The sequence below is a fragment of the Micromonospora sp. II genome, assembly GCF_001709195.1.
GTDB lineage: Bacteria > Actinomycetota > Actinomycetes > Mycobacteriales > Micromonosporaceae > Micromonospora > Micromonospora chalcea.
On record NZ_LYXF01000023.1, the window covers coordinates 1 to 56,193 of the forward strand.

A 56,193-nucleotide genomic window follows, 5' to 3' on the forward strand; every position below is an offset into this window, starting at 1 on the left:
AACGCCGACAACGGATCCTGAAAGATCATCGCCATGTCCCGGCCCCGCAACCGACGAATCTCCTCCTCACCCAGACCCACCAACTGACGACCACCGACCGAGATCTCCCCGGAAATGGTCGTCCGCTTCACGTTGTGCAAGCCGAGGATCGCCAGCGACGTGACGCTCTTGCCGGACCCGGACTCGCCCACGATCCCCAGCGTGCGGCCCCGCTCGACGGCGAACGACACGCCGTCCACCGCCCGGACCACACCGTCCTCGGTGTCGAACCGCACCCGCAGATCCCGGACCTGGAGATAGGGCCCGTCGCCGGAGCGCTGCTCCGGCACCTCCGGGCGGTCCGGCTCCCCGGACGGCACCGCCTCCGACCTGCCCATTGACCGCCTCCCCTTCGGTGATGAAGAGAACCTACAGGAAAACCCAGGAGGCGAAAATAAGCTACATCGAGCGGTCTGTCAGCGGCCTGAGCGTAACGACTGGGTTTCCGTCTCGCACGCCCGTCACCTGGGACATCCACACTCGCGACTGGCCGTCGCGGCCTCATCGCCGCACCCGGAGTGCGACCATGGTCCCGGTGACGAAGGGACCATTCCTGTCGGCACGAGGTGGAGGCGACCATGACCGCGGCGGTGTTCGGCCACGACGGCCCGTGGACCGAAGAGGAGTACCTCGCCCTCGGCGAGACGCGGCAACGCGTCGAACTCTTCGACGGGAGCCTGCACGTGACACCGGCACCGACTCCGCGGCACCAGCGAATCCAGCGGAACCTCGGCAACCTGCTGGAGGCCGCGGCCCGGCACGTCGGCCTGGAACTGCTGGAGACGGTGAACGTCCGGCTCCGGCCAGGCCGCATACCGATTCCCGACCTGGTCGTCACCGAGCCGATCGACTTCGACCAGCCGATGATCGAGGCGCGGGACGTTCGGCTCGTGTGCGAGGTCATCTCACCTGGTAACGCGGCAACCGACAAGGTGCTCAAGATGCACTACTACGCCGCCGCGGGCATCGAGTGGTACCTGCTGGTGGAGCAGGAGACAGGCACGCTGCACCTCCACCGGCGGCAGGGTCGGCACTACCGGGAGGTGTCGGTGACAAAGCCCGGTTCCCTGCTGGAGCTGACCGAGCCCGTCCGCGCCACGATCCGGCCGGAGGATCTCGTCCCCTGACGGATGTCGGTGGGCTCGCCTAGGGTCGGCGCATGAGCGAGCGTCAGCGAGCGAATCATCGGGGCAGCGCAAAGGTGCCTCATGCCGGCACGCAGCGCAGCGGAGTGCCGGCATGAGCGAGCGTCAGCAGGGCAACGGAGTGCCAGCATGAGCGAGTTCGACGCGGCGACCGCTGCCGTCCAAGCCGCCCTGGACGCGGGCGCCCGCTACGCCGACGCCCGGGTCATGCACCGCCGCTACGAGTCGATGTCTGCGCGCAACGGCGACATCGAGGAGCTGAGCCAGGACGAGAGCATCGGGCTGGGCGTACGCGCGCTCGTCGGTTCGGGGTGGGGCTTCCACGCCGTACCCGATCTGTCCGACGCGGCGGCCCGCGACGCCGGCCGGCGCGCCGCGGCGATCGCCACCGCGAGCGCGCGGGTTCCCGGCCCGCCGATCGACCTGGTGCCTTCCGAGGCGGCGGTGGCGAGCTGGGCCTCGGAGTGCGCCGTCGACCCGCTCGGGGTGCCGCTGTCGGACAAAGGCGACCTGCTGGTCCGCGCCACCGCGACGATGCGCGAGCACGGCGCCGACCTGGCCGAAGGGCTCTACCAGATCTGGGACACCACGAAATGGTTCGTCTCCAGCGAGGGCCACCGGATCGACCAGCACATCCGGGAGTGCGGCGGCGGCATCTCGGCCACGTCGATCGGCGACGGCGAGACGCAGCGCCGGTCCTACCCGAGCTACCGCGGGCAGTACGGCACGACCGGCTGGGAGCTGGTCACCTCGCTGGACCTGGCCGCGCACGCCGCCCGGATCGCCGAGGAGTCCCGCGAGCTGCTGACCGCACCGCTCTGCCCCGCCGGCGAGACCGATCTGATCCTCGGCGGCGAGCAGCTCGCGCTGCAGATCCACGAGTCGGTCGGGCACGCCATCGAGCTGGACCGCATCCTCGGCTGGGAGGCGGCGTTCGCCGGCACGTCCTGGCTCGACCTGGCCCGCCTCGGCTCGCTGCGCTACGGCTCGGAGCTGATGAACGTGACCATCGACCCGACCATCCCTGGGGCGCTGGGCAGCTTCGGCTACGACGACGAGGGTTCCCCCGCCGTGGCCCGGGACGCGGTCCGCGAGGGGCGGTGGGTCGGGGTGCTCGCCGGCCGGGACTCGGCCGCCGTCGCCGGTCTGGACTACGGCGGCAGCGTACGGGCCGACGGCTGGGCCCGGCTGCCGATGGTGCGGATGACGAACGTGGGCCTGGAGCCCGGCCCGCACACGCTGGACGAGATCATCGCGGCCACCGACGACGGGGTGCTGATGGACATCAACAGGTCCTGGTCGATCGACGACAAGCGGCTCAACTTCCAGTTCGGCTGCGAGGTCGGCTGGGAGGTCAAGAACGGCCGCCGGGGGCGGATGCTGCGCAACCCGACGTACACCGGCATCGGGCCGGTCTTCTGGCGCTCGATGGACATGCTCTCCTCGGAGACGGTCGCCTGGGGCACGCCCAACTGCGGGAAGGGGCAGCCCGGCCAGGTCGGACACACCGGCCATCCGGCCGCGCCGGCCCGGTTCCGCGGCGTCCGGGTGGGGGTGCGGGCATGAGCGAGCGCAGCGAGCGAATCAGCAGGCTCAGGGCGACAGTGCCTCATGACGGCACGGAGCGAAGCGGAGTGCCGGCATGAGCGCCGAACTGGGGATCGCCGCCGGGGTGGTGGACCTGGTCCGGCGTACGGCCGGTCCGGGCGCCGAGGCCGAGGTACTGGTGACCCGCACCGACCTGGCCCTGACCCGGTTCGCCAACTCCTTCATCCATCAGAACGTGTCCGAGACCGGTGTCTCCGTACACCTGCGGTTGCACGTGGACGGGCGGACCGCGACCGGCAGCGGCAGCCGGGTCGACGCCGACGGGCTGGCCGCCCTGGTCGAGCGGACCCGGGCCGCGGCCCGGCTCGCGCCGCCCGACCCGGCCTGGCCGGGACTGACCGCGCCGACGCCCGTGCCGTCCGGCCCGGCCACCGACGAGGCCACCGCGTTCGCCTCGCCCGGCGAGCGGGCCGAGCGGGTACGCGCGTTCGTGGACGCGGTCGACGGGCTGGAGGCGGCCGGCTACTGCCGCACCGCGTACCGGTCGGGGGCGTTCGCCAACTCGGCCGGGCACACGGCGGCCGGAAGCGCGGCCGAGGCGGCCATGGACGGCATCGCCCGCGCCGGCGCCGCGGACGGGGTGGCGCGGCTCTGCGCCGACCGGCTCGCCGACCTCGACGGCGCGGCGCTCGGCGCGCACGCGGCGGCGAAGGCACGGGCCGCGGCCGACCCGGTCGAGCTGCCGCCCGGGCACTACGAGGTGGTGCTCGAACCGGCTGCCGTCGCCGACCTGCTGCAGAACCTCGCCTGGTTCGGCTTCAACGGCAAGCGGTACGCCGAACGGCAGTCGTTCGCCGAGCCGGGCACCGCCCAGTTCGACCCGCTGGTGACGCTGGTGGACGACCCGCTGCACGCCGGTACTGTGCCGTTCGACCTGGAGGGCACGCCGCGGCGGGCGTTGCCGCTGGTCGAGGGCGGCATCACCGGGGCGGTGGCGTACGACAGGCGCGGCGGCGCGGAGGCGGGCAGCGGGTCGACCGGCCACGGCATGCCGGGTAGCGCGACGTTCGGGCCGATCCCGCACAACATCCGCCTGCTGGCGGATCCGGGCGTCGCCGATGCGGGCACGACAGTCGCGGCCGGGCCGGTGAGCGCTGGCGTCACCGGAGCGGTGGGCGACCCGGACACCGCCGCGCTGGTGGCCGGGATGCGGCGCGGGCTGCTGGTGAGCGACTTCTGGTACACGCGGGTGCTGGACCCGAAGCAGCTGGTGGTCACCGGGCTGACGCGCAACGGGGTGTGGCTGGTCGAGGACGGCGTGCCGACCCGGGCGGTGCGCGACTTCCGGTTCACCGAGTCGTACCCGCGGGCGCTGGGGCCGGGGCGGGTGCTGGGCCTGGGCCGGGCACCGGTCCGGCAGCCGGGCCGGGTCGACGGGTCCTGGTACGAGGCGCCGACGCTGCGGCTGTCCTCCTGGCACTTCACCGGTGGCGCGTCCGGGTGATCCGGCGCGTCGCCGGGCGCACCCGCGGCGCCGGTCGGCGCACCGTTCGACCGACCCGCCACATTGATCATGAACTGACTCTTTCCAAGCTGCGGGACACACGGGACACTGCGTTGCGCGGCCGGGCCGTGAAGATCGGCGTAACGTGTGTCACTTAGCCGCACCGGTTCGCCGGTGTGGCCTCGTGCGTGCGCAAGACGTGACAGTGACGTCAGGGAGATGACTCGAATGACAACTACGTCGGCCAAGACGCCGAGATCGCAGCCGCGGGGAGGGCGGGCGCGCGCCGCCATCGCGGCGAAGACGTTGCGGACCGACCGGTGGTGGTTCGCTCCGCTGATCACCGTGGTCGGGCTCAGCGCGTGGGTCATCTACGCGACGGTCCGGGTCTTCATGCACAAGTGGTACTGGGTGGAGCAGTACCACTACCTGACACCGTTCTACTCCCCCTGCGTCACCGACCGCTGTGTCGAGGGCTCCTCGCACTTCGGCCAGTTCCTGCCCGGCTGGTGGATCATCCCGGACGCGGCGCTCACCCTGCCGTTCCTGCTGCTGTTCCGCCTGACCTGCTACTACTACCGCAAGGCGTACTACCGGTCGTTCTGGCTGTCGCCGCCGGCCTGCGCGGTGCCGGACGGTCACCAGTCGTACAGCGGTGAGACGCGGTTCCCGCTGCTCGGGCAGAACCTGCACCGCTACTTCTTCTACGCCGCCGCGATCATCTCGCTGATCAACACCTGGGACGCGATCCTGGCCTTCCACTCCCCCGACGGCTTCGGCTTCGGCCTGGGCAACATCATCCTGGTCGGCAACGTGGTGATGCTGTGGGCGTACACGATCTCCTGCCACTCCTGCCGCCACATCATCGGCGGGCGGCTCAAGCACTTCTCCAAGCACCCGATGCGCTACAAGGCGTGGACCGGGGTGTCCTGGTTGAACGTCCGGCACATGCAGCTCGCCTGGATCACCCTGGGCACCCTGGCGCTCACCGACTTCTACGTGATGGCGGTCGCCGCCGGCTGGATCAACGACCTGCGGTTCATCAACTGAGAGCCTGGACATGACTGAGACGCGAATCGAACGACACCACTACGACGTCGTCGTGATCGGGGCCGGCGGCGCCGGCCTGCGCGCGGCGATCGAGGCCCGGCTGGCCGGCAAGAAGACCGCGATCATCTCGAAGTCGCTGTTCGGCAAGGCGCACACGGTGATGGCCGAGGGTGGCGCCGCCGCCGCGATGGGCAACGTGAACTCGCGGGACAACTGGCAGGTGCACTTCCGGGACACCATGCGCGGCGGCAAGTTCCTGAACAACTTCCGGATGGCCGAGCTGCACGCCAAGGAGGCGCCGCAGCGGATCTGGGAGCTGGAGACGTACGGCGCGCTGTTCGACCGCACCAAGGACGGGAAGATCTCGCAGCGCAACTTCGGCGGCCACGAGTACCCGCGCCTGGCGCACGTCGGCGACCGGACCGGCCTGGAGCTGATCCGTACGCTCCAGCAGAAGATCGTCTCGCTCCAGCAGGAGGACAAGCAGGAGTTCGGCAGCTACGACGCGCGGATCCGGGTCTTCTCCGAGACCACGATCACCGAGTTGCTGCTCGACGGCGACCGCGTCGCCGGCGCGTTCGGCTACTACCGCGAGTCCGGCGAGTTCATCCTCTTCGAGGCGCCCGCCGTGGTGCTCGCCACCGGCGGCGTCGGACGGTCCTACAAGGTCACCTCGAACTCCTGGGAGTACACCGGGGACGGCCACGCGCTGGCGCTGCGCGCCGGGGCGACGCTGATCAACATGGAGTTCCTCCAGTTCCACCCGACCGGCATGGTCTGGCCGCCCTCGGTGAAGGGCATCCTGGTCACCGAGTCGGTGCGCGGCGACGGCGGGGTGCTGAAGAACTCCGAGGGCAAGCGGTTCATGTTCGACTACGTCCCGGACGTGTTCCGCAAGCAGTACGCGGAGACCGAGGAGGAGGCGGACCGCTGGTACACCGACCCGGACAACAACCGGCGTCCGCCGGAGCTGCTGCCCCGTGACGAGGTCGCCCGCGCGATCAACAGCGAGGTCAAGGAGGGCCGGGGTACGCCGGCCGGCGGCGTCTACCTGGACATCGCCTCCCGCAAGTCGGCCGAGGAGATCCGCCGCCGCCTCCCGTCGATGTACCACCAGTTCAAGGAGCTGGCCGACGTCGACATCACCAAGGAGCCGATGGAGGTCGGCCCGACCTGTCACTACGTGATGGGCGGCGTCGAGGTCGACCCGGACTCCGGCGCGGCGTACGGCACGGTGCGCGGGCTCTACGCCGCCGGTGAGGTGTCCGGCGGCATGCACGGCTCCAACCGGCTCGGCGGCAACTCCCTGTCCGACCTGCTGGTCTTCGGCAAGCGCGCGGGCGGGCACGCGGCCACGTACACCGATCAGCTCACCAGCCGCCCGGCGGTGTCGGTGGCGGCGGTGGAGGCCGCCGTGGAGACGGCGCTGGCGCCGTTGCAGCGCGACACCGGCGAGAGCCCGTACCAGCTCCAGCAGGACCTCCAGGCGGTGATGGGCGACCTGGTCGGCATCATCCGGCGCGAGGGCGAGCTCGCGGACGCCATGCGCCGGCTGGCCGAGCTGCGGGAGCGGGTGGCGAAGGTGAGCGCGGTCGGCGGCCGGCGCTACAACCCGGGCTGGCACCTGGCGCTGGACCTGCGCAACATGCTCGTGGTCTCGGAGTGCACCGCGATGGCGGCGCTGGAGCGGCAGGAGTCGCGCGGCGGGCACACCCGGGAGGACTACCCGGCGATGGACCCGAAGTGGCGGCGGGTCAACCTGGTCTGCTCGCTGGACGGGGACGCGGTCCGGCTGACCCACAAGCCGCTGCCGAAGATGCGGCCGGAGCTGATCGGGCTGTTCGACCGGGCCGAGCTGGCCAAGTACCTGACCGACGAGGAACTCGCCGAGTTCGACGCCCTCACCGAGGAGGCGAACACTGATGGGAAGTAAGCGCCAGTTCCGCATCTGGCGGGGCGACGAGACCGGCGGCGACCTGAAGGACTACACGGTCGAGGTGAACGAGGGCGAGGTGGTCCTCGACGTGATCCACCGGCTGCAGGCCACCGAGGCGCCGGACCTGGCGTGCCGGTGGAACTGCAAGGCCGGCAAGTGCGGCTCCTGCTCCATGGAGATCAACGGCAAGCCGCGGCTGGGCTGCATGACCCGGATGTCGACGTTCGAGGAGTCGGAGACCGTCACGGTCACCCCGCTGCGCACGTTCCCGGTGATCCGGGACCTGGTCACCGACGTCTCGTTCAACTACGAGAAGGCCCGGGAGACCCCGGCGTTCGCGCCGCCGGCCGACGTGGCGCCCGGCGACTACCGGATGCAGCAGGTCGACGTGGAGCGCTCGCAGGAGTTCCGCAAGTGCATCGAGTGCTTCCTGTGCCAGAACGTCTGCCACGTGATCCGGGACCACGAGGAGAACAAGCCGGCGTTCTCCGGCCCCCGGTTCTTCATCCGGGCGGCCGAGCTGGACATGCACCCGCTGGACGCGCGTACCGACCGCCGGGAGTACGCGCAGTCCGACATGGGACTCGGCTTCTGCAACATCACCAAGTGCTGCACCGAGGTCTGCCCCGAGCACATCAAGATCACCGACAACGGGATCATCCCCATGAAGGAACGGGTCGTCGACCGCAGGTACGATCCCCTTGTGTGGCTCGGTAACAAGATCTTCCGGAGGGGTCAGGTGCCTCAGACCAGCGCGACCAGCGGGCATTCCAGCGGTGCCGTCACGTCCGGAGGGGCGCACGGCGGGGCGCACGCGCACTCCGGCGGAACGCACTCGCACGGCGGGGTGCACTCGCACGCGGGCGGCTCGCACGACAGCGCCGCCGAGCGTCAGGCCCAGCAGGGCGTCAACTGGCACCGCGAGGTGCCGCACCCGACCGCCCCGGCGGTGGACGCCAACGGCAAGCTGCCGCTGACCGAACTGACGTTCAACCGGGCCGCCGCGCCGTCGCCGTTCGGCGACGACGTGACGTTCCCGCTGCCCCCGGAGCACCTCAACTTCGCCCACCCGCAGCAGGACGAGCCGAAGCACTGAACGACAGCACGACGACGGGGGCCAGCGGCACGCGCCGCCGGCCCCCGTCCCGTTTCGGCCCGCCTGTCCGGTCCGGAGCCTCAGTCGGACGTGGCGAGCAGCGGGCGCAGCGCGGCCACGATCGGCACGTCGGCCGGCAGCCAGTCGACGCTGTCCAGCTCGGCGGCGGAGAGCCAGCGCAGCTCCGCGTGCTCCAGGGCCTTCGGCTGGTCGCCGTGCAGCAGGCGGGCGGCGTAGACGCGCAGCACGGACCGGCCGTGCGCCATCCGTACGTCACGGCCGACGCGGGCGCCGACAGCCACCCGTACGCCCAGCTCCTCGGCGCACTCGCGGGCCAGCGCGTCGGTCTCGGCCTCACCCGGCTCGACCTTCCCGCCGGGGAACTCCCACCGGCCCGCCACCTCGGGGGGCGCGGAGCGCTCGCACGCCAGCACCCGGCCGCCCTCGATGATCGCGGCCCCGACGACCACCCTCGGCTCCCGCCGGTCGGCGTGTCCGTCCCCGCTAATCCGTTCGGTCCGCACGGGCCACCAGCGTGCCAGATCAATCGGCGGTTTGGGTAGCTGCGTCGGCCGTCAGGTCAGCAGAACACGGAAGTGTGGGCGTGGACACACCATCTGAGTGGCGAGAGACTAGAGAGCGTCGACTGGGACACGGGATGGCGACGATTTGGCCACAAGCCGGCAACGACGCCTGGGAGGTGCGGTGATGCGCGTGCTGTTCAGCGGCCGTGCGAAGCACGACTACCTCAGCGACGCACTGGCCCTGCTGTCGGGATGGACGCGCGAGGGCGAACAGATCCGCCGCACGATCGTCCTCGACGACACCCAGCACGCCGCGCTCACCGAACGGGTGGCGGTGGTCGCCGACGCGCTGCGGCTGCGGCCGGAGATCAGCCGCCGGGCCGATCGTACCCAGATCCGCCTGGGCCACGGCGACGGCGAGCCACTCACCGAGGGTGAGGTGCTGCTCGCGGCGCGCATCGAGGACGCGGTCCGCGCGGTCACCGAGCCCTGAGCGCTGGCGCGCCCCGCCTACCCTCAGATGCATGTCTGGCCCCACGTACGACCGCAAGGAACAGTTCCAGCAGATCCAGAGCGGGCTGCTGCCCGGTGAGCAGATCATCGCCGTCTACGACGCGGTGGGCACCGGCACCGGCTTCATCGGCCTGACCGACCGGCGGGTGATCATCCAGGACCGCTCCTTCGTCGGCAAGCGGTACGCCATCACCAGCATCCCGTACTCGAAGATCACCAGCGTGAGCGTGGTGAGCAACAAGTCCTGGGGCGGTTCGTTCTTCTCCACCGGGTCGATCGCCGTGCACGTCGGCACGCACACCTACGAGGTCGAGTTCCGGGGCGCGGAGAAGAGCCACCACGTGCACAACGTGATCCTGCACCACATCTCCTGACCCGCACTGGCACAATCGCCGCCATGCGAGGGCTGACGGCGCGCTGGCGGGCCTGGCGGGGCGACCACCGCCGGGCCGTACGCCTGGTCCGCCGGCTCCTGGTGCTCGCCACGGCCGCCGTGGTGCTGCTGGGCGCCGCCACGATCGCCAGCGTGACCTGGGTCCGCGGCGCCGCCGAGGGTCGCCTGTTCGGCGCCGCGGACGTGCCCGAGACGCCGGTCGCGCTGGTGCTGGGCACCAGGGTGGACCCGGACGGCACCCCGGCGCCGTTCCTCGCCGGCCGGCTGGAGATCGCCCGCCAGTTGTACGCCGCCGGCAAGGTCAAGGTGCTCCTGCTCTCCGGCGACCACATGGACTGGGACTACGACGAGCCGGACGCGATGCGGCGCTGGCTCGTCGAGCGGGGCGTCCCGGCGGAGAAGACGGTGCTGGACCACGCCGGCTTCGACACGTACGACTCGTGCGTGCGCGCGCACCACGTCTTCGGGGTCCGGCGGGCCACTGTGGTCACCCAGTCGTTCCACCTGCCGCGCGCGGTGGCGCTCTGCCGGGACGCCGGCATCGACACCGTCGGCGTCGGCGACGACACCGCCCGCCGGTACGCCGGCCAGTGGCGGATCAGCTCCACCCGGGAGCACGCCGCCTGCGTCAAGGCCGCCGTGGACGTGCTCAGCGGGCGCGACCCGGTGCACCTCGGCCGCCGGGAGACCGCTGTGGACGACGCGCTGCGGGCGTAATCCGGTTGTCGCCCCGGTCGGCTGCTGGTCTGCTGGACCCCTCGAAGCCGACCGGAGGGAGCACCGCCATGCCACACGCTGCGAAGCCCAACCGACCCGTCGTCACCCTTGCCGAAACGAGGCTTCGTGTTTCCGTACCCCATTCCGGCGGAGGTCGCTGACCTCGCGCCGCGTCCTGTCCCTTCCGCCCGGCGGGAGGGCGTGTGATGTCCGTCTTCGACGATCCCGGCTTGTTCGGCCGGCTCTGGGCCGACACCTACGACGGCCCCGGCAATCCCGACCCGGCCCCGGCCGTCGACTTCCTCGCACCGCTGGCCGAGGGCGGCCCGGTGCTCGAACTGGCGGTCGGCACCGGCCGGGTGGCCCTGCCGCTGGCCGCCCGCGGTCTGACCGTGGAGGGCGTCGAGGCGTCCCCGGAGATGGTCGCGCACCTGCGCGCCAAGCCGGGCGGCGCGGACCTGCCCGTGACCATCGGCGACATGGCGGACGTCCCGGTCGCCGGGCCGTACCGTCTGGTCTTCCTGGTGTTCAACACGCTGTTCAACCTGGTCTCCGAGGAACGCCAGGCGGCGTGCTTCCGCAACGTCGCCCGGGTGCTCGCGCCCGGCGGGGCGTTCGTCATCGAGACGTTCGTGCCCGACCCGGCGGACTTCGACCGGGACGAGCAGGTCCAGGTGCGGGAGGTGACCGAGGACTCGGCCACCATCCGCGTGCACCGGTACGACCGCGCGGCGCAGACGTTCGTGCGGCAGACCGTCACGTTCGACGCCTCCGGCGTGCACCTGAAGCCGTTCGCCATGCGCTACGCCTGGCCGGAGCAGGTCGACGAGCTGGCGGAGCGGGCCGGGCTGCGGCTCACCGAGCGGTACGCCGACTGGGACCGGTCGCCGTACGACGCGGACAGCCGCTCGCACATCTCCGTCTACCGGCGGCGGTAGCGCTCACGTCGAGGGGCCGGGCGTCGTCCCGGCCCCTCGACGCGCGACTACGCTGACGACCGCCGGTCCGGACAGGGGGAACCGATGACTGTCACCGTCGTCGCGATGGACGACTCGCACGCCGACGCCGTACTGGAGATCTACCGTCTGGGCATCGCCGAGGGCAACGCCACGTTCGAGACCGAGCCGCCGGACTGGGCGCGGTTCACCGCCACCCGGCTGCCCGGCCACCGCTGGGTGGCGCTCGACCAGGCAGGCGACGTGCTCGGCTGGGTGGCCTGCTCCGCTGTCTCCGACCGCTGCGTCTACGCCGGTGTGGTCGAGCACTCCGTCTACGTGCACCCGCGGGGGCGCGGGCGCGGGGTCGGCCGGGCGCTGCTGGAGGCGCTGATCGCCTCGACCGAGGTGGCCGGGATCTGGACCATCCAGTCCGGTGTGTTCCCGGAGAACACGGCGAGTCTCGCGCTGCACGCGACGTGCGGCTTCCGCGTCGTCGGCACCCGCGAGCGGGTGGGCCGCCACTACGGCACCTGGCGCGACGTGACCCTGATCGAACGCCGCAGCCCGCACGTCACCTGACGCTCCCCGCCCCGCCCGCCCCGCCCGCCCCGGCCCGGGCCCGCCCCGGTCCGCCTGGTGATCAAGGAGTTTGTGTCCGGTCGGCGCGGTCCGGGAGACGTAAACCCCTTGATCACCGGGTGAGGTCGCGGCAGGACACGCTCCAGGATCAGGTCAACCATCTGCCGGAACTCGGGGAGCTTGCGGCCGAAGATCGGGCTGTCCCCCGCGACCTCACCGCCGTTGACGAGCGTCGCGGCCGGCCCCGGCGAGCCGGCCACCGGCCCGACCCGGCAGCCGAAGGTGACGCGTCGTCAGCATGCATGTCGGCCCAGGTCCGCTCCGCGGCGGTGTCGCAACAGCCGCAGACGGACTGCCGTACCTGGCGGGTGCTCTCGTCGATCGTCAGTGTCACGGCGCGAACTCGATCGAGCCGTGATCGGCCACGCGTACCGAAGAAGACTTGACGCCCCGGCCCGCGAGCGCCAAGGTTAGTTACATGAGTAATGAACCAAAGAACCAGGATGGATGACGGCCGGCCGATCTTCGTCCAGATCGCGGAGATGATCGAAAACTCGATCATCGACGGGACGTACGCGGAGGAGACCCAGGTGCCGTCGACGAACGAGCTTGCGGCGTTCCACCGGATCAACCCGGCGACCGCCGCCAAGGGGATCAACCGCCTGGTCGATGACGGGCTTCTCTACAAGCGCAGGGGGATCGGAATGTTCGTGGCAACGGGCGCCGTCGAAACACTCCGGGAACGCCGCCGGCGCGAGTTCTCCGACCAGTACGTGCGGCCCCTCATCGAGGAGGCACGCAAATTGGGCATCGGCACCGAGGAGCTGAAGAAGCTCATCGACACAGGGGAGGAACAGCGATGAGCGTCGTGGCGGCAGCCGGGCTCACGAAGCGGTTCGGCGAGGTGACCGCTCTCGATGACGTCACCTTCACGTTGACGGGCGACAAGATCTATGGGCTTCTCGGCCGCAACGGCGCCGGCAAGACGACGCTGATGCAGCTGATCACCGGCCAGAACAGCGGCACCAGCGGCGACCTCATGCTCTTCGGTGAGCGGCCGTACGAGAACGAGCGGGTGCTGTCGCGGGTGGTCTTCATCAAGGAGAGTCAGACGTACCCGACCGCGTACCAGGTCCGGCACGTGCTGAGCCTGGCCAAGCGGCTGTTCCCCAACTGGGACGAGGACTTCGCGCAGTCCCTGGTGGACGACTTCGACCTGCCGCGCAAGCGCAAGGTACGCAAACTGTCCCGCGGCATGCTGTCCGCGCTGGGCGTGACGATCGGCCTGGCCGCACGCGCGCCGCTGACCTTCTTCGACGAGCCGTACCTCGGTCTCGACGCGGTCGCCCGGCAACTCTTCTACGATCGGCTGCTCGCCGACTACGCCGAGAATCCGCGCACCGTCGTGCTCTCCACACACCTCATCGACGAGGTGGCCGACCTGATCGAGCACGTACTGCTGCTCGACCGCGGAAAGCTGCTGCTCGACGCGCCCAGCGACGAGCTGCGCGGCGAGGTGGTGGAGGCGTCCGGCCCGGCCGCTGCGGTGGACGAGTTCGCCGCCGCGCACCAGGCGCTGCATCGTGAGCAACTCGGCGGCGCGGTCCGCGCGTCGCTGCGCGGGTCGTTCGACGACGCCGAACGGACGCGCGCCAAGAAGCTCGGCATCGACCTGGCACCGGTGTCGCTCCAACAGGCCGTGGTGCGCCTGACGACGGAAAGGACGAACGCGCGATGACTCGTATCCTCGACGTCGCCCGGATGCACACCATCGCCTGGGTCAGCCAGTTGGCCTGGCCATGGGGCATCATGGCCATCTCGCTCGGCGTCAACCTGCTGATCTTCGCCTCGATCGACGAGGCCGCGCCGGGCAAGAACACCACGGGCGGTCTGGTCAGTATCTACATCGTCTGCTCGATCGTCGCCGCCACCTCGATCAGCCAGGTGTTCCCGTTCGCGCTCGGCATGGGCGTCACCCGGCGCACCTTCTACCTCGCCACGGTGCTCGTCAACGTGGTGCAGGCGGTCGTCTACGGCGTCCTGCTCTACCTGCTCAACCTGATCGAGGGCGCCACCGGCGGCTTCGGGATCCAGCTGCGGTTCTTCCGAATCCCGTACGTCGACGTCGACAACGGGCTGTTGCAGATCGCCGTCTACGCGGTGCCGTTCCTGTTCCTGAACTTCGTCTCCGTCTTCGTCGCCGTCTGGTACGTCCGGTTCGGCATGAACGGCCTGTTCGGGGCCGGCGCGGCCCTGATCCTGGTGACCGGCCTGCTCGTCGCCTTGATCACCTGGCAGGGATGGTTCGGTGACATCTGGCAGTGGCTGAGCAGCCAGCACCAGGTCAGCCTGCTGGTGGGGTGGCCCGCCCTGATCGCCGCGGTGGCCGCCCTCGGGGGTATGGCGGCCATCCGCCGGGCCAACGCCTGACGGCGGGCACGGATGGTCGGCCGACGATCCGCGCGATGCGGGTCGTCGGCCGCCACCCGCAGCTCCCCGGTTCGGTCGCATCGACAGCTGTTGTCGGACCTGCTCGCTAGCATTGCCGCGATCGCCGACGAGAGGGGTGCGCCGTGGACCAGAGCGACCTTACGACGTTCGTGGACCGGGACCTGCAAGGCGCGCGCTTCACCAGGTCGACGCTTGCCGGCGCGGTGATGCGCGGCGTCGACGTGCGCGGGCTCGACATCGACGCGCCGTGGCTCACCGACGGCGCGCTGCTGGTCAACGGTGTCGACGTCGTGCCGCTCGTCGAGGCCGAACTCAACAGGCGGTTCCCCGGGCGCGAGCTGAGGCGTGCCGAGGATCCCGACGGCCTGCGCGCGGCGTGGGCGGCGCTCGAACGAGCCTGGGCGGCCGCGGTCGACCGGGTCGTGTCCATGCCCGACGGCGCCGCCGACATCTCGATCGACGGCGAGTGGTCGTTCGCGCAGACCCTGCGCCACCTCGCGTTCGCCACCGACGCCTGGCTCGGCAAGGCGATCCTGCGCCTGCCGCAGCCCTTCCATCCGCTCGGGCAGCCGCATGCCGAGTACGAGACGGACGGACTCGACATGTCGATCTTCCCCGCGGCGCGGCCGAGTCTCGCCCAGGTGCTCGATCTGCGCGCCGAGCGGCAGGCCATGGTGCGGGACTTCCTCACGGGCGTCACTCCGGAGCTGCTCACCGAGCCTCGGCCGTCAGCGTGGTCACCCGAACACGAGAAGCCGGTCCTGCACTGCCTCCACGTCATCTTCGACGAGGAGTGGGAACACCTCCGCTTCGCAGTGCGCGACCTGGACGCGCAGGCGTAGCGTCCGGTGTCCACGTGGACCGGCCCCGCATCGGAGGCCTCGGCGGACGGATCTCCCAAGGCGCGCATCGTCACCGGGTTGCTGTGCGACGGCAACCGGATACTCCTGTGCCACCGCTCTCCCCTGCGTCGTGTGCTGCCCGACGTCTGGGACCTGCCCGGCGGGCACGTCGAACCCGGGGAACCGCCCCGTGTCGCACTTGCTCGTGAGCTCCGAGAGGAACTGGGCGTCGACGTGGCGGTGCCGGCGGGTCCACCAGTGCACGAGGTTCACGCCGACACGTTCGACATGCGGATTTGGCTGATCGAAGCGTGGAGCGGGTCTCCGGCCAACCTGGCGCCGGAGGAACACGACGCCATCGGCTGGTTCACCGAGGACGCGCTCGGAGCGCTACCGCTGGCTCATGCCGGCTACCCCGCCCTGTTCCGCAGGGTCCTTGCCGAGCGTCGCGCCTGACCACGACGGACACGTCTCTCGGCACGAGGCTGGGACCAGACGTTGAAAAAGCGTCGTCGCCTGGGTGGGCACGCGACTACAGGTACGGCTCGAAGGCGGTCGGCAGGATCTCACGGAGATAGTCCAGGGAGCTGACCCTTCCGGTGCCGCCCAGGACGTCCAGCAGCAGGTCCACCATGCCGCCGGGATGGCGTTCCCCGGTCTGACAGCGGATGTCGGCCACCACGCACGTCCAGGTGTCGGGCGGCCCGTTGGTCAGCTCCCAGCAGAGCTCGAACTCGCCGTTCACCGTGCCCCAGGAGAACAGCTCCCCCGGCGCATTGCCGAACCGGTACCAGTCCTCGATGTCGTTGGCCGGATCGGTGCGCGCCAGAAGCTGCTCGACATAGACAGCCGGATCCCCCTGGAAGTCCCGTTCGTACGGGTGGAACACCTGGACGAAGTCGACGGTGCCCGGAGGGAACCGCTCCACGTACTGCTGGAAGTCCGTGGGAAACCGGTGGCCGAACGCCGCGTGCAACGACGACCAGTCCGGGCGGTGGGAGGACCTGCCGTTCCAGCCGACCAGCGCCGCCAGCCTGTCCACCGCCGTGCCCGACACGCCCACATCGTTGCACGGGCCCGGCGGTGGTCAGCGACGTCGTAGCCAGTCCGGCGTCGGCGGCGACGAGACCCGCATCGGCCCGCGACGGTCGCTGATGTACGTCGCGTGGTCCGCGAAATGACGGCGGCGGCTCAGGTAGTGGGTGTCGCGCCGTCGGCGCCCCACAGCACCCCGGCCGGAAGCTCGTGCACCGCATGTTCGAGCCACCGGGCGGTCATGCCGGTGACGGTCCTGGTCAGCGCTCACGTCGCGCCTCGCGCCACAACTCGTGCCCACGCATCAGCCAGCCGACCCAGAACACCGCGAACAAGATCAGGAAGCACGCGAACAGCACCACGGCGAGCACCGCCGCGATCGGCTGGAACCGCCCTGCGTCGCCGTTCCATCCGCTCGCCGCAAGAGTCCCGAGGCCACCACAGACGATCATGAAGATGAGCAGGCCCGGCCGGTCAACCGGGTGGGGCTCACGGGGCAGACGCACATCGGCTCCTCGGTCGGTGAGACACGAGACGTCCGCACACGGCCGCCTCCGACGGCCTGCATCGTCGCAGTGCCGGCCCAGAGATCAAAGACCCGAAATCCGGCGTACGGACGTCTGACAGGTCGGACGGTCGTCCCGCTCCCAGCGCTCCTGGTCAGTTCTGGTCCACGGTGGCAGTGTCCTGCCGTGATGCAACGAGACCTGGTGACCTGGCGAGAGGATCTGCGGAATGCTGTCGCTTCCGCGGTGCTCGACTTCGAGGACCGCTACGGATACCCGCCCGGTGAGAACGCCGTCAGTGAGCCCTCGACGACCTCTGCCGCGCTGATCGCCGCTGCCCGTCCCGCCATCCCCGCTGCACTTGCCGACCTGTACGCGGTGGTTGACGCCGTCGACCTGGCCGACATCGACAACGGGTTCTTCCTGCACAGCGCCTCCCACGTGGTCCACGTTCACGAGGCACGGCACCTCTGGCGCGTACGCGGCCGCCACGACGCCGATGTGGTCGTGTTCGCCAGCGACGGCGGCGGCACGCAGTACGCGCTGGCGACGCCGGACGGGTGGCCCGTCTACCGACTCCCTCCCGACCTCGTCCTCGACGGCGTCTACACCTCGGAGGACCCGCGCTTCGACGTGGCCGCCCCGGACCTGGCCACCTTCCTCGACTGCCTGCTCCAGGACGTGAAGAGGTTCGCCGCGTCGGGCACGTCATAGTCGGACGTCACCTGCGGCTCGTTCGGCAGCCTGGTTCCTGAGAAAGCGGGCCGGATTCAGACGTCGAAGCGGAACCTGGACCGGCTCGCCGATGACCTGCACCGACATGCCTGCGGTCCAGGTCAAGAGGTGTTGGTACCTCGCAGTACTGCCGGCTGCTTGCCAACTATTGACGGAGGCGGAAGCTGGCGTGAGAACTTTCGCCCGCAGGCTCGACAGCGCGCCTTGGCGCTCATGGCTGAGCTATTGCACACGCCCGACGAGGAGATAGGCAACAAGGTCAAAGAACTCGAACCATCCTCAATGCCCGCACGTCGCCGACTACATGTTTCATCGAAGAGGCATTGACCTACGAGCCAACCGCGCTGTGAGCTGGGACTGGTGCCGGATCTGCACCCCTGTCTCGCCTTGAGCGCTGGCCCGCACACCTTCAACGCGCCCCACCAGTGCACCAACTACAGGCAAGGAGGCCCCGGCCAACCCTGCTTAGCGGGCCCATCACGCCTTGTCACCCGGGCAGACGTCGTCACCAGTGGTCGCCGTTGGTCACTCTGGATCGACATCCGGCGGCCTGGCGACGGCCTGGAGCTGGTCCTCGTCGACCCGCCGCAGCCGGTGCGCCCCGGCCCGCGCTGATCCCTCGCTTGCAAGCTCCCCGTCTCACCTCGGGCGAGTATGTCCAGCTTCACCCGTGCGGCCTTCGCCCCCGGGGTCAACGGGCGCGACCCGGCCATGCCTGACCAAGCAGGCTGACAAGTCACGACGCCGGGAACGCCCGCTRGACCGTGGTCATGCAGTGCGGAAAGACGCCGCTCTGCTCCTCCGTCACCTTGCCGTTGACCAGGATCCGGCAGGTCGCCCCGGTGGAGTCCGGGTCATGGATGACGTTGAGAATGATCGGCCCCTTCAGAGACTTGACGTCGATCCGCCGCGACCAGGGCGTCTTGATCATGCCAGAAGAGTCGCTCACGTCATGGATCTTGTTCCCGTCATCCGGGTACCGCCAGACAATGCCCTTCACCTGGCCGGCCCCTGAGGTGACTTCCAGCTCGATTTCACGAGCGTCCTCGCCACGCCCATCCTCGCCGCGCACGGCGAAGGTGAGCCAGACACCGAGCCCGACCAGGCACAGTGCGACGCCCACAGTGATGGGGATGGCGGCACGCCGGCGACGACGGCTGGCATCGGTGGGGTTGTTGATCACGGGGCAGATTAGCGCATGTCAGGCACGTTCTGGTCATCCGTCACTAGGGCCGCGGTGGCTGATCGTCCGGTGCGTCTCTCCCTCGCCAGCCAACTGCTAGCGGTGCGTACAGGCCGACTCGTCCGTCGCCCACCAGGTCAGCCGCCTCTACGTGGCGGTTGACCTGCTCTTTTTCTGGGCAATGCTGGTCGTCGTCGGTCATCTCCGGTCGGCCCTCGGCGGCCCGAACGGCCCAGAAACGCCAAGCTGATCTTCCTGAGCTCCATCGCCGCTGTGGCGCTGTGCCGACTCTACGATCATGCGCATGGAAGGTCTCTTCGCCGTCGGGGCACTGCTCTGCGGCGGGTTCAGTTGTCTGCTGCTGCTGTGCATCGTCGCAGCGATGTGGGCGGCCGGGCGGCCTGAGAAGCGGAAGTGATGACGTCACCGCCTCAGACGTTGAAGCGGAACTCCACCACGTCGCCGTCCTGCATGACGTACTCCTTGCCTTCGATCCGGACCTTGCCGGCGGCCTTCGCCGCCGCCATCGATCCGGCCTCGACCAGGTCGTCGTAGGAGACCACCTCGGCCTTGATGAAGCCGCGCTGGAAGTCGCTGTGGATCACCCCGGCGGCCTCCGGCGCGGTCGCGCCGACCGGGACGGTCCAGGCCCGCGCCTCCTTGGGGCCGGCCGTCAGGTACGTCTGGAGCCCGAGCGTGCGGAAGCCGACCCGGACGAGCTGGTTCAGGCCGGGCTCGGACTGCCCGATCGACTCCAGCAGCTCGCGGGCCTCGTCCTCGGGCAGGTCCACCAGCTCGGACTCGATCTTGGCGTCCATGAAGATCGCCTCGGCGGGGGCGACCAGACCGCGCAGCTCGTCGAGGAACTCGGCGTTGCCCAGCTCGGCCTCGTCGACGTTGAAGACGTAGAGGAACGGCTTGGTGGTGAGCAGGTGCAGCTCACGCAGGTGTTCCAGCTCGACCTTCGCGGCTGCGGCGCCCGCGTACAGGGTCACACCGTTGTCGAGGACCTCGACCGCCTTCTTGGCGGCCTCGACGGCGGCGGCCCGGTCCTTGCGGAGCTTGGCCTCCTTCTCCAGCCGGGGCAGCGCCTTCTCCAGCGTCTGGATGTCGGCCAGGATCAGCTCGGTGTTGATCGTCTCGATGTCGTCGGCCGGGGAGACCTTGCCGTCGACGTGCACCACGTTCGGGTCGGAGAAGGCGCGCACCACCTGGCAGATCGCCGAGGCGTCGCGGATGTTGGCAAGGAACGCGTTGCCCCGGCCCTGCCCCTTGGACGCGCCGCGGACCAGGCCGGCGATGTCGACGAAGGAGACGGGCGCCGGCAGCACCTTCTGCGAGGAGAAGATCTCGGCCAGCTTGGCCAGCCGCTCGTCGGGCAGCCCGACCACGCCGACGTTCGGCTCGATGGTGGCGAACGGGTAGTTCGCGGCGAGCACGTCGTTCTTGGTCAGCGCGTTGAACAGGGTGCTCTTGCCCACGTTGGGCAGGCCGACGATGCCGATGGTGAGACTCACGACGAACCAGCTTACGCGGTTCGCCGCCCGCGCCGGGCAGGCAGGTCCGCGAAGCCTGTCACTCCGACAGCAGGCGCGGCTCGATCCGGGTCTCCCGGGCGGTGCCGTCCTCGGCGCGGACCAGCTGGTACGCGGCCACGCCCGGCCGGTCGGCCACCGCCTCGGCCAGCCGGGTGCCCCGGTAGATCAGCCCGACGCCGTCGTCGGTGCAGTGGCTGGCCGGGAGCGTGCCGTCGGCGACCAGCTGGTGCATCAGCGGTCGCCGCTGTTCCTCGCTGTCGTAGTGCACGCCGTTGCCGTACGGGAGCCAGCCCAGCCCTTCGGTGAAGGGCCGCAGCGTCGGGCCGTAGCTGTCGGTGGCGCCGCCGGTGTGCCAGCAGATCGAGCCGGCGGAGACACCGCCGAGCACCACGCCTGCCTGCCAGCACTCGTGCAGGATCTCCGGCAGACCGTGCACCCGCCAGACCGCGCAGAGGTTGGCCACGCTGCCGCCGCCGACCCAGATGACGTCCTGCGCGAGCAGGTGGGCGCGGATGTCCTCGACGTTCGGCATCGGGTAGAGCGCCAGGTGGGAGGCGCGGAACCGGGTGCCGGCGAAGGCGCCGTAGAAGACGGTGAACCCGGTCGGCTGGTCCCCGGTGGCCTGGCCGAGGTAGCAGACGCGCGGCGCGTCACCGGCCCCGGCCAGGTCGGCCATCAGGTCGAACAGGGCGCTGGGCCGGGCGTCCCAGGGGCCACGACGACGGCTGGCGAAACCCATGCTGGTGGCGACGATCGTCGGTTCAGTGGCGGGCACGGGCGTCCTTCCGGCCGATGACAGTGACGATCATTGTGCCGGACCGGAGGTATCGGCCGCGGCGAGCAGCGTACGCAGCAGGTCGGCCAGCCGCTCCTGGTCGGCCGGGGGCAGCGCGTCGAGGATCCGCCGCTGCACCGCGAGCCCGGCCTCGGCGGACTCCTCGACCACCCGGCGACCGGTGTCGGTGAGTGTGACCCGCAGCGCCCGCCGGTCAGCCGGGTCCGGCGAGCGCCGTACCAGGCCGGCCCGTTCGAGGCGGTCGAGCCGCCCGGTCATGCCGCCCGAGGTGAGCATCAGCGAGGCGGCGAGCGCCTTCGGCGCCAGCGTGTACGGCTCACCGGAGCGGCGCAGCGCGGCGAGCACGTCGAACTCACCTCGGCCGATGCCCCAGGCCGCGTACACCTTCTCCTGGCCGTTGCCGACCAGCCGGGCGAGCCGGTAGATGCGGCCGAACACGGCCATCGGCTCGGGCCGCATGCCGGGTCGTTCCCGCCGCCACTGCTCGACGATCGCGTCCACCTCGTCGCCTGTCACGGCTGCCGATTGTGCCCCACGTCCCACTTCCCTTTTCGCTCGGGCCTGAGTAGCTTAGCCCTAAGATACTTAGAGCTGAGGAAGCTGCTGTGAACTCTCGCTGGACCGACGTCGCGCTCACCGCCGCCGCCCCCGTCACCTGGGGCACCACCTACCTGGTCACCGCCGAACTCCTGCCCCCGGACCGGCCGCTCTGGGCCGGCGCGATCCGCGCCCTCCCGGCCGGTCTGCTGCTGCTCGCGCTGACCCGACGGCGACCACACGGCCTCTGGTGGGGGCGGGCCGCCGTGCTCGGCGCGCTCAACATCGGGGTGTTCTTCCCGCTGCTCTTCCTCGCCGCGTACCGGCTGCCCGGCGGCACCGCCGCCGTGCTCGGCGCCGCCCAGCCGCTGCTGGTGGCGGTGCTGACGGTCGCGCTGCTCCGCGACCGCCCCACCCGGCCGGCGCTGGTCGCCGCCGTGGCCGCCCCGCTCGGCGTCGCCCTCGTAGTGCTGCGCCCCGGCGCCGGCCTCGACCCGCTCGGCGTCACCGCCGGGCTCGCCGGGGCCGTGGCGATGGCCGCCGGGCTGGTGCTCACCCGCCGCTGGGGCCGGCCACCCGGAGTGGGCATCCTGGCCGCGACGAGCTGGCAGCTCGTCGCCGGTGGCCTGATGATCGTGCCGGTCGCCGCCGCCGTCGAGGGCGCGCCGCCCGTGCCCGACGGACCGGCAGTGCTCGGGTACGCGTGGCTCGGGCTGGCCGGCACCGCGCTGGCGTACGTGCTGTGGTTCCGGGGCGCGGCGCGACTGCCGGTGTCCCGCGTGTCGGTGCTCGGCGCGTTGAGCCCGCTGACTGCGGCGACGCTCGGCTGGGCGGTGCTCGGTGAGGCGCTGGACCCGGTCCAGCTCGCCGGTTTCGCGGTGGCCGTGGCGGCGATGGTGCTCGCCCAGATGCCGGACCGGCCTCCTCGCCCGCGGCTGGGTGGCGACGCGGACCACCCGGCGATGGCGCTGGTCGGCGTTCGGGCGGGCGGCGGAGCGGTGGGCTGGTGGCGGCGCCGTCAGCCGGCCCGCAGCCGGCGCCAGTCGTCCGGCCACGCCTCGGCGGCGACACCCTCGGGCAGCGCACCGGCCGGCAGTTGCGCCGCGGCGGCCAGCGGCAGCGTGAACCGGTGCGCGGCGGCGGGCCCGGCCTCGTACGACCGGTCGAGCAGCCACCGCACCTCGTCGGCGGTCCAGCCCAGGCCGGACCGGGCGGCGATCTCCCGGACCAGCCGCAGGCCGACCCGGGTGTCGTCGTCGTAGAAGCGCATGCACCAGTGGTGCGCCCACATGCCGAGCGCGCGCAGCCCGTCCGGGTCGAGCGAGCCGGCCAGCCGGCCGCAGGCGGTGTCGGGGAAGGGGCGCCCGGGGTCACCGGCCCGGTCGCGCTCGATCGCGCCGTAGGCGGCCGGCGCCACCAACCTCATCCGCTCGTAGAAGCCCTGCACCACCGCGGCGTCCAACGGTGCCCGCCCCGATCGCATCAGCGGACACCCCGCCCGGCCACGCTCGCCATGCCCCGCACCTTTTCTTGAGTTGGTGGCGGGACCGTACCGACCACTTACGACACTTTCTCGGGTCCGCCGGGCATGATCCACACCATTCCGCCGAGGTGGCGGCATCCGGGAACCGGCGATACCGCCACCTCCCCGAGCTGGCGCGACTGCCACACGTCATGTCCGAATACCGCCAGCCACGGCCGGGGACGGCGAGGCAGGATCGGGGGCATGGAGCTGGACTTTGAGCGGTGTTACCGGGCCGTCGACAGCCGCGATCCGCGGTTCGACGGCTGGTTCTACACCGGCGTGACGTCGACCGGGATCTACTGCCGGCCGTCCTGTCCGGCGATGACGCCCAAGCGGCAGAATGTCCGCTTCTTCCCGTCGGCCGCCGCCGCGCAGGGGGCCGGGCTGCGGGCGTGCCGCCGGTGCCGGCCGGACGCGGCGCCGGGCTCCCCGCAGTGGGACGTCCGGGCCGACCTGGTCGGCCGCGCCATGCGGCTGATCGCCGACGGCGTGGTCGACCGCGACGGGGTGCCCGGGCTGGCCGGCCGGCTGGGCTACACCGAGCGGCACCTGCACCGGATGCTCCAGGCCGAGCTGGGCGCCGGCCCGCTGGCGCTGGCCCGGGCACAGCGCGCGCAGACCGCCCGGATCCTGATCGAGACCACCGGCCTCGGCCTGGCCGAGGTGGCCTTCGCCGCCGGGTTCGGCAGCGTCCGGCAGTTCAACGAGACGGTCCGTGAGGTCTACGGCGGCACCCCGTCCGAGCTGCGCGCCGGGCGACGCGGTCCGGCCTCGGCCACCGGCGCGGGCACGCTCTCGCTGCGGCTGGCATACCGGCCACCGCTGCACGCGGGCGCGCTGCTGGACTTCCTCGCGCTGCGCGCGCTGCCCGGCGTCGAGGTGGTCCGCGACGGCACCTACCACCGGGGGCTGCGCCTGCCGCACGGTCCCGGCACGGTGGCGCTGACCCCGTCCGACGGCCACATCGACGCCACGTTGCGGCTGGCCGACATGCGTGACCTGGCTCCCGCGGTGGCCCGCTGCCGCCGCCTGCTCGACCTGGACGCCGACCCGGTCGCGGTGGACGCCACCCTGGCCGCCGACCCGGCGCTGGCCCCGGCGGTCGTCGCCGAGCCGGGCGTCCGGCTTCCGCACGCGGTCGACGGCTTCGAGCTGGCCGTCCGCGCCGTCGTGACCCAGCAGGTCTCGCTGACCTCGGCGCGGACCACGCTCACCCGCCTGCTCTCCGCCGTCCGGTCGGCGAGCGGTTCGGGCACCGACGACCCGGCCGACGGCCTGGTGGCGTTCCCGGGTCCCGCCGACGTGCTCGCGGCGCCGGACCCGGCGTTCCGGATGCCGGCCGCCCGCCGGGAGACGATCCGGGCGCTGGCCCGCGCCGTCACCGACGGGACGCTGGACCTGGAACCCGGGGGCGACCGGGAGGAGACGGTCCGGCTCCTGGCCGCGGTGCCCGGCGTCGGCCCGTGGACCAACGGCTACCTGGCCATGCGCGCACTCGGCGACCCCGATGTCGCCCTCACCACCGACCTGGGCGTACGCCGCGGCGCAACCGCGCTCGGCCTGCCCGACACCCCCAAGACCCTGCTCGCGTACGCCGAACGCTGGCGCCCCTGGCGGTCCTACGCGACGATCCGACTCTGGAGAGCAGCATGAGCACTGTGGACAGCACCGTCATCGACACACCGGTCGGCCCGTTGAGCGTGCTCGCCGGCCCCGACGGCGCGGTACGCGCGGCCGGCTTCACGCCCGACCCGGCGGCCCTGGCGCCGTTGACCCACCCGAGCCTGCGTGGTGACCTGCGGGAACGGGCCGACCTCGGTCCGGTCACCGCCGCCGTCCGGGCCTACCTGGACGGAGACCTCGCCGCGATCGACGCGATCCCGGTGGAGCAGCACAGCGGCGGGCTCTTCCTGACGCACGCCTGGCAGGTGCTGCGCGACGTCAAGCCCGGCGACCCGGTCACCTACACCGGGTTCGCCGCGCTGGCCGGACGGCCCGCCGCGGTCCGCGCCGCCGCGGCGGCATGCGCGCGCAACGCGGCAGCGCTCTTCGTGCCCTGTCACCGGGTGCTGCGCACCGACGGCACGCTCGGCGGCTACCGCTGGGGCCTGCCCGTGAAGAAGTGGCTTCTCGGGCATGAGGGACGGGTGACGGCTAGCTGACAGCGAAAACGTCACCCCCGGCGGCTACCGTCGGGTAGTGCCCGCGCCCAGCGACGGCAACCCCGCGGCGCAAGACGACGCCCGGTCCAAGCCGCTGCGCAACCTCTGGCGGCTGCGGCCCTACCTGCGCCCGTACGCGACGGAGTTCGCCTGGCTGCTGGTGGCGGCGCTCGCGGCCACCGCGGCGAGCCTGGCCGTTCCGCTGGTGGTGCAGCGGGTGGTCGACGGGCCGGTGGCCCGGCACGACGAGGCCGGGCTGCTGCGGCTCGGCGCCCTGGCGCTGCTGCTCGGGCTGGCCGAGGCGGTTCTCATCTTCATCCGCCGCTGGACCCAGTCGTCGTCCTCGGTGGGCATGGAGGCGGCCATCCGCGCCGACATCTACGCCCACCTGCAACGGCTCCCGGCCGGCTTCCACGACCGCTGGCAGTCCGGCCAGTTGCTGTCCCGGATCACCAGCGACCTCTCGGTGATCCGGCGGTTCCTCTCCTTCGGGCTGCTGTTCCTGGTCCTCAACCTGATCACCTACGTCGCCGTGGTGGTGCTGCTGATCCGGCTGCACCCCTGGCTGGGGTCGCTGGTCGCGGCCAGCGCCGTACCGCTGTTCCTGATCAGCCGCCGCTTCGCCCGGCACTACCACGCGGCGTCGCGCCGGATGCAGGACCAGCAGGGCGACGTGGCCACGCTCGTCGAGGAGACCGCGCAGGGGCTGCGCACCATGCGGGCGTACGGGCGGGGGCCGGAACTGGCCGCACGGTTCGCCGTCGGCGCGCGCCGGTTGCACGACACCGGGATCGGCAAGGCGCGGCTGCTGGCCCGCACCTCGGCGCTGTTCGACCTGGTGCCCAACCTGACCCTCGGCGCGGTCCTGGTGACCGGCGCGGCGGCCGTCGCCGAGGGCGCGCTGTCCATCGGGGAGCTGGTCGCGTTCGTCAGCCTCCAGCTCATGCTGATCTGGCCGGTGCAGTCGCTCGGCTGGATCATCGCCAACGGCCAGGAGGCCGCCACCGCCGCCGACCGGATCCAGGAGGTCCTCGACACCCGCCCGACGATCGTGGACGCGCCGCACGCCCGGTCGCTGGAGCGCGCCGACGTACGCGGCCGGCTCCGCTTCGAGGGGGTCACCTTTCGCTACCCGGGCACCTCGGCGCCGGTGCTGCACGACCTGGACCTGACCGTCGAGCCGGGCGAGACGATGGCGCTCGTCGGCGTCACCGGCTGCGGCAAGAGCACGCTGCTGTCGCTCGTCCCCCGGCTGCACGAGGTGACCGGCGGCCGGATCACCGTCGACGGGCGCGACGTGCGTGACCTGCGGCTCGGCTCGCTTCGACGGCTGGTCGGGGTGGCGTTCGAGGAGCCGACCCTGTTCTCCATGTCGGTCTGGGAGAACCTGACGCTGGGGCGGCCGGACGCGGGCGAGGAGGAGGTCCGGGCGGCGCTGGCGCTGGCGCAGGCGGACTTCGCGTACGAGCTGCCCTGGGGGCTGGCCACCCGGGTCGGTGAACAGGGGCTGTCGCTGTCCGGCGGGCAGCGGCAGCGCCTCGCGCTGGCCCGCGCGGTGCTCGGGCGGCCCGCACTGCTGGTGCTCGACGATCCGCTCTCCGCGCTCGACGTGCACACCGAGGCGCTCGTGGAGGCGGCGCTGCGCCGGGTGCTGCGGGAGAGCCGCACCACGGCCCTGCTGGTGGCGCACCGCCCCTCGACAGTGGCGCTGGCGGACCGGGTGGCGCTGCTGGACGGCGGCCGGATCGTCGCCGTCGGCACCCACTCGGAGCTGCTGGCCCGGGTGCCGGCGTACCGGGCGGTGCTCTCCGCCGAGCCGGAGCGCCGTTCCGGCGGCGTCGGTCTGGTGCGCTCGTGACCGGCGGCGCGCCGCGGGTGCCCCGGCCCCGCGACGCGCCGCGCGACACCGGCGCGCGCACCGCCGGGCACGGGCAGGCGCACGGCGCAGCCGGCGCACGCCACGACGACGCGAACCGCACCGGCGGACGCGACGACCTGTCCCGCTGGCGCGGCCGGGCCACCGACCCGGACGCCGACCGCAGCCGCGCCGAGGACTCCTCCCCGGCGGCGGTGGCCCGGCTCCGCGCCCGCAGCCGGCTCCTGCTGCGGCAACTGCTGCGCCCGCACCGGCGTGCGCTCGGGCTGGCGGTGGCGCTTCTGCTGGCCCAGAACGCCGCCGCGATGTCCGGCCCGTACCTGGTCATGCTCGGCATCGACCGGGGCATCGGGCCACTGCGGGCCGGTGATCCCGGCCCGCTGATCGCTGTCGCCGCCGCGTTCGTGGTGGCGACAACCGTCGAGTACGCGGCCCGGCGCGCGTTCCTCACCCTCGCCGCCCGGATCGGTCAGGCCGTCCTGCTTGACCTGCGCCGACGGGTGTACGGGCACTTCCTCCGCCTCGACGTCGGTTTCCACGAGCGCTACACCTCCGGGCGGATGGTGTCCCGGCTGACGAGCGACCTGGAGTCGATCGCCGAACTGGTCGACGGGGGCATCGACAAGCTGGTGATGGCCGGGCTGTCAGTGCTGTCGGTGGCGGGCATCCTGCTCTGGCTGGACCTGCCGCTGGCGGCGGTGACGCTGCTCGCGTTCCCGTTCCTGTTCCTGCTGTCACGCTGGTTCGCGCGCGCGTCGGCGGGCGCGTACCGGCGTACCCGGGAGGCGGTGGCGCTGGTCATCGTGCACTTCGTGGAGTCGCTGCGCGGGATCCGGGCCGTGCAGGCGTACCGGCGGGAGCCCCGCAACGAGCGCATCTTCGCCGCCGTGAACGACGACTACCGGCGCTCCAGCCTGCGCGCGTTTCGGCTGATCGCGATCTACTCGCCGGGCATCCGGCTGATCGGCAACCTGACCACGGCGGTGGTGCTCGGGTACGGCGGCTGGCGGGTGCTGGGCGGCGGCGTGGAGGTGGGCGTGCTCGCCGCGTTCCTGCTCTACCTGCGCCGGTTCTTCGAGCCGATGGAGGAGCTGAGCCAGTTCTACAACGCGCTCCAGTCGGCGACCGCCGCGTTGGAGAAGCTGGCCGGGGTGCTGGACGAGCGTCCGGCGGTGGCCGAACCGGCGGATCCGGTGCCGCTGCCGGCCGGGGCGCCGCGCGGGGCGGTGACGTTCCGCGCCGTCGACTTCGGCTACCGGCGGCAGACGCCGATCCTGTCCGGCCTGGACCTGGTCGTGCCGCCCGGGCAGACGGTGGCGCTGATCGGGCCGACCGGCGCCGGGAAGTCCACAGTCGCGAAGCTGCTGGCCCGGTTCCACGACCCGGACGCGGGCGCTGTCGACCTGGACGGGGTGAACCTGCGTGACCTGGCCGACGCCGAACTGCGCCGGGCGGTGGTGCTGGTGACCCAGGAGACCCACCTGTTCAGCGGATCCGTGGCCGACAACATCAGGTTCGGGCGGCCGGACGCGGACGACGAGGCGGTGGTCGCGGCGGCGCGGGCGATCGGCGCGCACGACTTCATCGCCGCGCTGCCCGACGGGTACGCCACGGACGTGCACCGGCGCGGCGGGCGGCTGTCCGCCGGGCAGCGGCAGCTCGTCGCGTTCGCCCGGGCGTTCCTCGCCGACCCGCGGGTGCTGATCCTGGACGAGGCGACCTCGTCGCTGGACGTGCCGACCGAGCGGTTGGTGCAGCGGGCCCTGCACAACGTGCTGCGCGACCGCACCGCCTTGGTGATCGCCCATCGTCTCTCCACCGTGGAGACGGCGGACCGGGTGCTGGTGCTCGACGACGGCCGGATCGTGGAGGACGGCCCACCGGCCGAGCTGATCGCCGCCGACGGCCGCTACGCCGCCCTGCACCGCCAGTGGCGCGACTCGCTCCTCTAGCTCGCTCCTCCGACCCTCGTTGATCTTGCACTTGCGGCCCGAGGGATGCCCGAAAAGCGGCTTGTGCCGGGGCGGCAAGCGCAAGATCGGCGAGGACGCGCGGGGTGGGGAAAGTCGTGGAGTGCGGCAACCGGGCTGCCTACCATCGGACGATGACCGACACGACGATCAGCGCCCGCGGCGGCGTCCCCGAGCGTCCGAGCCTGGACGGCCTCGAGGAGACCTGGGCCCGCCGCTGGCAGTCCGACGGCACGTACGCGTTCGACCGTACGAAGGAGCGGTCGGACGTATACGCGATCGACACTCCCCCGCCGACCGTGTCGGGCGAACTGCACATGGGGCACGTGTTCTCGTACACGCACACCGACACGGTGGCCCGGTTCCAGCGGATGCGCGGGCGCACGGTCTTCTACCCGATGGGCTGGGACGACAACGGGCTGCCCACCGAACGCCGGGTGCAGAACGTGTACGGCGTGCGTCCCGACCCGGCGCTGCCGTACGACAGCAACTGGCGGCCGCCGTCCGCGCCGGTGGACGACGCGGCCCGGAAGAACCCGACGGCGATCTCCCGGCGTAACTTCATCGAGCTGTGCGAACTGCTCACCGTGGAGGACGAGAAGGCGTTCGAGGCGCTGTGGCGGCGGCTCGGGCTGTCCGTGGACTGGTCGCTGACGTACACCACGATCGGGTCGGCGGCCCGCGCCGCGAGCCAGCGTGCGTTCCTGCGGAACCTGGCTCGGGGTGAGGCGTACCAGGCGGAGGCGCCGACGCTGTGGGACGTTGGGTACGGCACCGCCGTGGCGCAGGCGGAGCTGGAGGACCGGGAGCGGCCCGGCGCGTACCACCGGCTGCGGTTCACCGGCCCGGACGGCCGCGAGGTGCTGATCGACACCACCCGGCCGGAGCTGCTGCCGGCGTGCGTGGCGCTGGTCTGCCACCCCGACGACGAGCGGTACGCGGACCTGGTCGGCGCGTCCGCGCGTACCCCGGTGTTCGGGGTCGAGGTGCCGGTGCGCGCGCATCCGCTGGCGGACCCGGCCAAGGGCACGGGCATCGCGATGGTCTGCACGTTCGGTGACCTGACCGACGTGACCTGGTGGCGTGAGCTGCGGCTGGACACCCGCGTGGTGATCGGCCGGGACGGGCGGCTGCTGCCGGAGCCGCCGGCCGGCGTGCCGGCGGCGCCCTACGCGGCGCTGGCCGGGCAGACGGTGAACGGCGCCCGGCGGACGCTGGTGGAGCTGCTGGCCGACGCGGGTGATCTGGTCGGCGAGCCGCGCCCGATCACGCACCCGGTGAAGTTCTACGAGCGCGGCGACCGGCCGCTGGAGATCGTCTCGACCCGGCAGTGGTATCTGCGCAACGGCGGCCGGGACGCCGGCCTGCGCGAGGAGCTGCTGGCCCGGGGTCGGGAGCTGCGCTGGGTGCCGGAGCACATGCGGCACCGCTACGAGCACTGGGTGGGCGGCCTCACCGGTGACTGGCTGGTCAGCCGGCAGCGGTTCTTCGGCGTGCCGGTGCCGGTGTGGTACCGGCTCGACGACACTGGCGAGCCGGACTGGACCCACCCTCTCACACCGGACGAGGCGACGCTCCCGATCGACCCGAGCAGCGAACCGCCGCCCGGATACGAGGAGTCGCAGCGCGGCGTGCCGGGCGGTTTCACAGGCGACCCGGACGTGCTGGACACCTGGGCCACCTCGTCGCTGACCCCGCAGATCGTCGGCGGCTGGGACACCGACCCGGACCTGTTCGCCCGGGTCTTCCCGATGGACCTGCGCCCGCAGGGGCACGACATCATCCGGACCTGGCTGTTCGCCACCGTCGCCCGGTCCCACCTGGAGCACGGCGCGCTGCCCTGGCACACGGCGGTGCTCTCCGGCTGGATCCTCGACCCGGACCGCAAGAAGATGTCGAAGTCCAAGGGCAACGTGGTCACGCCGATGGCGCTGCTGGAACAGAACGGCTCCGACGCGGTCCGCTACTGGGCCGCCAACGGCAAGCCGGGCATGGACCTCGCCTTCGACCCGGCCCAGGTCAAGGTGGGCCGGCGGCTGGCCACCAAGCTGCTCAACGCGTCGCGGTTCGCGCTCGGGCTGGGCGCCGCCGACGCGCTGCGGGCCGCGGCGACCCAACCGCTGGACACCGCGATGCTCGCCGAACTGTCCGGCGTGGTCGCGACCGCGACCACCGCCTTCGACGGGTACGACCACACGGCCGCCCTGATGGCCACCGAGGCGTTCTTCTGGCGGTTCTGCGACGACTACATCGAGTTGGTGAAGGAGCGCGCCTACGGCACCGGGCCGGCGGCCGACTCGGCCCGGGCGGCGCTGGCGACCGCGTTGTCGGTGCAGTTGCGCCTGTTCGCGCCGGTGCTGCCGTTCGTCACCGAGGAGGTCTGGTCGTGGTGGCGGTACGGCTCGGTGCACCGCTCGCCGTGGCCGACCACGTACGAGGTGGGCCGCGCGACGCAGGCGCCGGGTGACCCGGAACTGCTGCGACTGGCCGCTGACGCGCTGGGTCAGGTGCGCCGCGCCAAGTCGGAACGGAAGCTGTCGATGAAGGCGGACGTGCCGCTGGCCGAGGCGCTCGGACCGGCGGCGGTGCTGGACCAGCTCGGCACGGTCGCCGACGACCTGCGCGCGGCGGGCCGGATCGCGAAGCTGGACCTGCTGCCGGATCGCACCACCGAACTGGTCATCGCCTGCGCGTTCTGAGCGCCGCCGGCGATGTAAGGAAGGGCCCCTTCTTAACGCCTGGCGTTGTAGAAGGGGCCCTTCTTAACACCCGAAGGGCCGGCCGGACCGGCCCGCGGCGGTGCATTCCTCAGTCGGCCGCGCAGGCCGCCTTGAGCTTGTCCCGGGCGGCGGTGAGATCCGCCCTGCTCGGCGCCTTGCCCGGCGCCTTGGCCCAGGCGTCGGCGAGGTCGCTCATCTCGGTCGCGACGCCCTTCACCGCGCTGTTCACCTCGTCGCTGTTGGTGAAGGCGTGCGTGTAGAGCGTGGCCGCGCCCGCCGAGTACTGCGCGCTGACCGCCGAGTGACCGGCCGGCGGGCCGATCTTCTCCGCCTCGGCCACCTCCTTCAGGGCGGCCGTGATGTCCTTCTCCGCCGTCGTGCAGGTCTTCCGGGTGGCCTCGTCGAGGCCCACCGGGGCCGGCGTCACCGGCGGCACGGACGTGGCGGCCGGGGCGGAGGGCGCCGCCGACCCGGCCGAGGGGGTGTCCTCGTCGTCGCCGCAGCCGGACATGACGATCATCGCCACCGCGGCCGGAGCCAGCAGGGCGAAGCGAGCTGAACGCACAGTGTTCTCCCCGTGTCGGTGTTCGTAGCCGCCGCAAACTAGCAGACCGGACACGGCAGGGCGGAACCCGTTTTCCGTCGCGAACGCCGGAAAACGGGTCCCGCCCTGCGGGCTCAGCTCGTCTCGCCGGCCACGCTGAACGAGCGCAGGCGGTCGATCGCCAGCACGGTGAACCCGACCGCCACCAGCGCGGTGAGCACCGCCGCGACCGGCACCGAGACACTGGTGCCGAGCAGCGGCGTCGGCGCCATCCGGTCGGCCAGGGCGATCACCCACTGCTGGATCGACAGCACCCGGGTGCCGCTGACGAACCGGCCCAGCAGGCCTTCCCAGATCAGCACGTAGACCAGGCCGAGCAGCACCGGCCGCCGGGTCACCAGGCTCAGCGCCAGGAACAGCGCCGAGTACGCCAGCGCGCCCGCCGCAGAGGCGACGACCAGAGCGAGTCCGAGGCGTACCGAATCGGCGAGCACGCCCGCGACGTAGATCGGGACACCGACGGTGACCGCCGTGACGCCGGCCGCGACCGCCAGCTTCGGCAGCACGATCTGCCAGCGCGGCAGCGGCTTGGTGAGGATGTGCACGACGGTGCCGTCGTCGATCTCCGCGCCGAGCACGCCCGTGCCCACGATCAGCGCCACCACCGGCAGCACCACCGCCAGGCCGAGACCGACGAGCACCGGCGGGCCCCACTGGCCGGGGTCGACGCCGAGCGACCGGCAGAGCACCGCCAGGCCGATCAGGATCAGCGGCAACGGCAGCAGCATGAGGAACCGGCTCCGGCCGAACAGGCCGCGCGCGGTGATCCAGGTGACTGTCGACATCATGCCTCCACCAGATACGAGAAGACGCTCTCCAGCGACTCGTCCTCCGGCAGGAGCTGCCGGACCCGGATGCCGTGCCGGAGCGCGATCCGGGGCAGGGCCCGGGTGAACGCGCCGTAGTCGCCGGCCTTGACGGTCAGGCCGGTGCGGCCCAGCTCGACGCCGGAGACCGACGCCTCGGCCATCAGCGCCACCGCCAGGGCGCGGTCGTCGGTGGAGCGGACCGCGAACACGTGCGGCCGGTTGGTCATCAGGCGGCGGATGGTCCGGTAGTCGCCGGAGGCGGCCAGCCGGCCGGCGACCATCACCTGGACGGTGCCGGAGACCTGCTCGACCTCCTCCAGGATGTGCGAGCTGAACAGGATGGTCCGTCCCGCGTCGCCGAGCCGGTGCAGCAGCGCCATCATGTGCAGCCGCTGGCGCGGGTCCATCCCGTTGAACGGCTCGTCGAGCAGCAGCACCTGCGGGTCGTGCACCAGCGCGGCGGCGACCCGGGTGCGCTGCCGCATGCCCTTGGAGTAGGTGCCGATCCGGCGGGTCTGCGCGTCCTCCATCTCGACCAGCTCGATCGCCCGCTTCGTGGCGGCCTCCGGGTCGGGCAGCCGGTGCAGCTTCGCGCTGGCCAGCACGAACTCGTACGCGCTGAGGAACGTGTGCACCGCCTCGCGCTCGCTGACCAGGCCGAGCCGCCGGTAGACGCCGGGGTTGCGCCAGGTCGGCTCCCCGTCCAGCGTCACGGTGCCGCGCGACGGCGACAGGAAGCCCGCCATCATGTGCAGCAGCGTGGTCTTGCCGGCGCCGTTGGGGCCGAGCAGGCCGGTCACGCCGGGGCCGAGCCGCATGGTGACGTCGTTGACCGCCACCACGTTGCCGTACCAGCGGGAGACACCGGCCAGGTCGAGCGTGCTCGTCGCGGTGGCGGGCGCGCCGGCCGTCGACTGGGTGCTGATCGCCGTCATCGGGCGGCCACCTTCCGGTATCGCAGGAGCAGCAGGCTGACGCAGGCGGCGACCAGCAGCACGGCGACCACGGCGTAGACCGGCCCGAAGTCGCCGATCGGCATGCCACCCCGTCCCTGGGTCAGCCGGTCGCCGAGCGCCCAGTTGCCCACGCCGCCGACGAGCGTCGGCGGGGAGGCGACGAAGGCCAGCTCGTTGATCGTCCGCGAGGGCAGGATGGACAGCACGCCGACGACCGGCGTGGTCATCAGGAAGACCGCCACGATGCCGCCGGCCGCGAACGCGCGCTTGCCGGTCAGCGAGGCGACGAGCAGCGCGATCGAGGCGAACACCACCGCCCAGAGCCCGGCGTAGAGCAGCCCGGGCAGCAGGTCGAGCAGTTCGTCCCACACCCCGCGTACGCCCCGGTTCGTGGTGAACGCGGCGCCGAGGAACATCACCAGCTGCGGGCCGCCGAGCAGCAGCCACAGCGCGGTGACAAGCGCCAGCAGCTTGGACAGCGCGTAGTCGCCGCGCGGCAGCGGCCGGGAGAAGTACAGCGGCAGCACGCCGCTGCGCAGGTCGCGGGAGACCAGCTCGGGCGCGGCCACCGCGGCGAAGAAGATGACCAGCCAGCTCATCGCGTCGGCGAACTGGGCGTACGTCATCACCACCTCGCCGATCTGGCTGCGCACCGCGGTGACCCCGGCGGCCACCACGGTCACCACGGAGACGACCAGCCACGGGAAGATCTTCGCCTTGGCACTGCGGCCCAGCCCGAAGACGGTACGCACGCCGTGCAGGTAGAGCGCGCCGAAGACCTGCCGGCGGCCGAGCCGCGGGCCGGTGTAGCGCTGGTAGCCGATGTCGTGGATGACCCCGGTCGCGTCAGACATGGCTGGGCTCCCTCGCGGCGAAGAGTTCGGCCACCCGGTGCCGCCGCTGGTCCAGCCGGTGCAGCGGCAGGTCCAGCTCGGCGACCGCGCCGAGGATCTGGTCGTAGGTGGCGTCGTCGGCGAGCGGGACGAGCAGCAGCCGCCCGTCGCGGGTCACCGGCAGGTCGAGCGCGGCGAGCCGGGCGGCCAGGTCGTCGGTGCCCTCGCTCACCTCGACGGCGAGCACGTCGGTGGCGGTGGTCATGGCGGACACCCGGTCGGCGCGCAGCAGCCGGCCGCCGTCGATGGCGACGAGCGTGTCGCAGATCCGCTCCACCTCGCCGAGCAGGTGCGAGCAGACCACCACCGAGATGCCGAACTCGGTGCCGATCCGGTGGATCAGCGCGAGCATGGCGTCCCGGCCGGCCGGGTCGAGGCCGTTCGTCGGCTCGTCGAGCAGCAGCAGATCGGGATCGTGTACGAGCGCCTGGGCGAGCTTGACCCGCTGCTTCATGCCGGTGGAGTAGCCACCGACGGCCCGGTGCCGCTCCTCGTGCAGGCCGACGTGGCGCAGCGCCTCGGAGGCCCGTTCCCGGGCGACGGTGCGCGGCAGTCCGCTGATCCGGCCCAGGTGGGTGACCAGCTCGGCGGCGGACAGGTCGGGCGGGAGGGCGTCGTGCTCGGGCATGTATCCGACCCGGGCGCGGACCGCGGCCGGGTCGGTGGTCGGGTCGAGGCCGAGCACCTGTACCCGGCCGCTGGTCGGCGGGAGCAGACCCAGCAGGATCTTGATCAGAGTGGACTTGCCGGCGCCGTTCGCGCCCACCAGCCCGATGATCCCCGGCTCGACCGATACGGTGAGGTCGGTCAACGCGGTGACCCGGCCTCCGTACGTCTTGGTCAGCGACTCGGTCGCGAGCAGTGTCACGCCGTTCAGCGTAGAACTCCGGGGCCGCGCCGGAGCCCGTCCTGACCCGGGCGATCCCCTGATCCCTCGGCTCCGGGCCCCCTAGGTGACCGACGGGGTAGCGGCGTCGCGGGGAAGCTGCCACCGTGTGAGGCGACTCGACGGGGGGCGTCATGAGCGACGGTACGGACCGGCCGGCGGTGAGCGTGGTGGTGCCCACGTACAACTGCGGGGCCCACCTCGATCCGCTCGTCGCGTCGCTGTCGCGGCAGGGGCTGCCGCCCGGCGGATACGAGGTGATCTTCGCCGACGACGGGTCGACCGACGGGACGCCGCAGCGCCTGGACGAGCTGGCCGCTGCCGACCCGCACGTGCGGGTGCTGCGCCTGCCGCACTCGGGCTGGCCGTCGCGCCCGCGCAACCAGGGGCTGGAGCAGGCACGCGGCGAGTACGTCTTCTTCGCCGACGACGACGACTGGTTCGGCGACGAGGCGCTGGCCCGCCTGCACTCCTGCGCCCGGGCACACGACGCGGACATCGTCGTCGGACGGATGATCGGGCACCGGCGGGGCGTACCGCGGGAGCTGTTCCGGGAGAACCGGTTCGACGCCACCCTGGCGAACGCGCCGCTGGCCGACAGCATGACCTGTCACAAGCTGTTCCGGCGGTCCTTCCTCGACCGGCACGGGCTGCGCTTCCCGGAGGGCCACCCGCGACGCCTGGAGGACCACCGGCTGATGGCGGCGGCCTATCTGCTCGCCGAACGGATCTGCGTGCTGGCCGACCACCCCTGCTACCACCACGCCCGCCGCGAGGACGCGGGCAACGTCACCGCCACCCGGATGGACCCGGCGGAGTACTACGCGGCGCTGCGGGCCGCGATGGACATCGTGGACGCCCACCGCCCACCGGCCGCGGCCCGCCTGCGGCTGCACCGGCGCTGGCTGCGCAAGGAGATGCTGAACCGGCTGCGCGGGCAGGCGCTGCTGAGCGCGCCGGAGCCCTGGGCCGGGCAGGTGGCGGACGAGGTGGGGCAGCTCGTGAAGGAGCGTGTCGCACCCGAGGCGATCGCCGGGGTGCCGCCGATGTACCAGGTGATCGCGCATCTCGCCGCGCAGGGGCGGATGGCCGACCTGCGCCGGCTGGCGGAGTGGGACGTGAGTGTCCGGGCGCACGCCGCCGTCGACCGGTGGCAGGTGGAGGGACGGACGCTGACCGTCGCCGTCTCCGCCCACCTGCGCGCCGGGGACGAGCCGCTGCGCTTCGACGACCGAGGGCTGCCGGTGCTCCCGGTGGCCGGGGCCGCGCCGGACGGTGTCGTGATGCGGGCCGGCGGGGCGAGGACCGACGTGGTGATCCGCCGCCGGGAGACCCGGGAGGAGTTCTTCCTGCCGGTCGACGCCACCACCGAGCCGGCCGCCGACGGCCGGGTCTGTCACCGCAGCACCGCCACCGTCGACTTCGCGGCGCTCGACGGCGGCCGGACCCGGGGCACCTGGGAGGTCCGGGCCCGGGTGATTCAGGCCGGGTGGGCGCTGGACGCGAACCTGCCGCTCGTGGTGCGCTGCGCGGCCGACGGCGGGCCGCCCCGGGTGGAGGATCCGCGCCGGCTCCGCGCCCGGATCCGGCGGGCGGTCCGGCGGATCCGGGATCGCGCGCTCGGCCGGACGGCGCGCGCCGGCAGCCGTTCGCACGATCGACCGGCGGCGGCCCGGCGGTAAGGATTCGAAGACCCCGGTTCGTCCTCGGCACGATCGCCGGAACGCGCGATTACCGGGAGGCCGGGTGGCGCTCTCGACCGATCGCCGGTGGGCTGCGAAACTGTGTGCCGGCCGGTGAGTTGGGGGTTCGATGAGCAACGGGTGGCTGCTGCCCGAGGACGTTCTGCGGGATGCGCCGTCGTACGCGCCCAGACCCGCTGAGCTGGCCGATCTCCAGTTGTTGCTGAGCGGGGCGTACGCGCCGCTCACCGGTTTCATGAGCCGGGCCGACCTGACCTCGCTGAGCCGGCGCGGCCGGCTGGCCGACGGCACCCCGTGGCCGGTGCCGGTGACGCTCCAGGTGCCGGCCGCGCTGGCCGACGGGCTCGACCCGGCGGACCCGGCCCGCCGGGCGGTGGTGCTCACCGACGGCGAGGGCGCGCCGGTCGCGGCGATGGACGTGACGGACGTCTGGCCGGGCCGCGAGGGCCTGGTGGGCGTCGGTGGCACGGTGCGCCGCCTGGGCGACGGCGGCCACGGACCGTTCCAGCGCCTGCGGCGCGGCCCCGACGAGGTACGCGGCCTGCTGCCGCCGGGCCGGGTGCTCGGGGTCTTCGCCGACCGTCCGCTGCACCGCCCGCAACTGGCGCAGATCGCGCACGCGGCCCGCACGCTCGGCGCGCACCTGCTGGTGCTGATCCCGGTGGGCGAGGGGTCGACCGGTGGCCTGCCGTCCGAGGCGCTGGTGCGTACCGTGTTCGCCGCCCGCGACCGGATGCCCCCGGCGACGCTGGTCGCGGTGCCGCTGGCCCGCCGGCGTGACGAGATCAGCGACGCGCTGCTGCGGGCCCGGGTCGCCGCCGCGTACGGCGTGACCCACCTGCTCTCCACCGAGGGCATGCTCTCCGGCGCCGGCCTGCGTGTGCTGGTGCCCCGCGAGCTGGCCTACGACAACCGGGACGGGCAGTGGCGCTGGCGGGAGGACATCCCGCCGCGCAACCGCCGGCTGGCGCTGAGCGTGGAGGAGATCGACGACCTGCTGGACCGGGGCTTCCCGCTGCCCGAGTGGCACACCCCGCCGGCGGTGGCGAAGGAACTGGTCCGGGCCCGCCCGCCGCGGCGGTACCGGGGACTGGTGATCTTCCTGACCGGGCTGTCCGGCTCGGGCAAGTCGACGATCGCCCGGGGCCTGGCCGACGTGCTCCGTGAGCAGGGCGACCGCACGATCACGCTGCTCGACGGCGACGTGGTGCGGCGGGAGCTGTCCGCCGGGCTCGGGTTCAGCAAGTCCGACCGGGATCTCAACGTGCGCCGGATCGGCTGGGTGGCCGCCGAGATCGCCCGGCACCGCGGGGTCGGCATCTGCTGCCCGATCGCGCCGTACGCGGCGGCCCGCGCCACCGCGCGGGAGATGGCCGAGGCGGCCGGCGCGGGCTTCCTGCTGGTCCACGTGGCGACGCCGCTTGAGGTCTGTGAGCAGCGCGACCGCAAGGGCCTGTACGCCCGCGCCCGGGCCGGCCTGCTCACCGGGATGACCGGCATCGACGACCCGTACGAGGAGCCCACCGACGCCGATCTCGTGGTGGACACCTCGGACATCAGCGTCGAGGAGGCCATCGGGAAGGTGATGGAACACCTCACCGAGACCGGCTGGGTGGAGCCCCGCCTCCAGCCCGCCTGACCTTTCGGCCGCCGGACGCGTCCGGCCTGCGAGCGCCTCGACCGCCGTCGTCCGGCCTTACGGACGACGGCGGTTTCGCATCGCCCCTCGCTGCGCGGTAGTGTTCGCCTTTGTTGGAACACGTTCGACCGCGTGAGCATCGCGGTCGGTGACGCTCGGAGGTGGGCCGGAATGCTGGCACGGCAGCGGCAGACGGCGATCCTGGAACGACTGCGTCTCGCCGGCGGCGTCCGGGTCACCGAACTGGCCGCCGAGTTCGGCGTGTCCGACATGACCATCCGCCGCGACCTGGACACGCTGCACGAGCAGGGCCTGCTCGCCAAGGTGCACGGCGGCGCGACGCCCGCCGGTCCCGGCTCGACCGACGAGCCCGGCTTCCGCGCCAAGGCCGACCGCCAGTCCGCCGAGAAGGCGGCGATCGCCGACCACGCCGCAGGGCTGGTCCGGCCCGGCGCCGCCATCGCGCTCTCCGCCGGCACCACCACCGCCGAGCTGGCCCGGCGACTTGTCGACGTGCCCGGCCTCACGGTGGTCACCAACTCGCTGCCGGTGGCGGAGGCGCTGCACATCGGCGGCCGGCCCGACCAGACAGTGGTGCTCACCGGCGGGGTACGCACGCCGTCGGACGCGCTCGTCGGGCCGCTCGCCGTGGCCGCGATCGCCGCGCTCCACCTGGACGTGCTCTTTCTCGGCGTGCACGGCATCAGCGAACGGGCCGGGTTCACCACGCCCAATCTGATGGAGGCGGACACGAACCGGGCGCTCGTGGCCGCCGCGGACCGGCTCGTGGTGCTGGCCGACCACACCAAGTGGGGCACCGTCGGCATCTCGTCGATAGTGCCGCTGGACGCGGCGGACGTGCTGGTCACCGACGACCGGTTGACGCCCGAGGCACGACGGGTACTCGACGACAGGGTGGGCGAGCTGGTGACGGTGCCCGCGCAGAGGGGGGCGCAGTGAAGCGTACGCAGATCGCGCTGGCCGACGGCCGCGAGCTGATCTACTTCGACGAGCGGGACGACGCGGTCCGGGACCAGCCGGACCGGCGGGACCTGCCCCCTCCCCCGCCCGCCTCGCAGCTGCGGTACGACCCGCTGACCGACGAGTGGGTGGCGGTGGCGGTGCACCGGCAGACCCGCACGTTCCTGCCCCCGGCCGACCAGTGCCCGCTGTGCCCGTCCCGGGGCGACCGGCACAGCGAGATCCCGGCGCCCGACTACGACGTCGTCGTGTTCGAGAACCGGTTCCCGTCACTGAGCCAGCGGGTCGCCGACGAACCGGCCGAGATCACGCCGTTCACCCCGGTACGGCCCGGCCTCGGCAGGTGCGAGGTGGTCTGCTTCACCGACGACCACAACGCCTCGTTCGCCCGGCTCCCCCCGCATCGGGTGCGGACCGTGCTGGACGCGCTCGCCGACCGCACCGAAGCGCTGAGCGCGCTGCCCGGCGTGGAGCAGGTCTTCCCGTTCGAGAACCGGGGCGTGGAGATCGGGGTGACGCTTCACCACCCGCACGGGCAGATCTACGCGTACCCGTTCGTCACGCCGCGCACCCGCGACATGCTGGCCGCCGCCCGGCGGCACGCCGAGCGCACCGGCGGCAACCTGTACGCCGACGTGCTGGCCGCCGAACGCGCCTCCGGGGAACGGGTGGTGACGAGCAACGAGCACTGGACCGCGTACGTCCCGGCGGCGGCGCGCTGGCCGTTCGAGGTGCACGTGGCGCCGCACCGGCCGGTGCCGGACATCCCGGCGCTCGACGACGCCGAGCGGGACGCGTTCGGGCCGCTATACCTGGACCTGCTGCGTCGCTTCGACGGGCTGTTCGACCTGCCGATGCCGTACATCGCGGCCTGGCACCAGGCGCCGGTACGGATCGACAGGGAGCTGGGCCACCTGCACCTGCAGCTGTTCAGCATCCGGCGGGCCAAGGACAAGCTGAAGTACCTGGCCGGGTCGGAGTCCGGCATGGGGGTGTTCATCAACGACATCGCCCCCGAGCGAGCCGCCGAGCTGCTGCGCGCCGCATGAAAGGAAGGGCCCCTTGTTAACGCCTGCGGTAGAGAAAGGGCCCCTTCTTAACAACCGCAGCCCGGGCACGGGGGCGCGGGGGGCCCGGGACAGGACCCCCCGCAGGGAAGGGACGGCTGGCTGCGCTCAGCAGCCTCGAAGGTCGGCCGGCCGGCGCGCGGCGACGGCCCACCTTCACGGACGCGACTGGCATCTCGTCCACCCTGTCAACGAGAACGCACCGAGCGAGGTCACGCCGCCCCGACAGCCCTGAGGTGTTAAAAAGGGCCCCTTCTACAACGCGAGGCGTTAAGAAGGGGCCCTTCCTTACACGTCAGGCGGCGAGCCGGCGCGCCAGGTTCTCGTCGAGCGCGTTCATGAACTCGTCGGTGGTCAGCCACGGGGCGTCCCGCGAGATGAGCAGCGCGAGGTCCTTGGTCATCTGGCCGCCCTCGACGGTGTCCACGATGACCTTCTCCAGCGTGTTCGCGAACTCGGTGACCGCCGGGGTGCCGTCCAGCTTGCCCCGGTGGGCCAGGCCCCGGGTCCAGGCGTAGATCGAGGCGATCGGGTTGGTCGAGGTCTTCTCGCCCTTCTGGTACTGCCGGTAGTGCCGGGTGACGGTGCCGTGGGCGGCCTCGGCCTCGACGGTGCGGCCGTCCGGGGAGAGCAGCACCGAGGTCATCAGGCCGAGCGAGCCGAAGCCCTGCGCGACGGTGTCGGACTGCACGTCACCGTCGTAGTTCTTGCAGGCCCAGACGTACCCGCCCTCCCACTTGAGCGCGGCGGCGACCATGTCGTCGATCAGCCGGTGCTCGTAGGTGAGGCCGGCGGCCTCGAACTCGGCCTTGAACTCGTTCTCGAACACCTCGGCGAAGATGTCCTTGAACCGGCCGTCGTACGCCTTGAGGATGGTGTTCTTGGTGGACATGTAGACCGGGTAGTTGCGGTCCAGGCCGTACCGGAACGAGGCGCGGGCGAAGTCCCGGATCGACTCGTCGTAGTTGTACATGCCCATGGCGATGCCGCCGCCGGGGAAGTTGGCGACCTCCATCTCCATCGGGGTGCCGCCGTCGGCCGGGGTGTAGGTGATGGTCACCGTGCCCGGGCCGGGGACGACGAAGTCGGTGGCCTTGTACTGGTCGCCGTGCGCGTGCCGGCCGATGATGATCGGCTTGGTCCAGCCCGGGACGAGCCGCGGCACGTTCGACATGATGATCGGCTCGCGGAAGACCACGCCGCCGAGGATGTTGCGGATGGTGCCGTTCGGCGACCGCCACATCTTCTTCAGGCCGAACTCCTCCACCCGGGCCTCGTCCGGGGTGATGGTGGCGCACTTGACGCCGACGCCGTGCTCCTTGATGGCGTTGGCGGCGTCGACGGTGACCTGGTCGTCGGTGGCGTCACGGTGCTGGATCGACAGGTCGTAGTAGTGCAGGTCGACGTCGAGGTAGGGCAGGATCAGCTGCTCCCGGATCTGCTTCCAGATGATCCGGGTCATCTCGTCGCCGTCGATCTCCACGACCGGGTTGTTTACCTTGATCTTCGCCATCGGCCGGCGCTCCTCTCGGGGGACACGTGCTCAAGCAGTACGAGCGTACTGGAAACTGGCCGGCAGTCCCCAGGCGGCCCGGGTGGGCCGCCGGAAAAGCGGGCTGCGCCGTACCGCGACCCGCTGGCATCATCGTGCGATGCCGCGCAGCCGCACCCTCGGGTCTATCACGGTCACCGCGCTGTCCGACGGCGAGGGGCCCTTCTTCCAGCCCCGCGGCGAGGCGTTTCCCGGCGCCATCCAGGCGCACTGGGCGGCTGCCGACCGGCTCGACCCGAGCGCCGTCACCGCCGACGGCCGCTGGTGGCTGCGGTTCCGCGCGTTCGCGGTGCGGGCCGGCGACGGTCCGGTCACGCTCGTCGACGCCGGCATCGGCCCGGCCGACTCGCTCGCCGCGAGCTGGGCGCCGGTCCCCGGCCGGCTGCCGGCCGAGCTGGCCGCCGCCGGGATCGATCCGGCCGACGTCCGCACCGTGGTCCTCACCCACCTGCACACCGACCACGTGGGCTGGGCCGGCGCGCTGTTCCCGAACGCGGACCACCTGGTACAGCGCGCCGAGCTGGACGCGCTGGAGCTGTTCCACCCGGAACTGCCGGCCCGGCTGCTGGGGCCGTTGCGCGCCGCCGGCCGCCTGCGGGTGGTCGACGGCGAGACGCCCCTCGCCCCGGGGGTACGGCTGCTGCACACCCCAGGCCACACGCCGGGTCACCAGTCGGTGCTCATCGAGGCGGACGACGAGCGCCTCCTGATCACCGGCGACCTGCTCGTGCACGCGATCCAGTTGGTCGCCCCGGAGCTGGCGTACGCCCACGAGGTGGACCCGGACGAAGCCCGCCACGCCCGCACGACCCTGCTGGCAACCCTCTCCCCCGCCACCCTGGCCACTCCCCACCTGACCGCCCCCTTCACCCCCCACCCCCGACCGGGTCGATCATGAGGTTGGCGGCGGAATTGGAGATCGAGTACGCCGTCAACTTCATGATCGACGGGGAGAGCGGGGAGAACTGGGAGGGCGGGGAGAGACGCGGGCGGGACAGCGGAAGGCCCGCCGGCGGAAGCCGGCGGGCCTTCTGCGCAGTTGGTCGGGCTCACATGCTGGCGACGTCGCCCTGCTTGGCGCGGACGGCCTCGGCGGCCTCCTTCAGCGCGGCCAGCTCGTCGGCGTCCAGGTCGGTCTCGACGACCCGCTTCACGCCCTCGGCGCCGATCTCGGCCTCGACGCCCAGGTAGACGCCGGAGATGCCGTACTCGCCGTCGACCCAGGCGCAGACCGGCATGACCTCGCCGGAGTCCTCGGCCACTGCCTTCGCCATCCGGGCCGCGGCGGCGGACGGGGCGTAGTACGCCGAACCGGTCTTGAGCAGCGCGACGACCTCGGCGCCACCGTTGCGGGTCTTGACGACCAGCTCCTCGATCTGCTCGGCCGGCATGACGTCACGCAGCGGCTTGCCGTTCACGGTGCTCTTGGACGGCACCGGGACCATCGTGTCGCCGTGCGAGCCGAGCGTCAGGGTCCGTACCGACTTCACCGGTACGCTCAGCGCCTCGGCGACGAAGTTGGTGAAGCGGGCGGTGTCCAGCATGCCGGCCTGGCCGAGCACCCGGTTGCGCGGGAACTGGGTGGCGAGCTGGGCCAGCGCGGTCATCTCGTCGAGCGGGTTGGACACCACGATGACGACGGCGTTCGGCGCGTACTTGGCGACGTTCTCGGAGACCTGCCGGACGATCTTGGCGTTGGTCTCCAACAGGTCCATCCGGCTCATGCCGGGCTTGCGCGGCAGGCCGGCGGTGATGACGACCACGTCCGAGCCCTCGATGGCGTCGTAGCCCTCGCCGTTCGGGCCGGTGGTGACGCCGACAACCTTGGTCTCGAAGCCCTCGACCGCGCGGGACTGGTTGAGGTCGAGCGCGAGACCCGCCGGCTTGCCCTCCACGATGTCGGTGATCACGACGGTGTCGAAGACGTCGTACTCGGCCAGGCGCTGTGCGGTGGTCGAGCCGTAGAAGCCGGCGCCGACGACAGTGACCTTCTTACCCATGGTCGTCCCACTCCCTGATCCCAGTCGGTTTTCCGGACCGTATCAGCCATCCTGGCACCGATCGGGCCAGGGGCGGACGGTTATGACCTGGGTGGGTGTCAGCCCGCCCGCTCGGCCCGTTCGACCACGTTGGTGAGCAGCATCGCCCGGGTCATCGGACCGACGCCGCCGGGCATCGGCACGAGCTTGCCGGCGACCTCGGCGACCTCCGGGTCGACGTCGCCGGTGTAGCGGCCCTTGCCGTCGTCGCCGATCACGCGCGTGATGCCGACGTCGACCACTGTCGCGCCCGGGTTGACCATGTCGGCGGTGAGCAGGCCCGGTACGCCGGCGGCGACGATGACGACGTCGGCGGCGCGGGTGTGCGCGGCGAGGTCGAGCGTGCCGGTGTGGCAGAGCGTCACCGTGGCGTTCTCGCTGCGCCGGGTCAGCAGCAGGCCCAGCGGACGGCCGACCGTGTTGCCCCGGCCGACGACGGCCACGTTCGCGCCGCGCAGCGGCACGTCGTGGCGGCGCAGCAGCTCCACGATGCCGCGCGGGGTGCAGGGCAGCGGAGCGTCGTACCCGAGGACGAGCCGGCCCAGGTTGACCGGGTGCAGCCCGTCGGCGTCCTTGTCCGGGTCGATCGACTCCAGCGCGCGCTGGGTGTCGAGGTGCCCGGGGAGCGGGAGCTGGACGATGTAGCCGTGGCAGGCCGGGTCGGCGTTCAGCTCGGCCAGAGCCGCGTCGAGCTGCTCCTGGGTGGCGCCGGCCGGCAACGTGACCCGCAGCGAGGCGATGCCGACCTCGGCGCAGTCGCGGTGCTTGCCGTTGACGTACGCCTGGGAGCCGGGGTCCTCCCCGACCAGCACCGTGCCGAGGCCGGGGGTGATGCCGCGTTCCGCGAGCGCCTTGACCCGGGCCCGTAGCTCGTCCTTGATCTCCGCCGCAGTGGCCTTGCCGTCCAGGATCGTCGCCGTCACATCGTGATCGTCTCACGCCCGCTGGCGGGCCCGGACGACGACGGCCGACGATCACGCTGCGCAACGTGCGCTAAGTCACGGAGAGTCACCAATCACGGTGACGCCGCAGCCCGGTCACACCCGGACGGGCAGGGACCGGACAGCGGGAACAGCCGTCGCAGACCGCCCGGCCACGCGCGGACCGGAACAGAGGCAACCAGGAAAGAACTAGGCAGGGGCGAGGTTTAGCACGCGCGAGCGGCAACGACAAGACAGGGCGAACACGATCCGTCATCGATCAACCACGCGCCAGTTGTCGATGGGCCGAACCGCGACCTACCGTTACCGCTCGTTGCGCAGAGTCACCCAACGTCGGGACGACCGCGCAGCGTGAGGAGATGAGGAGACCCCATGCGTGTTCGTAGGCTCGCGGCCTGGGCCGCGCTCCCGCTCGCGGTGACGCTCGGCCTGACGGCCTGCGGCTCGGGCGGCGGCAGCGGCGGTGCCGGCAACCCCGACGCGGCCGTGCGGATCGAGATCGCCGAGCCGCAGCACCTGGTGCCCACAAACACCAACGAGACGAGCGGCTCCCAGGTCCTGTCGGCCCTGTTCAGCCCGCTCGTCGACTACGACGAGGCGAACAAGCCGCACGAGGTGGCGGCGGACTCGGTGACGACGTCGGACAACAAGGTCTGGACGATCAAGCTGAAGCCCGGCTACACGTTCCACAACGGCGAGAAGGTCACSGCCGACAACTACATCGACGCCTGGAACTACGGCGCGTACGCCCCGAACGGCCAGAACTCCAGCTACTTCTTCGAGAAGGTGGCCGGCTACGACGACCTCCAGGGCGAGACGCCGAAGGCGAAGACGCTCAGCGGCCTGCAGAAGGTCGACGACCTGACCTTCACCGTGACGCTCAACGAGCCGTACGTGGACTTCAAGTCGATGCTCGGCTACACCGCCTTCTACCCGCTGCCCAAGGCGGCCTTTTCCGCGCCGGGCGTGCTGGCCGAGGGCTACGAGCAGGCCCCGATCGGTCAGGGCCCGTTCAAGATGAAGGGCAGCTGGCAGCACGACGCCAAGGTCGAGGTGGAGCGCTACGACGCCTTCCCGGGCCAGCAGCCCAAGGTCGCCGGTGTCGAGTTCCGCATCTACCAGCAGCCGACCGCCGCGTACGCGGACGTGCTGTCGGACAACCTCGACGTGATCAAGACGATCCCGACCGAGAACCTGTCCACCGCCGCGACCGACCTGGGCGACCGCTACCAGGAGAGCCCGGCCTCGTCGCTGCAGGTGCTGGCCTTCCCGACGTTCCAGGAGGAGTTCAGCAAGCCCGAGGTGCGCAAGGCCATCTCGATGGCGATCGACCGGGACGAGATCACCAAGTCGATCTTCAAGGACTCGCAGCGGCCGGCCCGCTCGTTCGTCTCGCCGGTGGTCGCCGGCTACCGGGAGAACACCATCGGCACCGCGGGCGCGTTCGACCCGGTCAAGGCCAAGGCCATGTACGAGGCCGCGGGCGGCCCGAAGAAGATCGAGCTGTCCTACAACGGCGACGGCGGCCACAAGGACTGGATCGACGCCACCTGCAACCAGCTCAAGGCCAACCTGGGCGTGGACTGCGTCGGCACCGCCGAGCCGAAGTTCGCGGACCTGCTGACCAAGGTCAAGAAGAAGCAGCCGGTCGGCCTGTTCCGGATGGGCTGGGTCATGGACTACCCGTCCATGGAGAACTACCTCGGCCCGCTGTACAGCAGCACCGGCTCGTCGAACTACTACGGCTACAGCAACCCGGAGTTCGACAAGCTGCTCGCCGAGGGCGCCCGCGCGGCGACCGAGGACGAGGCGATCAAGAAGTACCAGGCGGCGGAGGACCTGCTTGCGCAGGACATGCCGGTGATCCCGCTGCGGTACGGGCAGAACAACTTCGGCCACTCGACCAAGGTCAAGAACGTCCACGTGGACCTCTTCGACCGGGTGGACCTGCTGAAGATCGAACTCGCCTGACACCCTGCTGACGGGCCGGGCCACCCCCACCGGGTGGCCCGGCCTTGGCATTGGCCCGCATTTGCGCTGCTTTCGGCAGACTTGCCAGCATGCTCCGCTTCATCCTGCGGCGACTCCTGCAGATGGTCCTCGCCTTCTTCGGGACCACTCTGATCGTCTACGCGCTGATGTTCGCCGGGCAGGGCGACCCGATCCAGGCCCTCGCCGGGGAGCGGCCGGTGACCCCCGCGCAGCGGGCCTACCTGACCGAGAAGTACCACCTGGACGCGACAGGGGTCGGCGGCTTCTTCTACCGCTACTTCAACTACCTCGGCGGCCTGGTCCAGGGTGACCTCGGGCAGTCGCTGACCGGGCGGCAGATCAGCGACATCCTCGCCGCCGCCTGGCCGGTCACCCTCAAGCTGGCGGTGATCGCGATGGCGGTCACGGTGATCTTCGGAGTCACCGCCGGCGTGATCGCGGCCATCCGCCGCTCCGGCGTGTTCGACCACGCCACGCTCGTGCTCACGCTGCTGGTGCTCGGCATACCCACCATCGTGCTCGCGCCGCTGGCGCAGTACTTCCTCGGCGTACGCTGGCCGATCTTCCCGCCCACCGCCGGAGCGCAACCCTCCTTCTACGCGCTGCTGCTGCCCGGCATCGTGCTCGGCTCGCTGTCCCTGGCCACCGCGCTGCGGCTGACCCGTACCTCGGTGACCGAGAACCTGCGCGCCGACTACGTCCGCACCGCCCGCTCGAAGGGCCTGCGGCGACGCCGCATCGTCGGCGTGCACGTGCTGCGCAACTCGCTCATCCCGGTGATCACCTTCCTCGGCGTCGAGCTGGGCAACCTGATGGGCGGCGCGATCATCACCGAGGGCGTGTTCAACGTGCCCGGCGTCGGCTTCAACCTGTTCCGCGGCATCCGCACCGAGGACGGCCCCCTGGTGGTCGGCATCGTCAGCGTGCTCGTCGTGGTCTACCTGCTCTCCAACCTGGTGGTGGACGTGCTCTACGCCGTCCTCGACCCGAGGATCCGCTATGAGTGACTTCGAGACGGTGGCGGCCACCGAGAACCAGGCGGCGCGGCGCGGCGTCTCCGGCGAACCGGGCACGCCCGGCCGGGCCGGGCGCCCCGACCGGGCCCGCAGCCTGGCCGGGGACGCGTGGCGGGACCTGCGCCGCAACCCGGTCTTCTGGATCAGCCTGCTCCTGGTGGTGCTCGTCGCCGCGATGGCGGTGGCCCCCGGGCTGTTCGCCGCGAACGACCCGCGCGACTGCGTGCTCTCCCGCCAGCACGCCGGGCCGTCCGGCGGGGCCATCTTCGGGTACGACTTCCAGGGCTGCGACACGTTCGCCCGCGCGGTCTACGGCGCCCGCGCCTCACTGCTGGTGGGGGCGCTCTCCGCGCTGATCACCGGCGTGATCGCGCTCGTCGTCGGGATGCTCGCCGGCTACTTCGGCGGCTGGGTCGACGCGGTGCTCTCCCGGGTGATCGACATCGTGCTCGGCATCCCGCTGCTGCTCGCCGCGATCGTGCTGCTCAAGCGGGTCAGCACCAGCGGCGACACGGTACGGCTGTTCGCGGTGATCTTCGTGCTGGCGCTGCTCGGGTGGACCACAGCGGCCCGGGTGGTCCGCTCCTCGGTGATCACCGCCCGGGAGCAGGACTACGTTGCCGCAGCCCGGATGCTGGGGGCCGGCAACGGTCGGATCATGTGGCGGCACATCCTGCCGAACGCGCTCGCCCCGGCCATCGTGGTGCTCACCATCGCGCTCGGCTCGTTCATCGCGGCCGAGGCGACGCTGAGCTTCCTCGGCATCGGCCTGAAGGCGCCGACCATCTCCTGGGGCATCGACATCGACGCCGGGCGGGTGCACATGCGCGAGTCGGCGACGCCGCTGATCGTACCGTCGGCCTTCCTCGCCCTGACCGTGCTCGCCTTCATCATGCTCGGCGACGCGATCCGCGACGCCTTCGACCCGAAGCTGCGGTGACAACCCATGACCCAGTCGTCGGCCCGGCCCACGCCGGCCTCGCCCACCCCGCCGGGCGGGCACCTGCTGGAGGTACGGGACCTGCACGTCGAGTTCCGCACCCGCGAGGGCGTGGCCCGGGTCATCAACGGGGTGACGTACCACCTGGACGCCGGGGAGACGCTCGCGGTGCTCGGCGAGTCCGGCTCCGGCAAGTCCGTCACCGCCCAGGCGATCATGGGCATCCTGGACACCCCGCCCGCGTACGTGCGCGGCGGGCAGATCCTCTACCAGGGGCGGGACCTGCTGACCCGGCCGGAGGAGGAACGCCGTCAGATCCGGGGCACCGAGATCGCGATGATCTTCCAGGACGCGCTGTCGGCGTTGAACCCGGTCTTCCCGGTCGGCTGGCAGATCGGCGAGTCGCTGCGCGAACGGGCCGGGATGTCCCGGGCCGACGCGCGCAGGCGCACGATCGAGCTGATGGACCTGGTCCGGATCCCGGCTGCGGCGAAGCGGCTCGGCGACTACCCGCACCAGTTCTCCGGCGGCATGCGCCAGCGGGTCATGATCGCCATGGCGCTGGCTCTCGACCCGAAGGTGCTGATCGCCGACGAGCCGACCACCGCGCTGGACGTGACGGTGCAGGCGCAGATCATGGACCTCCTGGCCGACCTGCGCCGCGACCTCGGCACGGCGCTCATCCTGATCACCCACGACCTGGGCGTGGTCGCCGGTGTCGCGGACCGGATCGCGGTCATGTACGCGGGCCGCATCGTCGAGCACGCCGACGTGCACGCGCTGTACCGGGCGCCGGCCCACCCGTACACGAAGGGGTTGCTGGAGTCGATCCCGCGCCTGGACGTGCGCGGCCAGGAGCTGTCGAGCATCCGCGGCCTGCCGCCGAACCTGATGGCGATCCCCTCCGGCTGCCCGTTCCACCCCCGGTGCCCGTACGTCCAGCAGGTCTGTGTGGACGAGGTGCCGCACGACCTGGTGCTCGGCGACGGGCGGACCAGCGCGTGCCACTTCGCGCAGGAGGTGCACGATGACAGCGCCGGCTGACGCCACGAAGGTGCGCGGCGAGACCATCCTCTCCGTCGACCACCTGGTCAAGCACTTCCCGATCAGCCAGGGCGTGCTGTTCAAGAAGACCATCGGCCAGGTCAAGGCGGTCGACGGCGTCTCCTTCGAGCTGCGGCGCGGTGAGACGCTCGGCGTGGTCGGCGAGTCCGGCTGCGGCAAGTCCACGCTGGCCCGGCTGCTGATGCGCCTGGAGACGCCCACCGCCGGGCGGGTCACGCTGGAGGGCCGCGACCTGCTGCGGGCCGGCGGGGCGGACCTGCGCCGGCTGCGCCGCAACATGCAGATGGTGATGCAGGACCCRTACACCTCGCTGAACCCGCGCATGACTGTCGGCGACATCGTCGGCGAGCCGTTCGAGATCCACCCGGAGGTGGCGCCGAAGCGCAGCCGGCGGCAGCGGGTGCAGGAGCTGCTGGACGTGGTCGGGCTCAACCCGGAACACGTCAACCGGTACCCGCACCAGTTCTCCGGCGGCCAGCGGCAGCGCATCGGCATCGCCCGGGCGCTSGCGCTGCGGCCCGAGRTSATCGTCTGCGACGAGCCGGTGTCGGCGCTSGACGTCTCCATCCAGGCSCAGGTGATSAACCTGYTGGAGMAGCTCCAGGRCGAGTTCGGSCTGTCGTACRTCTTCATCGCCCACGACCTGTCGGTGGTGCGGCACATCTCCGACCGGGTCGCGGTGATGTACCTGGGCCGGATCGTCGAGATCGGCACCGAGGAGCAGATCTACCAGCGGGCCACCCACCCGTACACCCAGGCGCTGCTGTCGGCGGTCCCGGTGCCCGATCCGGAGGCCCGCGACCGGCAGACCATCATCCGGCTCAGCGGCGACGTGCCCAGCCCGGCCGACCCGCCGTCCGGCTGCCACTTCCGGACCCGCTGCTGGAAGGCCGAGGAGGTCTGCGCGGTCCAGGACCCGCAGACCGTGCCCCGGGCGGCGGACCCGCACCCCAGCGCCTGCCACTTCGCCGAGGTCCGCACCGACGTGTGAGCGCGACGGAGGCCCCGTCCCCCGGAGGAAGAGGGGGCGGGGCCTCCGCTGCGGCGGGTTGGGCGTGGACCCGGGGCGATCCCGGCGGCGTTGAGGCGCGCCGCCGTACGTGATCGGTGTCCCGCGACGGAACCGCCGGGTCGACGCGGCGGTCCGGTGCGGCTCGGGTGAGGTGTCCCGGCGTGCGGGTCCCGGGTCCGGCGTGGCTCAGGCGGCCGGCGGGGCGCGCGCGGCGAGCGGGCCGCGCGGCGGCAGCGGCACGACCGGCGGCCGGGGCGCGGGCACGACGGGTTCCGGCACGGCCGGACCGGCCACGCGCGGGAGCGCGGCCGGGGCCAGGTCGTCCGGTCCGTCGGCGTAGCCGAGGCCGCCGCCGTGGTCGTGCCACGGCCCGGCGGCAAGCTCCGACCAGGAGATTCCGGGGTACGCGGTACGCAGCGCGACCGGGCTCGTTCCGGCGGCCGGCGCGGCGGCGAGCGTTCCGGCAGGTGGCGCGGCGACGGCGGGCGCGGCGGCCGATCCCAGTCCGGCCAGGACGAAGGCCAGCGTGACGACGACGGCGGTCAACCGGTCGCGAACGCGCATGGCACACCTGCCGGTCTCACGGGCGGCGGAGACGGTCGATCGTCGCCGCGCACACGCTAGCAACCGGTTCCGGCGGCGGGCAACGGCCCGGCGTCCGGGTGCGTCCGTCGGGTGGACGACCGACGCACCCGGGCGACTACGGCCTGGTCAGTGGAAGAAGTGCCGCGTCCCGGTCAGGTACATGGTGACGCCGGCCGCCTTGCAGGCCGCGATGGTCTCCTCGTCCCGGATCGAGCCGCCCGGCTGCACGATCGCCCGTACCCCGGCGTCGATGAGGATCTGCGGGCCGTCGGCGAACGGGAAGAACGCGTCGGAGGCGCAGACCGAGCCGCGGGCCCGCTCGTCGCCGGCGCGGCTGACCGCCAGCCGCGCCGAGTCCACCCGGTTGACCTGACCCATGCCGACGCCGACGGTGGCGCCGTCGCGGGCCAGCAGGATCGCGTTGCTCTTCACCGCACGGACCGCCCGCCAGGCGAACGCCAGGTCGCGCAGCGTCGCGGAGTCGGCCGGGTCGCCGGTGGCCAGCGTCCAGCCGGACGGGTCGTCGCCGGGCGCGTCGACGGCGTCCCGCGACTGCACCAGCACGCCGCCGCTGACCTGCCGCCACTCGGCGGGCCGCACGGCGAACTCGGGCGCCCGCAGCAGGCGGAGGTTCTTCTTGGCCCGCAGCAGCTCCAGCGCGTCCTCGTCGAAGCCGGGCGCCACCAGCACCTCGGTGAAGATCTCCGCGACCTGGCCGGCCATCGCCGCGTCGACCGGCCGGTTCACCGCGATCACCCCGCCGAACGCGGAGACCGGATCGCAGGCGTGCGCCTTGCGGTGCGCCTCGGCCACGTCCGCGCCGACCGCGATGCCACACGGGTTGGCGTGCTTGATGATCGCCACCGCCGGCTGGTCCGGGAAGTCGTTGGCGGCCCGCCAGGCGGCGTCCGCGTCGACGTAGTTGTTGTAGGACATCTCCTTGCCGTGCAGCTGCTCGGCCTGGGCCAGCCCGGCCGGCGCGCCCGGATCGGTGTAGAGCGCCGCCGCCTGGTGCGGGTTCTCGCCGTACCGCAGCACGGCCTGGCGGCGCAGCGCCAGCCCGGCGAACTGCGGCCAGCCGTCCTCGGCCGGCGCCACGGTGGTGGCGAACCAGTCGGCCACCGCCACGTCGTAGTCGGCGATGTCGGCGAAGGCCCGGGCGGCGAGCGCCCGGCGCTGGGCGATCGTGAAACCGCCGTCGGCGAGCGCGGCCACCACCGCCGGGTACGCGGCCGGGTCGGTCACCACCGCGACCGAGGCGTGGTTCTTCGCCGCGGCCCGCACCATCGCCGGGCCGCCGATGTCGATCTGCTCGACACACTCTTCGGTGTCGGCGCCGGAGGCGACGGTGGCCTGGAAGGGGTAGAGGTTGGAGACCAGCAGGTCGATGCCGGCGATGCCGTGCTCGTCGAGCTGGGCGGCGTGCGCGTCCTTGCGCAGGTCGGCGAGGAGACCACCGTGGATCTTCGGGTGCAGCGTCTTGACCCGCCCGTCGAGGATCTCCGGGAAGCCGGTGACCTRCTCGACCGGCGTGACCGGCACCCCGGCGCCGGAGATCGTCGACGCGGTGCTCCCGGTCGACACGATCTCCACGCCGGCCCCGTGCAGGGCGCGGGCCAGCTCGGCCAGGCCGGTCTTGTCGTAGACGCTGACCAGCGCGCGCCGGATCGGGCGGCGGCCGGCGTCCTCAGTGGCGTTCACGGGATGGTGACCTTTCTTCCGGTGATCGTCCAGCCTTCACGGACCAGGCGGCCGACCTGCTCGACGAGCTGGCGCCGCTCGGCGGACTTGATGCGCTCGGTGAGCGTGTCCTCGTCGTCGCCGTCGAGCACCGGCACGGCGACCTGGGCCACGATCGGCCCGGTGTCCATCCCGGCGTCGACGAAGAACAGCGTGGCCCCGGTGACCTTCACGCCGTACGCCAGCGCGTCACGGGGGCCGTGGATGCCGGGGAACGCCGGCAGCAGCGTGTTGTGCGTGTTGAGGTAGCGGTCGCCGAACGCGGCCAGGAACTCCGGCCCGACCAGCTTGAGGAACCCGGCGCTGATGACCAGGTCCGGCCGGTGCTCGGCGACCCGCGCGGTGAGCGCCTTGTCCCAGTCGGCGCGGGTGGGGTGGTCCTTGACACGCTCGACGAAGGACGGCACGCCGGCGGCGGCGGCCCGGTCCAGGCCGGCGATCCCGTCCCGGTCGGCGCCGACGGCGACGACCCGGGCGCCGAAGCCGGGGTCGGCGGTGGCGTCCAGCAGCGCCTGGAGGTTGCTGCCGGAACCGGAGACGAGGACGACGAGGCGGGCGACGGACGCGGGCTCGGTCACGCGGCAACCCTATCGGGCAGGTCAGGCGCCCCGGCCTCGGGGCGGCGGCTCAACGGTTGACCTCCCGGGTGGCGTGCTCGCGGTACGCTGCCGGTCGCCCGGTGTCCGGCCTCGCGCCCGGCCCGCACCCCACGAAGAATCCGGCACGCCGCGTGCCGTCGGACCGAGGAGTACGTCGCATGCAGCCCGGATACCCCCCGCAGCAGCCGCAGCAGGTCGACAACAACATGACGATGTCCATCGTCGCGATCTTCCTGTTCTGGCCGCTCGCGATCCCGGCCATCATCAACGCGTCGAAGGTCAACCCGCTGATCCAGCAGGGCGACTACGCCGGCGCCCAGGCTGCCGCCGCCGAGTCCAAGAAGTGGTCCAAGTGGGCCCTCATCGCCGGCCTGGCCTGGATCGCCATCATCGTGGTGGGATGTTGCCTCCTCGGCGGCCTGGCTGGTATCGCCGGCAACAGCGGCAGCAACTGACGCACAACCGAACCGAACCTGAGGAGCACCCAGACATGCAGCCCGGTTACCCCGGCCAGGACCCGTACGGCCAGCAGCCGAACCAGGACCCGACCGCTCAGCCGAACGACCCGTACGCCCAGCCGCCGCAGGCCCCGCAGTACGGCCAGCAGCCCCAGTACGGCCAGCAGCCGACGTCGGGCCAGCCGTACGGCCAGCCCACCTCGGGTCAGCCCGCCTACGGCCAGGACCCGTACGCGCAGCAGCAGCCGCCGTACGGTGCCGCGCCGCAGTACCCGACCGCCGGCTACCCGGCCGGCCCGGCGCAGGGTCAGGGCCAGAACAACACCATGGGCCTGGCCGGCATGATCGTCGGCATCGCCTCGATCGTGCTCGGCCTGTGCTGCCCGCTGCTGGGTGTCCCGGCCGGCATCGTGGCGGTCGTCCTCGGCGTGCTCGGCCAGAAGAAGGTCCAGGCGGGCGAGGCCAGCAACGCCGGCCAGGCGCGGGCCGCCCTGATCTGCGGCGCCGTCGGCGTGGTCGTCGGCATCGTCAGCGCCATCGCGGGCGCTGCGATCAACATGAACAACTTCGGCGCCTGACCGTCGTTCGAACGAGGGGCGTCCGGCGACCGCCGGGCGCCCCTCGCGCGTCTCTCTCCCCGCGCGGCGCCGGACGGATCAGCGGGGCGCCGGGGTGGCGCGGGGCGGGGGTGCCGGACGCGCCGGGCGGGTCAGGGTGCGGGTGGCGGCCGCGCCGAGTACCGCGCCCACCGCGATCACCAGGGTGGCCACCACCGCCACCGGCCAGGGCGACGGGCCGACCTCGGCCAGCCGCCCGCCGCCGAGCGGCCCGCCGGAGACCGCCGCGACCAGCCCCAG

55 protein-coding genes and 1 pseudogene (1 of these 56 only partly in view) are annotated in these 56,193 nt (G+C 72.1%); 35 read left to right on the forward strand and 21 right to left on the reverse strand.

The features are described from left to right. On the reverse strand, positions 1–377 hold a 377-nt coding region (locus A8711_RS12020), incomplete at its 3' end, for an ATP-binding cassette domain-containing protein (protein WP_141707660.1). A gap of 240 nt (positions 378–617) precedes the next feature. Here A8711_RS12020 and A8711_RS12025 point away from each other — a divergent pair. The 6 genes from A8711_RS12025 (at position 618) to A8711_RS12050 (ending at position 8,318) form a co-directional block, all read left to right on the forward strand. Next, on the forward strand, positions 618–1,166 hold the full coding sequence (locus tag A8711_RS12025; protein WP_043330945.1) for a Uma2 family endonuclease: 549 nt from the start codon (positions 618–620) through the stop codon (positions 1,164–1,166). A gap of 147 nt (positions 1,167–1,313) precedes the next feature. Continuing rightward, the gene (locus tag A8711_RS12030) at positions 1,314–2,750 is read left to right on the forward strand and encodes a TldD/PmbA family protein (RefSeq protein WP_043328418.1); all 1,437 of its coding nucleotides are present in this window, start codon (positions 1,314–1,316) and stop codon (positions 2,748–2,750) included. Between the two features lie 76 nt (positions 2,751–2,826). Next, complete coding sequence (locus A8711_RS12035; RefSeq protein WP_069088248.1) at positions 2,827–4,236, forward strand: TldD/PmbA family protein; 1,410 nt, start codon at positions 2,827–2,829, stop codon at positions 4,234–4,236. Positions 4,237–4,464: 228 nt separating this feature from the next. Then, positions 4,465–5,286, forward strand: coding sequence for a hypothetical protein (locus A8711_RS12040; RefSeq protein ID WP_043328416.1), 822 nt, complete (start codon positions 4,465–4,467; stop codon positions 5,284–5,286). A gap of 10 nt (positions 5,287–5,296) precedes the next feature. Next, positions 5,297–7,219 (forward strand): fumarate reductase/succinate dehydrogenase flavoprotein subunit, encoded by a 1,923-nt coding sequence (locus A8711_RS12045; protein ID WP_043328415.1) that lies wholly within the window; start codon positions 5,297–5,299, stop codon positions 7,217–7,219. After that, on the forward strand, positions 7,209–8,318 hold the full coding sequence (locus A8711_RS12050; RefSeq protein ID WP_043328414.1) for a succinate dehydrogenase/fumarate reductase iron-sulfur subunit: 1,110 nt from the start codon (positions 7,209–7,211) through the stop codon (positions 8,316–8,318). Before A8711_RS12045 ends, A8711_RS12050 begins: the two co-directional genes overlap by 11 nt. Positions 8,319–8,398: 80 nt before the next feature. On the opposite strand, the gene A8711_RS12055 is transcribed toward A8711_RS12050, so the two are convergent. Beyond that, entirely contained in the window at positions 8,399–8,842 is a 444-nt protein-coding gene (locus tag A8711_RS12055) for a (deoxy)nucleoside triphosphate pyrophosphohydrolase (protein WP_176722802.1), read from the reverse strand. A 184-nt stretch (positions 8,843–9,026) separates the two neighbouring features. Here A8711_RS12055 and A8711_RS12060 point away from each other — a divergent pair, with 184 nt between their 5' ends. From A8711_RS12060 to A8711_RS12105, 10 genes are all read left to right on the forward strand, one after another. Next, on the forward strand, positions 9,027–9,335 hold the full coding sequence (locus tag A8711_RS12060; protein WP_018784696.1) for a 4a-hydroxytetrahydrobiopterin dehydratase: 309 nt from the start codon (positions 9,027–9,029) through the stop codon (positions 9,333–9,335). Positions 9,336–9,366: 31 nt separating this feature from the next. Further along, complete coding sequence (locus A8711_RS12065) at positions 9,367–9,729, forward strand: PH domain-containing protein (protein ID WP_018784695.1); 363 nt, start codon at positions 9,367–9,369, stop codon at positions 9,727–9,729. A 23-nt stretch (positions 9,730–9,752) separates the two neighbouring features. Further along, entirely contained in the window at positions 9,753–10,466 is a 714-nt protein-coding gene (locus A8711_RS12070) for a vancomycin high temperature exclusion protein (protein ID WP_069088249.1), read from the forward strand. A gap of 206 nt (positions 10,467–10,672) precedes the next feature. Further along, positions 10,673–11,404: a class I SAM-dependent methyltransferase gene (locus A8711_RS12075; protein WP_069088250.1), complete on the forward strand. Its 732-nt coding sequence runs from the start codon at positions 10,673–10,675 to the stop codon at positions 11,402–11,404. An 84-nt stretch (positions 11,405–11,488) separates the two neighbouring features. Further along, on the forward strand, positions 11,489–11,983 hold the full coding sequence (locus tag A8711_RS12080) for a GNAT family N-acetyltransferase (protein WP_069088251.1): 495 nt from the start codon (positions 11,489–11,491) through the stop codon (positions 11,981–11,983). 503 nt (positions 11,984–12,486) lie between these two features. Beyond that, positions 12,487–12,846, forward strand: a complete 360-nt coding sequence (locus A8711_RS12085; protein ID WP_043328406.1) for a GntR family transcriptional regulator — start codon at positions 12,487–12,489, stop codon at positions 12,844–12,846. Beyond that, the gene (locus A8711_RS12090; RefSeq protein WP_043328404.1) at positions 12,843–13,721 is read left to right on the forward strand and encodes an ATP-binding cassette domain-containing protein; all 879 of its coding nucleotides are present in this window, start codon (positions 12,843–12,845) and stop codon (positions 13,719–13,721) included. The genes A8711_RS12085 and A8711_RS12090 overlap by 4 nt, the downstream gene beginning before the upstream one ends. Then, positions 13,718–14,413, forward strand: coding sequence for a hypothetical protein (locus tag A8711_RS12095; RefSeq protein ID WP_064447924.1), 696 nt, complete (start codon positions 13,718–13,720; stop codon positions 14,411–14,413). The genes A8711_RS12090 and A8711_RS12095 overlap by 4 nt, the downstream gene beginning before the upstream one ends. A gap of 143 nt (positions 14,414–14,556) precedes the next feature. Next, positions 14,557–15,276, forward strand: a complete 720-nt coding sequence (locus A8711_RS12100; protein WP_069088252.1) for a DinB family protein — start codon at positions 14,557–14,559, stop codon at positions 15,274–15,276. A gap of 6 nt (positions 15,277–15,282) precedes the next feature. Beyond that, on the forward strand, positions 15,283–15,732 hold the full coding sequence (locus A8711_RS12105) for an NUDIX domain-containing protein (RefSeq protein ID WP_069088253.1): 450 nt from the start codon (positions 15,283–15,285) through the stop codon (positions 15,730–15,732). Positions 15,733–15,808: 76 nt separating this feature from the next. Here the strand turns inward: A8711_RS12105 and A8711_RS12110 are convergent, their stop codons facing one another. Together A8711_RS12110 and A8711_RS12115 are read right to left on the reverse strand one after the other, a co-directional pair. Next, positions 15,809–16,333: a hypothetical protein gene (locus tag A8711_RS12110; protein ID WP_124778738.1), complete on the reverse strand. Its 525-nt coding sequence runs from the start codon at positions 16,331–16,333 to the stop codon at positions 15,809–15,811. A gap of 238 nt (positions 16,334–16,571) precedes the next feature. Continuing rightward, a complete protein-coding gene (locus tag A8711_RS12115) occupies positions 16,572–16,817 on the reverse strand; it encodes a hypothetical protein (RefSeq protein WP_069088255.1) in 246 nt (81 codons plus the stop codon). Positions 16,818–17,021: 204 nt separating this feature from the next. On the opposite strand from A8711_RS12115, the gene A8711_RS12120 reads away from it, so the two are divergent. After that, complete coding sequence (locus A8711_RS12120) at positions 17,022–17,531, forward strand: hypothetical protein (protein WP_124778739.1); 510 nt, start codon at positions 17,022–17,024, stop codon at positions 17,529–17,531. 757 nt (positions 17,532–18,288) lie between these two features. Here A8711_RS12120 and A8711_RS12125 read toward each other — a convergent pair. The 4 genes from A8711_RS12125 to A8711_RS12140 all read right to left on the reverse strand — a co-directional run bounded on the left by A8711_RS12125 (position 18,289) and on the right by A8711_RS12140 (position 21,585). Then, positions 18,289–18,735 (reverse strand): MmpS family transport accessory protein, encoded by a 447-nt coding sequence (locus A8711_RS12125; protein ID WP_176722803.1) that lies wholly within the window; start codon positions 18,733–18,735, stop codon positions 18,289–18,291. 431 nt (positions 18,736–19,166) lie between these two features. Next, positions 19,167–20,252 (reverse strand): redox-regulated ATPase YchF, encoded by a 1,086-nt coding sequence (gene ychF / locus A8711_RS12130; protein ID WP_043328395.1) that lies wholly within the window; start codon positions 20,250–20,252, stop codon positions 19,167–19,169. Positions 20,253–20,310: 58 nt separating this feature from the next. After that, positions 20,311–21,048 (reverse strand): peptidase E, encoded by a 738-nt coding sequence (locus A8711_RS12135; RefSeq protein WP_043328392.1) that lies wholly within the window; start codon positions 21,046–21,048, stop codon positions 20,311–20,313. Between the two features lie 30 nt (positions 21,049–21,078). Further along, the gene (locus A8711_RS12140) at positions 21,079–21,585 is read right to left on the reverse strand and encodes a MarR family winged helix-turn-helix transcriptional regulator (RefSeq protein WP_069088258.1); all 507 of its coding nucleotides are present in this window, start codon (positions 21,583–21,585) and stop codon (positions 21,079–21,081) included. A gap of 89 nt (positions 21,586–21,674) precedes the next feature. On the opposite strand from A8711_RS12140, the pseudogene A8711_RS32815 reads away from it, so the two are divergent. Further along, positions 21,675–22,448, forward strand: a pseudogene (locus A8711_RS32815) (EamA family transporter); the annotation flags it as partial. Between the two features lie 176 nt (positions 22,449–22,624). On the opposite strand, the gene A8711_RS32820 reads toward A8711_RS32815, so the two are convergent. Beyond that, positions 22,625–23,089 carry a hypothetical protein gene (locus A8711_RS32820; protein ID WP_223201312.1) on the reverse strand — a complete coding sequence of 155 codons (465 nt, stop codon included), beginning with the start codon at positions 23,087–23,089 and terminating at the stop codon, positions 22,625–22,627. Between the two features lie 243 nt (positions 23,090–23,332). Here A8711_RS32820 and A8711_RS12150 point away from each other — a divergent pair, with 243 nt between their 5' ends. From A8711_RS12150 to valS, 5 genes are all read left to right on the forward strand, one after another. Then, a complete protein-coding gene (locus A8711_RS12150) occupies positions 23,333–24,784 on the forward strand; it encodes an AlkA N-terminal domain-containing protein (protein ID WP_069088260.1) in 1,452 nt (483 codons plus the stop codon). After that, positions 24,781–25,293 (forward strand): methylated-DNA--[protein]-cysteine S-methyltransferase, encoded by a 513-nt coding sequence (locus A8711_RS12155; protein ID WP_069088261.1) that lies wholly within the window; start codon positions 24,781–24,783, stop codon positions 25,291–25,293. The genes A8711_RS12150 and A8711_RS12155 overlap by 4 nt, the downstream gene beginning before the upstream one ends. Before the next feature lie 37 nt (positions 25,294–25,330). Further along, a complete protein-coding gene (locus A8711_RS12160) occupies positions 25,331–27,151 on the forward strand; it encodes an ABC transporter ATP-binding protein (protein ID WP_064448847.1) in 1,821 nt (606 codons plus the stop codon). A 137-nt stretch (positions 27,152–27,288) separates the two neighbouring features. Continuing rightward, positions 27,289–29,121 (forward strand): ABC transporter ATP-binding protein, encoded by a 1,833-nt coding sequence (locus A8711_RS12165; RefSeq protein ID WP_233607665.1) that lies wholly within the window; start codon positions 27,289–27,291, stop codon positions 29,119–29,121. Between the two features lie 152 nt (positions 29,122–29,273). Continuing rightward, positions 29,274–31,838, forward strand: a complete 2,565-nt coding sequence (valS, locus tag A8711_RS12170) for a valine--tRNA ligase (RefSeq protein ID WP_069088276.1) — start codon at positions 29,274–29,276, stop codon at positions 31,836–31,838. A gap of 109 nt (positions 31,839–31,947) precedes the next feature. Here valS and A8711_RS12175 read toward each other — a convergent pair whose 3' ends face one another. The 5 genes from A8711_RS12175 to A8711_RS12195 form a co-directional block, all read right to left on the reverse strand. Continuing rightward, positions 31,948–32,385 carry a hypothetical protein gene (locus A8711_RS12175; protein ID WP_176722806.1) on the reverse strand — a complete coding sequence of 146 codons (438 nt, stop codon included), beginning with the start codon at positions 32,383–32,385 and terminating at the stop codon, positions 31,948–31,950. Positions 32,386–32,537: 152 nt separating this feature from the next. Then, positions 32,538–33,248: an ABC transporter permease gene (locus A8711_RS12180; RefSeq protein WP_043328383.1), complete on the reverse strand. Its 711-nt coding sequence runs from the start codon at positions 33,246–33,248 to the stop codon at positions 32,538–32,540. Then, entirely contained in the window at positions 33,248–34,207 is a 960-nt protein-coding gene (locus tag A8711_RS12185; RefSeq protein WP_069088263.1) for an ABC transporter ATP-binding protein, read from the reverse strand. The genes A8711_RS12180 and A8711_RS12185 overlap by 1 nt, the downstream gene beginning before the upstream one ends. After that, positions 34,204–35,082, reverse strand: coding sequence for an ABC transporter permease (locus A8711_RS12190; protein ID WP_069088264.1), 879 nt, complete (start codon positions 35,080–35,082; stop codon positions 34,204–34,206). The genes A8711_RS12185 and A8711_RS12190 overlap by 4 nt, the downstream gene beginning before the upstream one ends. Continuing rightward, a complete protein-coding gene (locus A8711_RS12195) occupies positions 35,075–35,989 on the reverse strand; it encodes an ABC transporter ATP-binding protein (protein ID WP_064448851.1) in 915 nt (304 codons plus the stop codon). Before A8711_RS12195 ends, A8711_RS12190 begins: the two co-directional genes overlap by 8 nt. Positions 35,990–36,141: 152 nt before the next feature. On the opposite strand from A8711_RS12195, the gene A8711_RS12200 reads away from it, so the two are divergent. The 4 genes from A8711_RS12200 to galT all read left to right on the forward strand — a co-directional run bounded on the left by A8711_RS12200 (position 36,142) and on the right by galT (position 41,379). Continuing rightward, positions 36,142–37,689 (forward strand): glycosyltransferase family 2 protein, encoded by a 1,548-nt coding sequence (locus A8711_RS12200; RefSeq protein ID WP_069088265.1) that lies wholly within the window; start codon positions 36,142–36,144, stop codon positions 37,687–37,689. 130 nt (positions 37,690–37,819) lie between these two features. Then, entirely contained in the window at positions 37,820–39,349 is a 1,530-nt protein-coding gene (gene cysC / locus A8711_RS12205; protein ID WP_043328378.1) for an adenylyl-sulfate kinase, read from the forward strand. Positions 39,350–39,520: 171 nt separating this feature from the next. Beyond that, positions 39,521–40,309 (forward strand): DeoR/GlpR family DNA-binding transcription regulator, encoded by a 789-nt coding sequence (locus tag A8711_RS12210; protein WP_069088266.1) that lies wholly within the window; start codon positions 39,521–39,523, stop codon positions 40,307–40,309. Beyond that, positions 40,306–41,379, forward strand: a complete 1,074-nt coding sequence (gene galT, locus A8711_RS12215) for a galactose-1-phosphate uridylyltransferase (protein ID WP_043328374.1) — start codon at positions 40,306–40,308, stop codon at positions 41,377–41,379. Before A8711_RS12210 ends, galT begins: the two co-directional genes overlap by 4 nt. A gap of 313 nt (positions 41,380–41,692) precedes the next feature. Here the strand turns inward: galT and A8711_RS12220 are convergent, their stop codons facing one another. Then, positions 41,693–42,910, reverse strand: a complete 1,218-nt coding sequence (locus A8711_RS12220) for an NADP-dependent isocitrate dehydrogenase (protein ID WP_043328372.1) — start codon at positions 42,908–42,910, stop codon at positions 41,693–41,695. A gap of 139 nt (positions 42,911–43,049) precedes the next feature. Here A8711_RS12220 and A8711_RS12225 point away from each other — a divergent pair, with 139 nt between their 5' ends. Then, on the forward strand, positions 43,050–43,847 hold the full coding sequence (locus A8711_RS12225) for an MBL fold metallo-hydrolase (RefSeq protein ID WP_069088267.1): 798 nt from the start codon (positions 43,050–43,052) through the stop codon (positions 43,845–43,847). Between the two features lie 151 nt (positions 43,848–43,998). Here the strand turns inward: A8711_RS12225 and A8711_RS12230 are convergent, their stop codons facing one another. Together A8711_RS12230 and A8711_RS12235 are read right to left on the reverse strand one after the other, a co-directional pair. Then, positions 43,999–44,949 carry a malate dehydrogenase gene (locus A8711_RS12230; RefSeq protein ID WP_043328370.1) on the reverse strand — a complete coding sequence of 317 codons (951 nt, stop codon included), beginning with the start codon at positions 44,947–44,949 and terminating at the stop codon, positions 43,999–44,001. Between the two features lie 98 nt (positions 44,950–45,047). Continuing rightward, entirely contained in the window at positions 45,048–45,911 is an 864-nt protein-coding gene (locus A8711_RS12235) for a bifunctional methylenetetrahydrofolate dehydrogenase/methenyltetrahydrofolate cyclohydrolase (protein WP_069088268.1), read from the reverse strand. A gap of 390 nt (positions 45,912–46,301) precedes the next feature. Here A8711_RS12235 and A8711_RS12240 point away from each other — a divergent pair, with 390 nt between their 5' ends. From A8711_RS12240 to A8711_RS12260, 5 genes are all read left to right on the forward strand, one after another. Beyond that, positions 46,302–47,900 (forward strand): ABC transporter substrate-binding protein, encoded by a 1,599-nt coding sequence (locus tag A8711_RS12240; protein ID WP_064446556.1) that lies wholly within the window; start codon positions 46,302–46,304, stop codon positions 47,898–47,900. Positions 47,901–47,989: 89 nt separating this feature from the next. Further along, complete coding sequence (locus tag A8711_RS12245) at positions 47,990–48,928, forward strand: ABC transporter permease (RefSeq protein WP_043328367.1); 939 nt, start codon at positions 47,990–47,992, stop codon at positions 48,926–48,928. Continuing rightward, positions 48,921–49,877 carry an ABC transporter permease gene (locus tag A8711_RS12250; protein WP_030501500.1) on the forward strand — a complete coding sequence of 319 codons (957 nt, stop codon included), beginning with the start codon at positions 48,921–48,923 and terminating at the stop codon, positions 49,875–49,877. Before A8711_RS12245 ends, A8711_RS12250 begins: the two co-directional genes overlap by 8 nt. A 6-nt stretch (positions 49,878–49,883) precedes the next feature. Further along, complete coding sequence (locus A8711_RS12255; protein ID WP_064446559.1) at positions 49,884–50,921, forward strand: ABC transporter ATP-binding protein; 1,038 nt, start codon at positions 49,884–49,886, stop codon at positions 50,919–50,921. Continuing rightward, a complete protein-coding gene (locus A8711_RS12260; RefSeq protein ID WP_069088269.1) occupies positions 50,905–51,933 on the forward strand; it encodes an ABC transporter ATP-binding protein in 1,029 nt (342 codons plus the stop codon). The genes A8711_RS12255 and A8711_RS12260 overlap by 17 nt, the downstream gene beginning before the upstream one ends. Before the next feature lie 207 nt (positions 51,934–52,140). Here A8711_RS12260 and A8711_RS12265 read toward each other — a convergent pair whose 3' ends face one another. The 3 genes from A8711_RS12265 to purN all read right to left on the reverse strand — a co-directional run bounded on the left by A8711_RS12265 (position 52,141) and on the right by purN (position 54,857). Continuing rightward, positions 52,141–52,518 carry a hypothetical protein gene (locus A8711_RS12265; protein ID WP_069088270.1) on the reverse strand — a complete coding sequence of 126 codons (378 nt, stop codon included), beginning with the start codon at positions 52,516–52,518 and terminating at the stop codon, positions 52,141–52,143. Positions 52,519–52,665: 147 nt separating this feature from the next. Continuing rightward, positions 52,666–54,240, reverse strand: a complete 1,575-nt coding sequence (gene purH, locus A8711_RS12270) for a bifunctional phosphoribosylaminoimidazolecarboxamide formyltransferase/IMP cyclohydrolase (RefSeq protein WP_069088271.1) — start codon at positions 54,238–54,240, stop codon at positions 52,666–52,668. Beyond that, on the reverse strand, positions 54,237–54,857 hold the full coding sequence (gene purN / locus A8711_RS12275) for a phosphoribosylglycinamide formyltransferase (RefSeq protein WP_069088272.1): 621 nt from the start codon (positions 54,855–54,857) through the stop codon (positions 54,237–54,239). Before purN ends, purH begins: the two co-directional genes overlap by 4 nt. Before the next feature lie 179 nt (positions 54,858–55,036). Here purN and A8711_RS12280 point away from each other — a divergent pair, with 179 nt between their 5' ends. After that, complete coding sequence (locus A8711_RS12280) at positions 55,037–55,333, forward strand: CD225/dispanin family protein (protein ID WP_069088273.1); 297 nt, start codon at positions 55,037–55,039, stop codon at positions 55,331–55,333. Positions 55,334–55,368: 35 nt separating this feature from the next. After that, positions 55,369–55,914, forward strand: a complete 546-nt coding sequence (locus A8711_RS12285; protein WP_043328360.1) for a DUF4190 domain-containing protein — start codon at positions 55,369–55,371, stop codon at positions 55,912–55,914. A gap of 78 nt (positions 55,915–55,992) precedes the next feature. On the opposite strand, the gene A8711_RS12290 is transcribed toward A8711_RS12285, so the two are convergent. Next, positions 55,993–56,193, reverse strand: partial view of a DUF6350 family protein gene (locus A8711_RS12290; protein ID WP_043328359.1) — the end only. 1,125 nt of this gene lie beyond the right edge of the window; the window shows 201 of its 1,326 coding nt (coding positions 1,126–1,326); the start codon falls outside the window, past its right edge — the gene reads right to left on this strand; its stop codon occupies positions 55,993–55,995.

Excerpts from the sequence above, each read along its gene's own strand:
- A8711_RS12075 (WP_069088250.1), top strand. The coding sequence starts at position 10,673 with ATGTCCGTCTTCGACGATCCCGGCTTGTTCGGCCGGCTCTGGGCCGAC.
- A8711_RS12185 (WP_069088263.1), bottom strand. The coding sequence starts at position 34,207 with ATGACGGCGATCAGCACCCAGTCGACGGCCGGCGCGCCCGCCACCGCG.
- A8711_RS12225 (WP_069088267.1), top strand. The coding sequence starts at position 43,050 with ATGCCGCGCAGCCGCACCCTCGGGTCTATCACGGTCACCGCGCTGTCC.
- A8711_RS12090 (WP_043328404.1), top strand. The coding sequence starts at position 12,843 with ATGAGCGTCGTGGCGGCAGCCGGGCTCACGAAGCGGTTCGGCGAGGTG.
- valS (WP_069088276.1), top strand. The coding sequence starts at position 29,274 with ATGACCGACACGACGATCAGCGCCCGCGGCGGCGTCCCCGAGCGTCCG.
- A8711_RS12150 (WP_069088260.1), top strand. The coding sequence starts at position 23,333 with ATGGAGCTGGACTTTGAGCGGTGTTACCGGGCCGTCGACAGCCGCGAT.
- A8711_RS12285 (WP_043328360.1), top strand. The coding sequence starts at position 55,369 with ATGCAGCCCGGTTACCCCGGCCAGGACCCGTACGGCCAGCAGCCGAAC.
- A8711_RS12040 (WP_043328416.1), top strand. The coding sequence starts at position 4,465 with ATGACAACTACGTCGGCCAAGACGCCGAGATCGCAGCCGCGGGGAGGG.
- A8711_RS12245 (WP_043328367.1), top strand. The coding sequence starts at position 47,990 with ATGCTCCGCTTCATCCTGCGGCGACTCCTGCAGATGGTCCTCGCCTTC.
- A8711_RS12030 (WP_043328418.1), top strand. The coding sequence starts at position 1,314 with ATGAGCGAGTTCGACGCGGCGACCGCTGCCGTCCAAGCCGCCCTGGAC.
- A8711_RS12095 (WP_064447924.1), top strand. The coding sequence starts at position 13,718 with ATGACTCGTATCCTCGACGTCGCCCGGATGCACACCATCGCCTGGGTC.
- A8711_RS12065 (WP_018784695.1), top strand. The coding sequence starts at position 9,367 with ATGTCTGGCCCCACGTACGACCGCAAGGAACAGTTCCAGCAGATCCAG.
- A8711_RS12230 (WP_043328370.1), bottom strand. The coding sequence starts at position 44,949 with ATGGGTAAGAAGGTCACTGTCGTCGGCGCCGGCTTCTACGGCTCGACC.
- A8711_RS12080 (WP_069088251.1), top strand. The coding sequence starts at position 11,489 with ATGACTGTCACCGTCGTCGCGATGGACGACTCGCACGCCGACGCCGTA.
- A8711_RS12155 (WP_069088261.1), top strand. The coding sequence starts at position 24,781 with ATGAGCACTGTGGACAGCACCGTCATCGACACACCGGTCGGCCCGTTG.
- A8711_RS12255 (WP_064446559.1), top strand. The coding sequence starts at position 49,884 with ATGACCCAGTCGTCGGCCCGGCCCACGCCGGCCTCGCCCACCCCGCCG.
- A8711_RS12220 (WP_043328372.1), bottom strand. The coding sequence starts at position 42,910 with ATGGCGAAGATCAAGGTAAACAACCCGGTCGTGGAGATCGACGGCGAC.
- A8711_RS32820 (WP_223201312.1), bottom strand. The coding sequence starts at position 23,089 with ATGCGATCGGGGCGGGCACCGTTGGACGCCGCGGTGGTGCAGGGCTTC.
- A8711_RS12210 (WP_069088266.1), top strand. The coding sequence starts at position 39,521 with ATGCTGGCACGGCAGCGGCAGACGGCGATCCTGGAACGACTGCGTCTC.
- A8711_RS12050 (WP_043328414.1), top strand. The coding sequence starts at position 7,209 with ATGGGAAGTAAGCGCCAGTTCCGCATCTGGCGGGGCGACGAGACCGGC.
- A8711_RS12280 (WP_069088273.1), top strand. The coding sequence starts at position 55,037 with ATGCAGCCCGGATACCCCCCGCAGCAGCCGCAGCAGGTCGACAACAAC.
- A8711_RS12190 (WP_069088264.1), bottom strand. The coding sequence starts at position 35,082 with ATGTCTGACGCGACCGGGGTCATCCACGACATCGGCTACCAGCGCTAC.
- A8711_RS12045 (WP_043328415.1), top strand. The coding sequence starts at position 5,297 with ATGACTGAGACGCGAATCGAACGACACCACTACGACGTCGTCGTGATC.
- A8711_RS12025 (WP_043330945.1), top strand. The coding sequence starts at position 618 with ATGACCGCGGCGGTGTTCGGCCACGACGGCCCGTGGACCGAAGAGGAG.
- A8711_RS12200 (WP_069088265.1), top strand. The coding sequence starts at position 36,142 with ATGAGCGACGGTACGGACCGGCCGGCGGTGAGCGTGGTGGTGCCCACG.
- A8711_RS12180 (WP_043328383.1), bottom strand. The coding sequence starts at position 33,248 with ATGTCGACAGTCACCTGGATCACCGCGCGCGGCCTGTTCGGCCGGAGC.
- cysC (WP_043328378.1), top strand. The coding sequence starts at position 37,820 with ATGAGCAACGGGTGGCTGCTGCCCGAGGACGTTCTGCGGGATGCGCCG.
- A8711_RS12250 (WP_030501500.1), top strand. The coding sequence starts at position 48,921 with ATGAGTGACTTCGAGACGGTGGCGGCCACCGAGAACCAGGCGGCGCGG.
- A8711_RS12035 (WP_069088248.1), top strand. The coding sequence starts at position 2,827 with ATGAGCGCCGAACTGGGGATCGCCGCCGGGGTGGTGGACCTGGTCCGG.
- A8711_RS12265 (WP_069088270.1), bottom strand. The coding sequence starts at position 52,518 with ATGCGCGTTCGCGACCGGTTGACCGCCGTCGTCGTCACGCTGGCCTTC.
- A8711_RS12060 (WP_018784696.1), top strand. The coding sequence starts at position 9,027 with ATGCGCGTGCTGTTCAGCGGCCGTGCGAAGCACGACTACCTCAGCGAC.
- A8711_RS12085 (WP_043328406.1), top strand. The coding sequence starts at position 12,487 with ATGGATGACGGCCGGCCGATCTTCGTCCAGATCGCGGAGATGATCGAA.
- A8711_RS12070 (WP_069088249.1), top strand. The coding sequence starts at position 9,753 with ATGCGAGGGCTGACGGCGCGCTGGCGGGCCTGGCGGGGCGACCACCGC.